This is a genomic window from Bradyrhizobium sp. HKCCYLRH2015 (assembly GCF_051168215.1).
Taxonomy (GTDB): domain Bacteria; phylum Pseudomonadota; class Alphaproteobacteria; order Rhizobiales; family Xanthobacteraceae; genus Bradyrhizobium.
Map to the genome: position 1 here is coordinate 400,067 of NZ_JBNPUO010000008.1, position 56,513 is coordinate 456,579.

Annotated in this window: 51 protein-coding genes (2 of these 51 running past the window's edge); 31 read left to right on the forward strand and 20 right to left on the reverse strand. The window is 66.6% G+C overall.

All coding sequences use genetic code 11. The features are described 5' to 3' along the window. Positions 1–369: the 3' portion of a four-helix bundle copper-binding protein gene (locus ACQR1H_RS22720; protein WP_315804543.1), read on the forward strand. 36 nt of this gene lie to the left of the window's left edge; 369 of the gene's 405 nt are visible here — the last part of the coding sequence; its start codon lies off the left edge, out of view; it ends in the stop codon at positions 367–369. 138 nt (positions 370–507) lie between these two features. On the opposite strand, the gene ACQR1H_RS22725 is transcribed toward ACQR1H_RS22720, so the two are convergent. Further along, positions 508–678, reverse strand: a complete 171-nt coding sequence (locus ACQR1H_RS22725) for a Flp family type IVb pilin (RefSeq protein WP_315736183.1) — start codon at positions 676–678, stop codon at positions 508–510. A gap of 160 nt (positions 679–838) precedes the next feature. Beyond that, positions 839–2,386: a winged helix-turn-helix domain-containing protein gene (locus ACQR1H_RS22730; RefSeq protein WP_315804542.1), complete on the reverse strand. Its 1,548-nt coding sequence runs from the start codon at positions 2,384–2,386 to the stop codon at positions 839–841. Positions 2,387–2,532: 146 nt separating this feature from the next. On the opposite strand from ACQR1H_RS22730, the gene ACQR1H_RS22735 reads away from it, so the two are divergent. Then, complete coding sequence (locus tag ACQR1H_RS22735; RefSeq protein WP_434908201.1) at positions 2,533–3,582, forward strand: alpha/beta fold hydrolase; 1,050 nt, start codon at positions 2,533–2,535, stop codon at positions 3,580–3,582. 11 nt (positions 3,583–3,593) lie between these two features. Here ACQR1H_RS22735 and ACQR1H_RS22740 read toward each other — a convergent pair whose 3' ends face one another. Then, positions 3,594–4,166 (reverse strand): GNAT family N-acetyltransferase, encoded by a 573-nt coding sequence (locus ACQR1H_RS22740; RefSeq protein WP_316181220.1) that lies wholly within the window; start codon positions 4,164–4,166, stop codon positions 3,594–3,596. A 325-nt stretch (positions 4,167–4,491) separates the two neighbouring features. On the opposite strand from ACQR1H_RS22740, the gene ACQR1H_RS22745 reads away from it, so the two are divergent. Together ACQR1H_RS22745 and ACQR1H_RS22750 are read left to right on the forward strand one after the other, a co-directional pair. Further along, on the forward strand, positions 4,492–6,006 hold the full coding sequence (locus ACQR1H_RS22745) for a hypothetical protein (RefSeq protein WP_434908202.1): 1,515 nt from the start codon (positions 4,492–4,494) through the stop codon (positions 6,004–6,006). A gap of 245 nt (positions 6,007–6,251) precedes the next feature. Further along, positions 6,252–7,805: a hypothetical protein gene (locus tag ACQR1H_RS22750; protein WP_434908203.1), complete on the forward strand. Its 1,554-nt coding sequence runs from the start codon at positions 6,252–6,254 to the stop codon at positions 7,803–7,805. Between the two features lie 19 nt (positions 7,806–7,824). On the opposite strand, the gene ACQR1H_RS22755 is transcribed toward ACQR1H_RS22750, so the two are convergent. The 4 genes from ACQR1H_RS22755 to ACQR1H_RS22770 all read right to left on the reverse strand — a co-directional run bounded on the left by ACQR1H_RS22755 (position 7,825) and on the right by ACQR1H_RS22770 (position 12,478). After that, on the reverse strand, positions 7,825–9,084 hold the full coding sequence (locus ACQR1H_RS22755) for an Hsp70 family protein (protein ID WP_434908204.1): 1,260 nt from the start codon (positions 9,082–9,084) through the stop codon (positions 7,825–7,827). A 171-nt stretch (positions 9,085–9,255) separates the two neighbouring features. Beyond that, positions 9,256–9,879: a peptide chain release factor H gene (prfH, locus tag ACQR1H_RS22760; RefSeq protein ID WP_434908205.1), complete on the reverse strand. Its 624-nt coding sequence runs from the start codon at positions 9,877–9,879 to the stop codon at positions 9,256–9,258. Continuing rightward, on the reverse strand, positions 9,876–11,015 hold the full coding sequence (locus tag ACQR1H_RS22765; RefSeq protein ID WP_434908206.1) for an RNA ligase RtcB family protein: 1,140 nt from the start codon (positions 11,013–11,015) through the stop codon (positions 9,876–9,878). Before ACQR1H_RS22765 ends, prfH begins: the two co-directional genes overlap by 4 nt. 479 nt (positions 11,016–11,494) lie before the next feature. Then, positions 11,495–12,478, reverse strand: coding sequence for a phosphotransferase enzyme family protein (locus ACQR1H_RS22770; protein WP_434908207.1), 984 nt, complete (start codon positions 12,476–12,478; stop codon positions 11,495–11,497). An 846-nt stretch (positions 12,479–13,324) separates the two neighbouring features. Between ACQR1H_RS22770 and ACQR1H_RS22775 the strand changes: the two genes are divergently transcribed. Both ACQR1H_RS22775 and ACQR1H_RS22780 read left to right on the forward strand, forming a co-directional pair. Further along, positions 13,325–14,554 carry an APC family permease gene (locus ACQR1H_RS22775; RefSeq protein ID WP_434908208.1) on the forward strand — a complete coding sequence of 410 codons (1,230 nt, stop codon included), beginning with the start codon at positions 13,325–13,327 and terminating at the stop codon, positions 14,552–14,554. A 25-nt stretch (positions 14,555–14,579) separates the two neighbouring features. Next, positions 14,580–15,857 carry an MgtC/SapB family protein gene (locus ACQR1H_RS22780; protein WP_434908209.1) on the forward strand — a complete coding sequence of 426 codons (1,278 nt, stop codon included), beginning with the start codon at positions 14,580–14,582 and terminating at the stop codon, positions 15,855–15,857. Between the two features lie 11 nt (positions 15,858–15,868). Here ACQR1H_RS22780 and ACQR1H_RS22785 read toward each other — a convergent pair whose 3' ends face one another. The 5 genes from ACQR1H_RS22785 to ACQR1H_RS22805 form a co-directional block, all read right to left on the reverse strand. Beyond that, positions 15,869–17,830 (reverse strand): putative bifunctional diguanylate cyclase/phosphodiesterase, encoded by a 1,962-nt coding sequence (locus ACQR1H_RS22785; protein WP_434848163.1) that lies wholly within the window; start codon positions 17,828–17,830, stop codon positions 15,869–15,871. Positions 17,831–18,070: 240 nt separating this feature from the next. After that, positions 18,071–18,628, reverse strand: a complete 558-nt coding sequence (locus ACQR1H_RS22790) for an HNH endonuclease (protein WP_042340571.1) — start codon at positions 18,626–18,628, stop codon at positions 18,071–18,073. Positions 18,629–18,860: 232 nt separating this feature from the next. Further along, a complete protein-coding gene (locus ACQR1H_RS22795; protein WP_434908210.1) occupies positions 18,861–19,835 on the reverse strand; it encodes a peptidyl-alpha-hydroxyglycine alpha-amidating lyase family protein in 975 nt (324 codons plus the stop codon). Between the two features lie 75 nt (positions 19,836–19,910). Further along, a complete protein-coding gene (locus ACQR1H_RS22800; RefSeq protein ID WP_434908211.1) occupies positions 19,911–21,002 on the reverse strand; it encodes a DUF2855 family protein in 1,092 nt (363 codons plus the stop codon). A 108-nt stretch (positions 21,003–21,110) separates the two neighbouring features. Next, positions 21,111–21,764, reverse strand: coding sequence for a DNA-3-methyladenine glycosylase family protein (locus ACQR1H_RS22805; protein WP_434890803.1), 654 nt, complete (start codon positions 21,762–21,764; stop codon positions 21,111–21,113). A 121-nt stretch (positions 21,765–21,885) separates the two neighbouring features. On the opposite strand from ACQR1H_RS22805, the gene gluQRS reads away from it, so the two are divergent. Together gluQRS and ACQR1H_RS22815 are read left to right on the forward strand one after the other, a co-directional pair. Then, on the forward strand, positions 21,886–22,755 hold the full coding sequence (gene gluQRS, locus ACQR1H_RS22810) for a tRNA glutamyl-Q(34) synthetase GluQRS (RefSeq protein ID WP_434908212.1): 870 nt from the start codon (positions 21,886–21,888) through the stop codon (positions 22,753–22,755). A gap of 308 nt (positions 22,756–23,063) precedes the next feature. Then, complete coding sequence (locus ACQR1H_RS22815; RefSeq protein ID WP_434890801.1) at positions 23,064–24,455, forward strand: ATP-binding protein; 1,392 nt, start codon at positions 23,064–23,066, stop codon at positions 24,453–24,455. Here the strand turns inward: ACQR1H_RS22815 and ACQR1H_RS22820 are convergent. After that, positions 24,382–25,275 carry a YihY/virulence factor BrkB family protein gene (locus ACQR1H_RS22820; RefSeq protein WP_316217986.1) on the reverse strand — a complete coding sequence of 298 codons (894 nt, stop codon included), beginning with the start codon at positions 25,273–25,275 and terminating at the stop codon, positions 24,382–24,384. The two genes, ACQR1H_RS22815 and ACQR1H_RS22820, sit on opposite strands and share 74 nt — an antisense overlap. 130 nt (positions 25,276–25,405) lie before the next feature. Between ACQR1H_RS22820 and ACQR1H_RS22825 the strand changes: the two genes are divergently transcribed. The 6 genes from ACQR1H_RS22825 to ACQR1H_RS22850 all read left to right on the forward strand — a co-directional run bounded on the left by ACQR1H_RS22825 (position 25,406) and on the right by ACQR1H_RS22850 (position 29,285). Next, positions 25,406–25,600, forward strand: coding sequence for a twin transmembrane helix small protein (locus tag ACQR1H_RS22825; RefSeq protein WP_015664263.1), 195 nt, complete (start codon positions 25,406–25,408; stop codon positions 25,598–25,600). A 45-nt stretch (positions 25,601–25,645) separates the two neighbouring features. Beyond that, positions 25,646–26,218, forward strand: coding sequence for a cob(I)yrinic acid a,c-diamide adenosyltransferase (locus ACQR1H_RS22830; protein WP_315805679.1), 573 nt, complete (start codon positions 25,646–25,648; stop codon positions 26,216–26,218). A 117-nt stretch (positions 26,219–26,335) separates the two neighbouring features. Beyond that, a complete protein-coding gene (locus ACQR1H_RS22835; RefSeq protein WP_316237108.1) occupies positions 26,336–27,085 on the forward strand; it encodes an electron transfer flavoprotein subunit beta/FixA family protein in 750 nt (249 codons plus the stop codon). After that, the gene (locus tag ACQR1H_RS22840; protein ID WP_434890800.1) at positions 27,085–28,029 is read left to right on the forward strand and encodes an electron transfer flavoprotein subunit alpha/FixB family protein; all 945 of its coding nucleotides are present in this window, start codon (positions 27,085–27,087) and stop codon (positions 28,027–28,029) included. The genes ACQR1H_RS22835 and ACQR1H_RS22840 overlap by 1 nt, the downstream gene beginning before the upstream one ends. Before the next feature lie 99 nt (positions 28,030–28,128). After that, positions 28,129–29,007 carry a 3-hydroxybutyryl-CoA dehydrogenase gene (locus tag ACQR1H_RS22845; RefSeq protein WP_315718147.1) on the forward strand — a complete coding sequence of 293 codons (879 nt, stop codon included), beginning with the start codon at positions 28,129–28,131 and terminating at the stop codon, positions 29,005–29,007. 80 nt (positions 29,008–29,087) lie between these two features. Next, on the forward strand, positions 29,088–29,285 hold the full coding sequence (locus tag ACQR1H_RS22850; protein WP_315805682.1) for a putative motility protein: 198 nt from the start codon (positions 29,088–29,090) through the stop codon (positions 29,283–29,285). 199 nt (positions 29,286–29,484) lie between these two features. Here the strand turns inward: ACQR1H_RS22850 and tlpA are convergent, their stop codons facing one another. Beyond that, the gene (gene tlpA, locus ACQR1H_RS22855; RefSeq protein ID WP_434908213.1) at positions 29,485–30,174 is read right to left on the reverse strand and encodes a thiol:disulfide interchange protein TlpA; all 690 of its coding nucleotides are present in this window, start codon (positions 30,172–30,174) and stop codon (positions 29,485–29,487) included. 98 nt (positions 30,175–30,272) lie between these two features. Between tlpA and argH the strand changes: the two genes are divergently transcribed. The 9 genes from argH (at position 30,273) to ACQR1H_RS22900 (ending at position 42,279) form a co-directional block, all read left to right on the forward strand. Beyond that, the gene (gene argH, locus ACQR1H_RS22860) at positions 30,273–31,664 is read left to right on the forward strand and encodes an argininosuccinate lyase (protein ID WP_434908214.1); all 1,392 of its coding nucleotides are present in this window, start codon (positions 30,273–30,275) and stop codon (positions 31,662–31,664) included. 82 nt (positions 31,665–31,746) lie between these two features. Further along, positions 31,747–32,040: an LPS translocon maturation chaperone LptM gene (gene lptM, locus ACQR1H_RS22865; protein ID WP_434864155.1), complete on the forward strand. Its 294-nt coding sequence runs from the start codon at positions 31,747–31,749 to the stop codon at positions 32,038–32,040. Between the two features lie 341 nt (positions 32,041–32,381). Further along, entirely contained in the window at positions 32,382–33,647 is a 1,266-nt protein-coding gene (lysA, locus tag ACQR1H_RS22870) for a diaminopimelate decarboxylase (protein ID WP_434908215.1), read from the forward strand. A gap of 214 nt (positions 33,648–33,861) precedes the next feature. Next, on the forward strand, positions 33,862–34,185 hold the full coding sequence (locus ACQR1H_RS22875; RefSeq protein WP_316218841.1) for an addiction module antidote protein: 324 nt from the start codon (positions 33,862–33,864) through the stop codon (positions 34,183–34,185). Positions 34,186–34,320: 135 nt separating this feature from the next. After that, positions 34,321–34,614 carry a hypothetical protein gene (locus tag ACQR1H_RS22880; protein ID WP_315805689.1) on the forward strand — a complete coding sequence of 98 codons (294 nt, stop codon included), beginning with the start codon at positions 34,321–34,323 and terminating at the stop codon, positions 34,612–34,614. A gap of 49 nt (positions 34,615–34,663) precedes the next feature. Beyond that, entirely contained in the window at positions 34,664–35,638 is a 975-nt protein-coding gene (gene argC, locus ACQR1H_RS22885; protein ID WP_434908216.1) for an N-acetyl-gamma-glutamyl-phosphate reductase, read from the forward strand. 466 nt (positions 35,639–36,104) lie between these two features. After that, positions 36,105–36,362: a hypothetical protein gene (locus ACQR1H_RS22890; RefSeq protein ID WP_434908217.1), complete on the forward strand. Its 258-nt coding sequence runs from the start codon at positions 36,105–36,107 to the stop codon at positions 36,360–36,362. 113 nt (positions 36,363–36,475) lie between these two features. Continuing rightward, entirely contained in the window at positions 36,476–37,540 is a 1,065-nt protein-coding gene (locus ACQR1H_RS22895) for a hypothetical protein (RefSeq protein ID WP_434908218.1), read from the forward strand. Positions 37,541–39,648: 2,108 nt separating this feature from the next. Continuing rightward, positions 39,649–42,279: a TIGR02302 family protein gene (locus ACQR1H_RS22900; protein ID WP_434908219.1), complete on the forward strand. Its 2,631-nt coding sequence runs from the start codon at positions 39,649–39,651 to the stop codon at positions 42,277–42,279. A 19-nt stretch (positions 42,280–42,298) separates the two neighbouring features. Here ACQR1H_RS22900 and ACQR1H_RS22905 read toward each other — a convergent pair whose 3' ends face one another. After that, the gene (locus tag ACQR1H_RS22905; protein ID WP_434908220.1) at positions 42,299–43,141 is read right to left on the reverse strand and encodes a MurR/RpiR family transcriptional regulator; all 843 of its coding nucleotides are present in this window, start codon (positions 43,139–43,141) and stop codon (positions 42,299–42,301) included. Between the two features lie 199 nt (positions 43,142–43,340). On the opposite strand from ACQR1H_RS22905, the gene ACQR1H_RS22910 reads away from it, so the two are divergent. Continuing rightward, entirely contained in the window at positions 43,341–45,689 is a 2,349-nt protein-coding gene (locus tag ACQR1H_RS22910; RefSeq protein WP_434908221.1) for a phosphocholine-specific phospholipase C, read from the forward strand. 57 nt (positions 45,690–45,746) lie between these two features. On the opposite strand, the gene ACQR1H_RS22915 is transcribed toward ACQR1H_RS22910, so the two are convergent. Both ACQR1H_RS22915 and greA read right to left on the reverse strand, forming a co-directional pair. Continuing rightward, a complete protein-coding gene (locus ACQR1H_RS22915) occupies positions 45,747–46,211 on the reverse strand; it encodes a metallophosphoesterase family protein (RefSeq protein ID WP_316218851.1) in 465 nt (154 codons plus the stop codon). A 29-nt stretch (positions 46,212–46,240) separates the two neighbouring features. Then, a complete protein-coding gene (gene greA / locus ACQR1H_RS22920; RefSeq protein ID WP_434887576.1) occupies positions 46,241–46,723 on the reverse strand; it encodes a transcription elongation factor GreA in 483 nt (160 codons plus the stop codon). Between the two features lie 219 nt (positions 46,724–46,942). Here greA and ACQR1H_RS22925 point away from each other — a divergent pair, with 219 nt between their 5' ends. The 7 genes from ACQR1H_RS22925 (at position 46,943) to ACQR1H_RS22955 (ending at position 53,458) form a co-directional block, all read left to right on the forward strand. Beyond that, positions 46,943–47,758: an IclR family transcriptional regulator gene (locus tag ACQR1H_RS22925; RefSeq protein ID WP_434908222.1), complete on the forward strand. Its 816-nt coding sequence runs from the start codon at positions 46,943–46,945 to the stop codon at positions 47,756–47,758. Between the two features lie 25 nt (positions 47,759–47,783). Next, positions 47,784–48,728 carry a dihydrodipicolinate synthase family protein gene (locus tag ACQR1H_RS22930; RefSeq protein ID WP_434908223.1) on the forward strand — a complete coding sequence of 315 codons (945 nt, stop codon included), beginning with the start codon at positions 47,784–47,786 and terminating at the stop codon, positions 48,726–48,728. Between the two features lie 70 nt (positions 48,729–48,798). Next, positions 48,799–49,626, forward strand: a complete 828-nt coding sequence (locus tag ACQR1H_RS22935; protein ID WP_315805700.1) for an ABC transporter ATP-binding protein — start codon at positions 48,799–48,801, stop codon at positions 49,624–49,626. After that, the gene (locus tag ACQR1H_RS22940) at positions 49,619–50,458 is read left to right on the forward strand and encodes an ABC transporter permease (protein WP_316237091.1); all 840 of its coding nucleotides are present in this window, start codon (positions 49,619–49,621) and stop codon (positions 50,456–50,458) included. The genes ACQR1H_RS22935 and ACQR1H_RS22940 overlap by 8 nt, the downstream gene beginning before the upstream one ends. A gap of 21 nt (positions 50,459–50,479) precedes the next feature. Then, complete coding sequence (locus ACQR1H_RS22945) at positions 50,480–51,550, forward strand: ABC transporter substrate-binding protein (protein WP_434908224.1); 1,071 nt, start codon at positions 50,480–50,482, stop codon at positions 51,548–51,550. Next, the gene (locus ACQR1H_RS22950; protein ID WP_434908225.1) at positions 51,547–52,254 is read left to right on the forward strand and encodes an SDR family NAD(P)-dependent oxidoreductase; all 708 of its coding nucleotides are present in this window, start codon (positions 51,547–51,549) and stop codon (positions 52,252–52,254) included. The genes ACQR1H_RS22945 and ACQR1H_RS22950 overlap by 4 nt, the downstream gene beginning before the upstream one ends. 34 nt (positions 52,255–52,288) lie before the next feature. Then, positions 52,289–53,458 (forward strand): mandelate racemase/muconate lactonizing enzyme family protein, encoded by a 1,170-nt coding sequence (locus tag ACQR1H_RS22955; RefSeq protein ID WP_434908226.1) that lies wholly within the window; start codon positions 52,289–52,291, stop codon positions 53,456–53,458. Positions 53,459–53,566: 108 nt separating this feature from the next. Here the strand turns inward: ACQR1H_RS22955 and ACQR1H_RS22960 are convergent, their stop codons facing one another. From ACQR1H_RS22960 to ACQR1H_RS22970, 3 genes are all read right to left on the reverse strand, one after another. Beyond that, complete coding sequence (locus ACQR1H_RS22960) at positions 53,567–54,895, reverse strand: LLM class flavin-dependent oxidoreductase (protein ID WP_315805705.1); 1,329 nt, start codon at positions 54,893–54,895, stop codon at positions 53,567–53,569. A 61-nt stretch (positions 54,896–54,956) separates the two neighbouring features. Continuing rightward, positions 54,957–55,247, reverse strand: coding sequence for a hypothetical protein (locus tag ACQR1H_RS22965; protein WP_315805706.1), 291 nt, complete (start codon positions 55,245–55,247; stop codon positions 54,957–54,959). A 61-nt stretch (positions 55,248–55,308) separates the two neighbouring features. Beyond that, on the reverse strand, positions 55,309–56,513 hold the 3' portion of the coding sequence (locus ACQR1H_RS22970; RefSeq protein ID WP_316181270.1) for a sodium:solute symporter family transporter. Its footprint extends 286 nt past the window's final position; the window shows 1,205 of its 1,491 coding nt (coding positions 287–1,491); the start codon falls outside the window, past its right edge; its stop codon occupies positions 55,309–55,311.

The window sequence follows — 56,513 nt, forward strand, 5'->3', positions numbered from 1 at the left end:
GTCCGCGGCCGAGTCGACGATGCACTCGTCCGCTGCATCGAGGAGTGCTACTCCTGCGCACAGATCTGCACCTCCTGCGCCGACGCCTGTCTCGGCGAGGACAGCGTCGCCAGGCTGACGCAATGCATCCGGCTCAATCTCGATTGCGCCGACGTCTGCAACGTCACCGGCCGGCTTGCCACGCGGCGTACGGGCTCCGACCAGGAGATGATCAGTCGCATGCTCGAGGCCTGCGCGGCGGCTTGCCGGCGATGTGCCGAGGAGTGCGAGAAGCACGCCAAGATGCATGCCCATTGCCGGATCTGCGCCGAGTCCTGCCGTCGCTGCATGAACGCCTGCGAGGAGGCGGGACGCAGCACGACGCACTGAGAGGCCGGTTGCGGCGCTGCTCCATCGAAGAATGGAGGCCCATTAAAAAGACAAAGGCCGGGCGCGAGGCCCGGCCAGTCCGACCATGGCGACCGGATTGCTCCAGTCCTGAGAACGCCATCGCAGACAATCGATCGGTCAGCCGCCGTTCAGCTTCGTGGTCAGGGTCGTGAAGATGCCTTCCAGGGTGAGTCCGAGCTTGTTGAGTATGGTGATGATCGCAAGGGCGATGCCGGCCGCAATCAGGCCGTACTCGATCGCGGTTGCGCCCGATTCATCCTCGTAAAATTTGAGAAGCAATTTCCTCATTAATTCCCTCCGCCGTCCAACGACAGGACCGCCGGACGATGTCCGCGAAACTACGGAATGGAACCTAAGGTAGTATGAACGAGGTCGAGCCAAGTTTCGCAGCTGTGCCGTTCATGTCGAAAATTCCAGTTGCAACATGGTCCACTGCACGCGAACGGGATCATGGCGGCACACCGGCTGCGCGCAGCGCCTCCGCATAGGTTGTGGCGAGCGTCCCGGCCGGAAATGGGATCCGTTCGAGGAACTCGGACACCGTGAGATGCGGTTCGAGGCTCAGAAGCTGACGGGCGACGTCGCCGGCGCGCGCCATCTCTCCGTTCCTGACCAGGGCGACGATCAGGACGCGAAGCGCGACGGCGAAACGCCGGTTCTGCGCCAGCGCGATCTCCGCCCATTGAATGGCGGCAGCGCGATCGTCCTCCGCCACCGCGCAGATCGCCAGCGCTCCGGCTGCGAACCATCCCCGCGGATCGCGCGGGTTCAGCCGCCGCGCCCGTTCGATCATCGCGCGTCCCGCAGCCGTGTGTCCGGCCATGATCTCGATCCAACCGCTCAAGGTCAGCGCCATCGCCGAGTTCGGGTTGATCACAAGCGAGCGGCGGAACAGCTCTCGTGCCGGGGCGATGTCCTCGGCCATGTTCCAGATCGCGAAGGCCGCCATCCACAGCACCTGCGCGTCACTGGGCGCATGCTCGCACGCCTGCCACGCCCGCGCCACGGCAGCCGTGCGATAGTTCTCGTCCGGCGCGCTCCAGCCCTGGAAGTGGCGCAGCGCCTGGCAATAGGCCCAAGCCGCCATCGCGGGTGCGCAGGCGGGATCGATCGCCAACGCCTGGTCCAGACAGACGATCGCCGCAGCGAGGCTGTCGGGCGTGAAGGCGTCACGCAGGCTGGCGGCGCGCAGCAGCAGGTCGTAGGCGTCGGGATGCAGCGGCGGCGTCGCCCGCCGCCGCTCGCCTTCCGCCAGTTCGAGCGTCGGTTCGATCGCGGCCACGATGCTTTCGGTGATGCGGTCCTGCAGCGCGAACACGTCGTCCAGCTGACCGTCGAAGCGCTCCGCCCATAGATGCGCGCCGGACGCCGCATCGATCAGCTGCCCGTTGATGCGCAGGCGGGACCCTGCGCGGCGCACGCTGCCTTCGAGAACGTAGCCGACGCCGAGCTCGCGTCCGACCGCCCGAATATCGACGGCCTTGCCCTTGTATATGAAGGAGGAGTTGCGGGCGATCACGGCGAGGCCGCTGCAGCGGGACAGCGCGGTGATGATGTCCTCGGCCATGCCATCGGCGAAATAGTCCTGCTCCGGATCGCCGCTCATGTTGGTGAACGGCAGCACGGCGATGGCGGGGCCGTCGAACGCGGGCGCGGCCGACACCGCCGGCGTCTGCACCGCTTCGGCCTGCTCACGGACCTCGCCGACGAAGCGGACACCCTTGCGAGGAATGGTGCGGATGAGGCGCTGCGCCTCGCCGCTGTCGCCGATCGCGCTCCGCGCCGCGCTGATGCGGCTCGCCAGCGTCGCCTCGGAGACGATGCGGCCGCCCCACACCTCGGCGAGGATGTCGTCTCGGCTGACAACGCGGTCCCGCGTCTTGATCAGGAACGCGAGCAGGTCGAACACCTGCGGTTCCATCGCGACCAGGCCGCCGCCGCGGCGCAGCTCGCGGCGGTCGGGATCGAGCACGAAATCGTCGAAGCAATATACCACATGCACCGTCCTGGCCGCCGGCTTCACCTTCGCGTCACGCGATCAGCAAAATCAAGCCGGCCTCAAGGAAAAATCAATGCCTCCTCCAAGCGCCGCGCGGGCGCAAGGCGCACAACAACGGCACATCGGAACCAGGAGCCTCCGCCATGCCGACCGTTCTTCGCCCCAGCCGCCGCTGCTTCCTCACCCTTGCCGGAACCGCCGTTGCGGCCCTTCAACTCGGCTCCAGCGCTGGGCAGGCGCAGGGCTTCAAGTCGGCGTCGAAGCTGCCGGAGATCCGCCCGGGGGCGGGGACGTCGCTCGGACCGATCAAGCAGGTCACGGCCGGCCAGGTCAGCATCGGCTATGTCGAGACAGGTCCAGCCGATGGGCCCGTAATCATCCTGCTGCACGGCTGGCCGTACGACATCCACAGCTTCGCCGACGTCGCGCCGGCGCTGGCCGCGTTCGGCCATCGCGTCATCATTCCGCATCTGCGCGGCTACGGCACGACGCGGCTGCTGTCGCCGTCCGCGTTGCGCAGCGGCCAGCCGGTCGCCGTCGCCGCCGACATCGTCGCGCTGATGGACGCGCTTGCGATCAGGATCGCAACCCTCGCCGGCTACGACTGGGGAGCGCGCACCGCCAACATCATCGCGGCGCTGTGGCCGGAGCGGTGCAAGGCGATGGTCTCGGTCAGCGGCTATCTGATCGGCAGCCAGCAGGCCGGCCGCATGCCGCTGCCGCCGGCCGCCGAGCTGCAATGGTGGTATCAGTTCTACTTCGCGACCGAGCGCGGCCGCGAGGGCTACGACAAGAACCGGCGCGACTTCGCCAGGCTGATCTGGCAGACGGCCTCGCCGAAATGGACGTTCGACGACGCCACGTTCGCGCGCAGCGCCGCCGCCTTCGATAATCCCGATCACGTCGACATCGTCGTGCACAATTATCGCTGGCGGCTCGGCCTCGCGCAGGGCGAGGCGAAATACGATGCGCTGGAGGCGAAGCTCGCGACCTTTCCTGACATCAGCGTCCCCACCATCACGATGGAGGGCGATGCCAACGGCGCGCCGCATCCGGCGCCAGAAGCCTATGCCAGGAAGTTCACCGGCCGCTACGAACACCGGCTGATCACTGGCGGCATCGGCCACAACCTGCCGCAGGAGGCGCCGCAGGCGTTTGCGCAGGCGGTGCTTGACGTGACGGCGAGCGCGTAGCGCCGACGATCTCAGGCGGGAGCGCGTTGCTTTTCTTGGCGTTGCAGCCACGTCTCGCGCCGCACGATCCATTGCTCGGAGCGGGTCTCGCCATTGTGGTGCGCGACCTCGATGAAGCCGACGAACTCGGCGCCCGTCTTCTGCTTGACCCGCCGTGACGCGATGTTGCTCGCGACGTTGCAGACGGTGAACTGATCGAGGCCGAGCGGACCGAAGGCGAAGTCGTTCACGGCGGCGACCGCCTCGCTCATCAGCCCGCGATTCCAATAGGGCTCGGCGAGCCAGAAGCCGCGATGGCCCTTCGTCGATTCCATGCGCGGCCGGAAGTGAATGTTGCCGATGGCCTCGCCGTCACCGTCGCGCAGCGCCAGCACCCATTGATACAGCTCCTCGCCGGCCGCGATCCTGTCGAGCTGCAGCCTCACGAAGGTCTCGGCGCCGTCGGGAGGATAGGGCCACGGAACGACGGCTGCGAGGTTGCGGATGACGTTCCAGTTGTCGAACCCACGCTGGATCGCCGGCGCATCGGCGAGCGACAGCGGCCGCAGGATCAGACGGGCGGTCTGCAACGTGGGCGAGAGCATGACGCCATGTTGTCGTTTACCAAGCTCGTCCGCAAGCCGGGGTTGCTCCGCCGCCCGACCCGCATGTCACTGATAATGCGCATCGGGCGTCGCCATTAAGGTTGCCAGGAACTTTCACGCCCGTGCTGGAGCCCGATACTTCCACAACGTTGCATTGCAGTGCATGAATTCGGGCACACGCAACCTGCGCGACTGCAGCGTGCGTACAACCGTCGCAGGAAACTGTGCCGGCTCGGGCTCAGGGTTGCGCCCGAACGTCAACCATTCGTCTGCCGCGAGATCATCACGCAGATCTTGGGCGGGCGCGATTCGGGGTGTCGTGGACATGAAGCGCAAAGCGGCGGATCGTCAGTTACGTCGTCTGCAGGCGGAGCAGAGCTTCGATCCACGCACATGGCGCGATCGGCAGCTCGGCCGTGCCGTTCCGTTCTACGGCTCGGAGCTGTTCCAGCTCGGCTGCCCGCCGCTGGCGTCGTTCATCGCCGCGTTCCTCGGCTGTCTGATGACCCTGCATCTGAGTGCAACCGGGCTGTCGCCGCTGATTGCCTCGGCCGCGGCGGCTTTGCTGCTGTGCGCCTCGCTGATCCTGACACGGACCGCGGATCTGGTGCCGAGCACGTTCTTCTCGTCGGCCTATGGCGGCAGCTTCGTCGGCATGACTCCGGTGGCGCTGTTGAACGCAAGCGTCATTCGCGCCGGCCTGCCGCTCGACGCCGCCTTCGTGCTGCTCTCGCTGTTCTGTGGACTGGCGTTCTGTCTGGGCTGTGCGCTCGACATGTGGCTGCGTGGCGGGCTCGCGCGCGGCTATGGCGGACGACTGGGCGCGCTGGCGGCGGTCGCTTCGTTCCTGTTCGTCGGTCTCGCGCCGCTGCTCGGCACCGAGGGCGAGCTGTTTCCGATCGCGCGCCGCGGCGTGCTGGAGCAGGGGCTCGGCAGCACCGCGCTCACCTTCGCGTTGTGCGCGGTCGGCATGCTGGCGACGATGGCCGCCTTGCGCTGGGCGCCCGTGGCAGGGTCGCGCCGCGCGGTACGCATCTTCGTTGCGGCGTCGGTGGCCTTTGCCGGCCTCGTGGTGTTGCAGCTTCTGCCCAGCGGGGCCCCTGATCTCGACGCCTATTCTGCCGGCTGCTTCGTCGGCATGTCGTCGTCGCGGCGGCTGCGCAGCCTGCCGCAGGCGATGGCTGCGGCGGTGCTGCTGACGGGCCTGTTGATCCTCACCGGTCCCATCCTGCCGAGCGTCGGCGGCAGCCTCGGATACATCGCCTTCGTCTCGGTCATCTTCGTGGATGCTGCGGTTCGTCTGTTCGTCGAGGCAGGGGAATCGCCGTGGCAGACCGTCCTCGCCTGGACGCGGGGACTCGTCGCCACACTCGCCATTTTCGCGGTGCTGCTCGCCAGCGAGCTGATGTTTCAGCCGCCGGTGGCGGAGCCCAACGGTCCGTTCGTGAACGCGGACAAAGCCGCCGCGCCGGTGCGGACCACGATGCCCTTACACGACGAGGATCGGCGCGATGGCGCGGCGTTCGGCGAGCCGGCCTCGGCCGCTGACACAGCGCCGGATCTGCCGCTTCAGATCCTGAATCCGGAGGGCGCCAATCCGCTCGCCCTGCGGCCCTCGAGTGAGCCGGCCCAGGAGTCCGCGTCGCCCGCGTCTGCAGAGCCGTCCCGGCGGATCGGTCGCGATGGTCGGCCGGCGGGCGTCCTGGCTGCGCGGCTGAAGCGCCAACAGACACGGGTGGTGCCGCACGCGACGACCCGACAGCACGTCATGGCCCGCCATGAGGTGCAGCAGCCCGTGCCGGAGTGGCGACCTGATCCGTCGACGTTGGCGGGCCCCTGACGGGCCGCGAGCATTTTTGCGGCCATAACCCGACTCGGCCATACCTCCGCACGCGTTTTGCCATGTTTTCACTGCATCGTGCACACAGCGGTGCTTAGCGGATGATGCAGGCCCGTCCGGCTCTTGTCTTCTGCTCGTACGTCAGGACGCAAACGACGTGGGATCTTTCGCCCGCATCGCGGCTGTCGTTCGGCGTCAGGAGGAGGTGAGGGCCGAGCCGATCCACATTTGGGGGCGGTTCGCAGATGCAGCAGGCCTTTGATGGTGCGCCATACCGGACGGGCCTGCCGGTCCTGTTCCAGCCGCGTCCTCAGCCGCGGCGTTCTGATCTCCCTGTTGCGCTTGTCGTGGCCTTCGCCGGCGCCTTTCTCGGTTGTCTTGCCACGCTGCATCTGAACGCGCTGGGCCTGTCGCCCGCGCTCGCCTCGGCGGCGGTGACGGTCGTGCTGTGCGCAGGCCTGGTCGTCGCGTCTCCGGACAACCTCGCCGCGACCACGTTTTCGTCCTCGGTCTATGGCGGCAGCTTCAGCGGCATGACTCCGATCGGACAGCTCAGCGAAAGCGTCGCTCGTACCGGATTGCCACAGGAGGCATCGCTCTATCTGCTGTCGATATCCTGCGGCCTGCTGTTCTGCATCTTCACTGCGATCGAAACCCGGCGGCGCGTCGTGCTGTTGCAGGGCTATGGTGGTCGGCTCGGCGTGTTGGCTGCGATCGGATCGCTGCTATTCGTCACGCTCGGGCCGTGGCTCGCCGGACAAGGCGGATCGCTCCGTCTGGGGCATCTGAATCAATTCGACCAGGAGCTCGGTGGCTCGCTCGCGATCCTTGCGGCCTGTCTCGCCGGGACGTTCCTGACCATGGTCATGCAACGGCTTCCGCACGTCGCAGAGTCGGGGCGGGCAGCCCGCACCTTCGTCTCGGCCACGCTGGCGTTTGCCGGAATGGCGGTCATGCGAGGGCTCTGGTCCGACGAACGCTGTCTCGTCGATGCCTATTATGCCGGATGTTTTCTCGGGATGTCTTCGCCGCAGCGGCTGTCAGGCCGGTTGCAGCCGATCGTGGCCGCGCTGACGCTCACCGTGGTTCTGGTCCAGGCTTCGACGGTTCTGCCCCTGGTCGGCGGCAGCCTCGGCCTTGCGGCGTTCATTGCGGTGGCCGGCGTCGACCTGGCTTGGCGGACGGGTGGCGCGATGTCCGTTCCCCCATCCACGAAGCTCGCGCTTGGCCGAAGCCTGGCCGTCGCCGTGACGGCGGCGGGGTTTCTGCTGCCGAGCCATGTTTCTCACGGGCTGGCCGACGAGACGGCCGGCGTGGTCCTGTACGAGCCGGATCCGGCCGACACTCCTTCTGCTGCGGTCCAACCTGAAAGGCAGATCGTGGACGCCGTTCCGGACGCAGGCTCGCCGGCGCCGGTCGGGCCTGCCGTGGACCTCGATCCGGCCCCCGCCGCCGTCACCAAGGCCGAGGTCATTGCGATTGACGCCGCGCCCCTCGCAGTCGCTGCTCCCGCGGTCGGCGAGGCCCCGGCACCGCCGGTGCGCGCAGAACAGACTCGGACCCGGCGGACGAGTCGCACCGTGCCAGGCTATTCGCTGCCGCCTCGGACGGATTCGGGACCCTGGGGCATCATCCGCAGCGGCGATCCCGGGCGGACCGGCGCGGCTGATGCCCGTCCGGTTCGCGCGAAACCCGCCGCTGTCCGTGCCGTCGTCCCGACATCGGCGGCGCCGCGCGCCCAGCTTCAGAACGCACCGAAGAAGCCGGCGCGGGCGGCCGCGACGGTCTCCCCCGATTGAGCCATTCCTGAAATTGGCGTCAGCCGAACTTGCGCCGCGCGTCGAGCGCGAGCCCGATGCCGACGCTGCCGAGCAGGTCGGTCTCGGCGATGCGCGCCGCCGGAAACAGCGCCAGGATGGCCTGACGCAGCGCCGGCACCATGCTCGAGCCGCCGGTGAGGAAGATGGTGTTGATGGCAGCAGCCTCGACGCCGGCATCGTCGAGCAGCTTCGTCACCGTGCCGACGACGCGCTCGACGGAATCGGCGATGGCGCGGTCGAAATCCTTGCGCGTGAACTTGATGCGCGCCCAGTCGTCCTTCTCCGACAGCACCGAGGTCAGCGACTTCGCCGCGGTCAGCGCGATCTTGGCCTGCTCGACGCCGATCGCGAGCGTATGGCCGCGATGCTCCTCCACCACCTTGATGAAGCGGTCGACCAGATCGCGCCGCTCGGCCTCGTAGCGGATCTGGCGCAGCTCGCCGATCACGCCTCCCTTGTAGAGCTGGTTGATGCGGTGCCAAGTGGCGAGCTCGTGGTAGTACAGCGTCGGCAAATTGCGCTTGCCGTCGGCGGTCAGGCTGCCATAGCCGAGATGCGGCATCACGCTCTTCAGACTGAGCAGCCGGTCGAAATCGGTGCCGCCGATATGGATGCCGCCATTGGCGAGGATGTCGTCCTCGCGATGCGCCTTGCTGCGCCGCTCAGGCGAGACGCGCACGATCGAGAAATCCGAGGTGCCGCCGCCGATGTCGACGATCAGCACCAGCTCTTCGTGCGCGACCTGCTGCTCGTAGTCGAGCGCGGCGGCGATCGGCTCATATTGGAACGCGATGTGTTTGAAACCCTGGTCGCGCGCGATTCCCTCCAGCGAGCTCTGCGCTTCCGCGTCGGCCGCATCATCCTTGTCGACGAAGCGGACGGGACGGCCGAGCACGACCTGGTTGATCTCCCTGCCGAGCCTCTTCTCGATCTGCGTCTTCAGATGCGCGAAGAAGAAGCCGAGGATGCCGGCAAACGGCACCGCCTTCTGCCGGATATAGGTCTTCTCGTGAATCAGCGCGGTGCCGAGGATGCTCTTCAGCGCGCGCATGAAGCGGCCGTCGTGGCCGGTCAGATAGCGCTCGATCGCGTTGCGCCCGAACTGGATGCCGTGATCCTCGAAATCGAAGAACATCGCGCTCGGCAAGGTCCGCTGCTCGCCCTCCAGGGGGATGAGCTGGGCTGAGGCATGATCGCTGAGGCCGACGGTGGTGTTCGAAGTGCCGAAGTCGATGCCACAATGGGCCGCTGCCGCCATGCTCGTCTCGTTTCCGTCCGGGGGGCGGTCCGCTTAGCCGTTCGGCGGCGCGATGTCATCCGCCAATATGCGGAGCGGCGCGCATGGCGGTCGTCTGGCGGAGAGATGACTGTGCATCCCTGCCTGTCGAAGGTGCAGTCGGGGGCTCTCACGCCCCCGGCTGTCCGGTGATCATCCCGCCGGCCTGAACGCCGGTCCCTCGAAGCGCAGCCCGGCTGCGCCACGTTCGACGCTGTCATGCGCCGCGTGGATGAGGCGCGCCTCGCCGGCGTCCGCCAGGCGCGCGCGGCCGTCCAGCAGTGCAGCGAGACGCGCGAGCGCCAGCGCCTTGTTGCGATGCTGCGAGCGGCCGTCGCGCGCGATCGCGACCAGCCCCGTCGGCACGTGAACCGCGCGCACCGCGCTCTCGGTCTTGTTCTGGTGCTGGCCGCCGGGCCCGCCGGCACGAAAGCTTTCGAACCGGACGTCGGTGGCCGCCAACGCCGCCAGCCGCTCCGACAGGGGCAGATCGGCGATGCCGACGAACCAGTTCTTGCGGCCGTGATGCGGCCGCAGCGGACTGCGGCACACCCAGAGCAGCGAGCCCTGCGTCCAGCGCCGCGCGAGGTCAGACGCCGCCGGCCCGTCCAGCACGACGATCGCGCTGGCCGGCCCATGCCGGTCGGTCTGCTCTCGCGCGATCGCGCATGCGCAGTCCGCCGCCTCGGCCTCGTTGGCGAGCCGCTGAAGCGCATGCGCCACCGCGAGCCGGCATTCGGCGGGACCGCGCCCCGCCGTGAGGAGCAGCCGTCTCATCGACGGTCCTCCTTGCGCGGCCGCTCGACGGCGATCTTCTTCACCGTCACCAGCGGGCGGAAGCTGGCGACGACGCGCGCGAGCCCGAATGCTTCGAGATCGGCGATCACGCCGGCGATCGGCTTGTAGGCCTCCGGTGCCTCCTCGGCGAGCAGCGCGCGGTCCTCGCAGATCACGCGGCCGCCGAACGGATTGCGCGCGAGACGCTCGCGATCCGATCGCGTGGCGCCGACACGGCCGATCATCGATGACCGGTCGAACTTGCGACCGGCGCCATGGGCGATCGACCACAACGCCTCGTTTGGCGCTGACGCGAGCGGCGCGACCAGATAGGATAGCGCGCCGCGCGAGCCCGGCACGACGACGGGCCCCTGGTCGGACGGCGCCGCGCCTTTCCGGTGCAGCACGCCGTCTGCGCGGTGCTCGATGCAATTGTGCGAGCACGCGCAGACCGGATCGGCCTCACAGCGCAAGGCCGTCGCGGCCCGCTGCGCGATGATCTGCCGGTTCAGCGACGCCCAGCGCAGCGCGTGGTCATGCGCGGCCAGATAGGCCTGACCGGCTTCGCTGTCGGGGGCGAGCGGCTTCAGCCCGTCCGCGACGTGCCGTTCGAGCAGCGCGTGGCCGAGGCCGCGCGAGCCCGAATGCACCAGCAGATGCGCGCGGTCGCGATCGATGCCGCAGCACGGATCGAACACCTCCTCGACCGCCTGCAGCTCGCAGAAATGATTGCCGCCGCCGATCGTGCCGAGCGAGGCATCGAAGTCGGACGGTGCCAGCTCACATCTCGCGAGCTCGCTTGCGATGTCGCCGTCATAGGGTGTGGCGACGTCGCGCAGCCGGTCGGCCGCCTTGTCGACGCGGATGCGGCGCGACGCGAGGTCGAGCGCGAACAGCGCCATGCCGCAGCCCGCGTCGGAGCCGACGAAGGCCGGGTGGATATGGTCGGCGAGAATGGCGCAGCCGACCGGGCCGAACTTGCCGGGATGCAGGTCCGGCATGCCGGCGACGGCACGCACGCCGGAGATGGCAGCCACCGTTTCGAGCTGGCGCACGGCGGCGCCCTCGATCCAGGAGCTGGACGAGTAGTAACCGTGAATCGGCGCACGGCCGTCCACGCGATGGGAATTGCCCATGGGAGTACCTTGGAGACAGACAGGGAGATATGGTCAGGGATGATCAGCGCGCGCGAAGGCGCACGCAGGCCGCTCCACACCTCGCCTCACGCGAGGATCAGGCCCGGCGGCTCCTGGCGGAGCAACGGATGATCGCAGTCATCGTCTTTCTCCAATCGGCGGAGCGGAATGCTCGACGCCGGTGGCGTACTAATCACATCGTTCGTGGTTTGACAATGCGTCTGATGAGTTGATCTGCTGGCTGTGGCGGACGCGACACGGCAACCGCCGCAGCGATCAGAACAACGTCAGGAAATCGATGCGTCGACGATGACCTTGTCGAAGGACGGTGGCGGATCGATTACCGGGAGCACCCCATGCGACGGAAGCGCTGCGACCTGAGCGACATGTCCGCCACGCAGCCGATGATGCCGAGCCGGCGTACCCGAACGATCGTATCAGTCATGGTTCAAAGTCTCCCATGCTGCCGTCGGTCAAGCTCATATAAGGCGTGCCCCCAGCTGCTGCGCCTCCCAGCCTTCAAGGAATTCACGCTGCTGCGTGATCCAGCGGACCGGCTCGCTGCCCCACTCGCGCGAGCGGCTGGCCTGTTCGCCCATCAGCCAGATGTGCCTGACGATCACGAAGGCATGCGCGGCCTCGAAATCCGCCGCCGAGATCGGGCGGACCGATCGATAGCCGTCGACGAAAGCATGCCACGCCGCGTGAAAGCGCCGACCGAACGACAGCTTGGCCCACAGGAACACAGCCAGGTCATAGGCCAGATAGCCGCGGCCGCTATCGTCGAAATCGAAGAAGACGGCCTCGCCAGCGGCGCCGATACGCGCATTGAAGCCATGGCAGTCGCCGTGACAATGCGTCCACGCCAGGCCTTGCATCGCCTCGATTCCGGCGGCTGTTCGCGCACAGACCTCCTGAAGAAAGCCGCCGTCGTCGGATCCGATGGTGCGACAGAGATTCTCAACGCGCGCGAGCGGCCGGTGCAACAGATGGTCGAGGTCCAGCCGGTAGAGCGGCGCTTCCGGCTGATAAGACATCGCCGCATCGTGGACTCTCGCAAGCGTGACGCCGTTGGCGTGAGCATCGGATTGCGAGGCGACGTCCGGCATTCGTCCATCGATTGCGGGAAACAGCACGCCTTCCCGTCGGCCTTCCGCCGCCTCGCCGCGCACGAACAGGTTGCCGTCGCGCGCCGGAACGGCCGCGGCTACGGGCACGCCGCAGCGCGCCAGATGCGCGAGAAAGTCGGTTTCGGTGCGGACATCGGCCGCGCCTCGGGCGCGGTGATGCGACAGCCGAAAGGCGTAGCGGTCGCCGCTCGCGGTCGTGACAAGATAGACGTCGTTGAAACCGCGATTCACCATTCGGCACGCGAGCGGCTCTGATAGCACGTAGTGATGGGCCACGAAGCGTCCGATGCTCTCGGCGCTGGTTGTCGTGTAGAGCGGCTCGAATTCGGGCACAGTGCCTGTTCCGGAATGATGCGATGTTGTGGCATCCTAAGCCGCTGCGGCTCGCGGTGGAAGGCGGCGAACGCGCGTGTGATGGAGTCGCTCAGGCGTATTCAGGTCGTGCGGGGCTGCCCGCCGGCCAAATCAGTCAATGTTTCGCGCGCAATCGGCCGACATTGTCCAGAGCCTCGACGAAAAAGATTCTTGTTTCTTGTTTTCGGAATTTGTGGTCATCTATCGCCATCCCGCCTCATGCAGAGGGGCGTACGCGTCGTCACGATACGCTGGGGTGGGGAGTGGTGGCCGTTGCGATGTCGGGCGCGTTCGCGCGCAGACGACTGACGCCGTGACGGACGGTCAAGCCGTGTGGTCCTGGCGCCCCGACGCTGGCGTCAAGTCTGCTGCGACATGACGTGTCGTGCGGATGACGGGGGCAAACAAGCCGGTCCCCGGGGAGAGCGCGGAGCAGCCGTGAAAACCATCGCGCGGGGAAGGCCGGGTCGATCCGGCTGTACCTGTGGTTCCTGCCCCGTGCATTTTCTCCGCACGGGGGCCACGGGCCTCAGCCGAGGCTCGGTCTTCCCTGCACCCTCTCGATTGCAGAGAGGGAGTTCTATCAGCACGGCTCGGGCGGATTGCGCCGCGAGAGCGCAGACGCGTGTCTCGGCAGACGCATGTAGCACGAACGCGACTGGGCGCCGGTGCGTCGGCGACCCGCGTTGCGCTGACAGGCGGTCGAATGCTGCAGCCCAGCGGATCTCGCGCAGGTCCCGGTTGACCGAGATCAACAGGGCTCGCGCTTGCTCCCTTAAGCCCCTACAACTCTGTTGTTCGTCGTGATCAGGAATGGAATTCGTGGTGCCGCAAGATCCAATCGTGCCTGCGTCCGGCTTGCGGCGTCGGCTCGGACTGCCGTTGCTCGTGCTCTACGGTACGGGCGTGACCGTCGGAGCCGGCATCTACGTCCTGATCGGCGCGGTCGCCGGCCATGCGGGCATCCATTCCTCCTGGGCGTTTGCGCTGGCGGCGTTCGTAATGACGTTCACCGCCGCCTCCTATGCCGAGCTTGCGACCCGCTATCCCGTGAGCGCCGGCGAGGCCGCCTATGTCCGCGCGGCCTTCAAGTCGCGGCTGTTGTCGACCGCGGTCGGCACGCTGCGGCTCGCCACCGGCATCATTGCCGCGGCCGCGGTGACGCTCGGCGGTGCCGGCTACATCCGGCAGCTCATCGACCTGCCGACGCCGTTGATCGCGATGGCGATCGTGGTCGCGCTCGGCATGGTGGCGTCCTGGGGCATTCTCGAATCGGTGATGCTCGCCGGACTGCTGACCCTGATCGAGACCGGCGGCCTGCTGTGGATCATCGTCTCGGCCGTCCACTCCGGCGTCGCGTTCGGCCCGGCCTTGCTGATCCCGCCGCCGCTCGAGCTCGGCGTTCTCTCCGGCATTACCTTCGCCGGCCTGCTGGCGTTCTTCGCCTTCGTCGGCTTCGAGGACCTCGCCAACGTCGTGGAAGAGGCCAAGCGCCCGCAGCGCAACATTCCGTGGGCGATGGCGCTGACGCTGCTGATCACCTCCGCGCTCTATGTGCTGATTGCCGCGATCGCGGTGACCGCCGTGCCGCCGGGCGTGCTGTCGGCCTCGCCGGCGCCGCTCAGCCTGGTGTTCAATGCCGTCGCCGGCATCAGTCCGGCCACCTTCAATGCGATCGCGATCGTGTCCACGCTCAACACCATTCTCGCCCAGATGACGATGACGGCCCGCGTCGTCTACGGCATGGCGGGGCAGGGCGACCTGCCGCGCATCGCCGGCCGGGTCGATCCCCGCACCGGAACGCCGCTGATCGCAACCGGCCTCGTCATGCTGGCGGTCGCGATCCTGGCGCTGGCCTTCCCGCTCGAGCGGCTGGCCGAGGGCACCTCGCTCGCGACGCTGACGATCTTTGCCATCGTCAACCTGTGCCTGCTGCGGATTCGCATCCGGCGCATCGGGTCGGATGCTCCCCATGTCAGGGTGCCGCTATGGATTCCCGCACTCGGTCTCATCACATGTCTGCTGATGATCGTCAGCGCATTCGTCGCGCCGTGAACAGGTGTGATTCAGGACGATGGCGATGCCGGATGTCATGAGCCTCAGTCCCGAGATCGTCGCGATCGTGGTCGCACTCGGCATCGGATTGCTGATCGGTCTCGAGCGCGAGCGCCGCAAGGGCGAGGGACCCGCTCGCTCGCCCGCGGGGTTGCGCACCTTTGCGGTGGCGTCGCTGGCCGGCGCGATCGGCATGCTGATCGGCGGCAAGCTGCTGCTGGCCGTCGTCACCGCTGGAATCATGGTCCTGACGGCGATCGCCTATTGGCGCTCGCGCAGCGACGATCCGGGACTGACCTCGGAGGCGGCGCTGATCCTGACCGTCCTGCTCGGCGGCCTCGCCACCGAGCGTCCCGCGCTGGCGGCCGGCGTCGCCGTCGTGCTGGCGGTGCTGCTCGCGGCGCGGCCGATGCTGCACGATTTCGTCCGTTCGGTGCTCAGCGAGAGCGAGCTCAAGGACGGCCTGATCTTTGCCGCGGCGACGCTGGTCGTGCTGCCCCTGCTTCCGGATCAGCCGATCGGTCCGTTCGGGGCGCTCAACCTGCGCGGCATCTGGACGCTCGTGGTGCTGATGATGGCCATCGGCGCCGCCGGGCATATCTCGATGCGTCTGCTCGGCGCCCGCGGCGGGCTCGCGGTGTCCGGCTTCGCCTCGGGCTTCGTCTCCAGCACCGCCACGATCGGCGCGATGGGCGCGCGGGCGCGCAAGGCTCCGGAACTTGGCGGTGCCGCCGCCGCGGGCGCGGCATTGTCGACGGTGGCGACCATCGCCCAGCTCGCCGCGGTGCTGGCCGTCACCAGCCTGCCGGCATTGCACGCGCTGCTGATTCCGCTGCTCTGTGCCGGCGCGGCGGCGGCGATCTACGGTGGGATCTTCACGATCGTCGGGCTGCGCCAGAGCGGCGCCGCCGACCTGCCGACGGGGCGCGCCTTCAGCCTGCCGGGCGCGCTGCTGCTGGCGCTGACGATCTCGGCGGTGCTGGTGCTCTCGGCCGCGTTGCGCGAGGCGTTCGGCGAAGCCGGCCTGGTGGCGAGCGCCGCCGTCGCCGGCCTGGTCGATACCCATGCGCCGGCGGTGGCCGCGGCCACGCTCGCCGCGTCGGGCAAGATCGGCGCCGCCGATGCCGTGGCGCCGGTGCTGGCGGCGCTGTCGGCGAACACGATCAGCAAGATCGTGGTGGCGTGGACCAGCGGCGGATCGTCCTTCGCCCTTCGCCTCGTTCCCGGACTCATCCTCGTGATTGCCGCCGCATGGGCCGGCGCCTTCGGTCCGGGCCTTGCGCAGATGCTGGTCCTTCCGTGAGCGCGCCGCGCCTACGCGCTGCGCGGCAAGGGCTCGACCGCGGCAGCAGCACCGCTGCGATGCTGGACGAGCCACGCGATCGCGTCGTCCTCCTTCATCGGCTTGCCATACAGCCAGCCCTGTCCGTAGGAGCAGCCGAGCATGCGAAGGCACTCGGCATCCTGTTCGCTCTCGACGCCCTCGGCGATCATGCGGTGGCCGAGCGGCAGCGCCACCGCGGTGATCGCGGCGACGAGCTGCTGGTCCCGTCGGTTGCCGGCGATGCCGTGGATGAAGGAGCGGTCGATCTTGATGGTGTCGATCTCGACCGCCATCAGGTTGGCGATCGAGGAATGGCCGACGCCGAAATCGTCGATCGCAAGACCGAAGCCATATTGGTCGATCAGCTTCAATTCGTCGGCGCAGCGCCTGGGATCGAACATCGCCTCTTCGGTCACCTCGATCTCGATCCGGTGCGGATCGACGCCGTAGCGCTCGGAGACGGTCTTCAGGGTCTGCGCCGGCGAGTGAAGCGGGAATTCGCGCGGCGAGACGTTGATCGACACCCGGATGCCGTGCGCCTTCTTGCGGTCGAGCGCGCGCAGGAACGCGCAGACGCGCTCGCCCACGAACTCCGTGAGCTGGCCCGACAGGCGCAACCGGATCGCCGCGGACACGATGTCCGGCGGCGGGATCAATCCGGCGCTCGGATGCTTCCAGCGCAGCAGCGCCTCGAAGCCGATGACCTCCTGGGTCGCCATCGCCACCTGAGGCTGGAATTCGACGTGGAGCTCACGGCGGGCCAGCGCCGCCGGCAGCTCGGCGTCGAGCCGGCGCTGCAGTGTCAGCTCGGACTGCATCTTGGCGTCGAACACGCGCATGCAGGCGCGGCCGTCGTCCTTGGCGCGGTAGAGCGCGACGTCGGCGCGGGCGGAGAGCTCTTCCAGATCGATCGGGCCTTCCGCTTGCGTCGCGATGCCGATCGAGCAGCTGACGGGCAGCAACTGGCCCGCGATCGCGAGCGGCTGCGCGAGGGCGGCCATCAGCCATTCGGCAAGTGCGACGGATCGGCTCGCCACATCGTCGCCCTGCATGACGACGACGAACTCGTCGCCGCCCAGGCGGACCGGCAGATCCTCGCCGCGGCAGGCGGATTGCAGCAGCGCGGCGATGGCCTGAATGACACGGTCGCCGGCATCGTGGCCGCGCGCGTCGTTGATGGTCTTGAAGTTGTCGACGTCGATCAGGAGGAATGCGACCCCGCGTCCGGAACGGCACGCCGCGGCGGCCACGGTGCGGAAGTGACTGCGATTGGCGAGCCCGGTGAGCGAGTCCGTGCGAACCAGACGCTCCAGGGCGTGATTGGCCTCGGCCACCGACTCCGCGAGAACCGTCGCCTCGATGGCGGTATTCTGGCTCGCGATGAAGTTGCGCTCGCCGAGCCGCGAGGCGCGGAACAGCATGAAGGTCAGGAACGCGACGTCGGCCGCGACGACGTAGTCGACGTCGCTGCCCGAGATCAGCATCCGCAGCACGGTCGCGCCCATCAGTGGCGCGCCGAAGGCGATCGCCATCGGCGAATAAGCGAGACTCTGGATGATGGCGCCGGTGGTGGTGCCGGCCATGATGAAGACGACGTCGTTGACGTTGTGCGCGCGGGAGAAGGCCGGCAGCGCGATCGGGACGATCGCCCACAGCACGCCGCTGGCGAAGGCCATGATGGTGAGATTGCGCAGCACGCGCTGTGCATCGCGCTCGATCCGTCCGGATGCCTTCAGGTACGACACCCATCCGGCGCGGAATGCGGCGAAAACGATGGCGGCGCCCAGCCAGCCGAAGATGAGGGTGCCGCCCTCCCTGAGATACAGCAGCAGCGCCAGCGAGGTTGCGATCGCCACGTTGGCAAACAGGGTCAGGGAAATGTTCTGCAGCGAGCTCGCCGCCTGGGCTTTCGCGAGCGCCGCCGCCTTGCACTCGGGGATTGCGGTCTGCATGCGCGGAACGGACAGCCTGCTCGAACAATGACGGAAGCGGGCAGCCATGATGGGGCCCACGCGGCAACGCGCGATCATGCTGAACAGGGGCCTAAGGCGGGGTTAATCCAGTCCATTATACCGCCGGACGGCCGCGCCATTCGGCCAGCGGATCGGGCGGCGGGGCATGCGCGGGCAACAGCCAAAGCGTCGCCGCGCCCAGGGCGACGGCCGCACCAGCTCCGACGACGTGCCGATCTGCTACGGATCGAGCTCGGTGTCCCAATAGAGATAGTCGAGCCAGCTATCATGCAGGTAGTTCGGCGGGAACAGCCGGCCGTTGCGATGGAGCTGGTGGACGGTCGGCGCATAGGGCGCCTGCTTGGGGAACATCTTGGCCTGCTGCGGCGTCAGATTGCCCTTGCGCAGATTGCAGGGCGAGCAGGCGGCGACGACGTTCTCCCAGGTGGTCTGGCCGCCCTTGCTGCGGGGAATGACGTGATCGAAGGTCAGGTCGTCGCCGGAGTGGCAGTACTGGCAGGCGAAACGGTCGCGGAGGAAGACGTTGAAGCGGGTGAAGGCCGGATGCGTCGACGGCTTCACGAAGGATTTCAGCGAAACCACGCTGGGCAGCTGGATCTCGAAGGATGGACTTCGGATCGCGCGGTCGTAGTACTCGACGATATTGACGCGATCGAGGAACACCGCCTTGATCGCGTCCTGCCACGACCAGAGAGACAGCGGGTAATAACTCAGCGGCCGGAAGTCCGCGTTCAGCACCAACACCGGCCAACCGCCTTGCGAGACATGTGCGTTCAAGTAACGCTCCTGGCCTCCATAACGGCTGCGAAGCAGCATGCCCTGACATACTACATGCAGCGTGACGGGATTGTGAAGCCCCAAGAATGGCTTGACACATGGTTTGACCTGGCTTCTCCCGCCTTTCGAGCTGCGGTCAAAGCGCGTCAGAACCGTGGCAGAGCGCTCAGCCGCTGCACTGCAAATCAGTTGCATGTCCTCGGCCGGGGCCAGCATCCGCTGGTGGCCAAGGTCAGCCAGGGACGCGCTCCAGCTTCTGCAGACAGCGATGGATCCTGACCTCGTCCGGCATCGGCCGGTCCGGAAAGCTCGTGCTCCAATTGGTGACGCCGACCTCGCCGACATAGATGTCGCCGCGGCTGTCGATCGCGAGGCCGTGCGGCGCCAGGAAACGCCCGGTTTCCAGGCCCGGGCCATGCTCGCCGCCGAGCCGGGCGATGCGCCGGCCGGTGGCGTCGGTGATGGTCAGCCGCGGTCCGAGGTTGGGAACGTTGAGGTTGACCGGCATGCCCGGACCGAGCTCGCCGATGATGAAGGTCTTGCGCCCGGCGCCGCAGGCGCACAGCGCGCAGGGCCGATGCAGATTGTTCCACTGCGTCTCGTAGCGGCCGTCGCCGTCGAAGATCTGGATGCGGTGGTTCTCGCGGTCCGCGACATAGACGAAGCCGTCGGCATCGGTCGCAATGTTGTGAACGATGTTGAACTGGCCGGAATCGGAGCCGGGCTCGCCCCAACTGCGGATTAGCCGGCCGTCGGGTGTGTATTTGTGGACCCGTGCATTGCCGTAGCCGTCGGACACGTAGATCTCGCCGGATGGCGACAGCGCGGTGTGGGTGCAGCGGTTGAATGGTTCGCCGCTCATGAAGGGCGTCGGACGCTCCTGCAGGCCGATCGTCAGCAGCACCTTGCCCTCGGGCGTGCATTTGCGCACGGTGTGGTCGCCGTCGTCGGTGCAGTAGAGATTATCGTCCGCGTCGATCGACAGGCCGTGGGCGCGGCTGAACAGCCCCTCGCCAAAACTCCTGATGAAATTGCCGTCGCGGTCGAACACGATCATCGGATGGGCGCCGCGATTGAAGGCGTAGACGCGGTCCTTGCTGTCGACGGCAACCGAGGCGACGTCGGTCAGCGCCCAGCCGTCGGGCAGCCTGGCCCAGCCCTTGACGACGCGATAGCTGTGCTCGCCGGAGCCGAGAGTGATGGACATGAAGCAGCCTCCGGGAATTCGCCTGATCTGAGCTGCCGCAAGGCTACACGCGACCGGCACCCGGCGGAAAGCGCCTCATGCCGTCATTGTCAGCATGTGCCCCTGATCTGGCGGAATGCGTCCTTGCAGCGTGTCGAGATAGATCCGCTGCACCGCGTCGGGACCGCGTCCATCTACGATCGTCAGCCAGCCGTCGAGCCGCGGCGCAAAGTCCTGCCACGCCGCGCCGAGCCGCTTTTCGATGCCGCCGGGTCCCCATTCCCTGGCGCGCTTCCTGATCTGGTCGGGCGCGAAGAACCAGGTGGGCCGGGCACCGGGAAGCGCGTCTGCGTCGTCGATGACGTCCTGATGCGTCAGGCCGATGCGGCCGGAATAGACCAGGTTGTCGCCGTAGCGTCGATGCAGCGCGGCGCGCAGACTGGCATTGCCGGCCATGTCGACGAAGGCCGCGCTCGTCCCCGCGTCGAGCATGTCGATCGCATCGTAGGTCACCACCTCGTCATAGCAGCCGAGCGAGCGGACGAAGGTTGCATTCGATGGGGAGGTCAGCCCGATCACGCGGATGCCCTTGCGCTGGGTATGCAGCAGGTGGGCGAGTCCGAACGCGGTCTTGCTCGAGGCCGAGGACAGGATCACGGTGGTTGCGCCGAAATGGGCATGTTCGGCGAGGAAGTCGTCGACCAGGAACGACAGCATGAACAGCGGGCGCAACAGCGCCTGGTAGTCGCCTTGCCGTCCGGCAAAGGCGGGATCGTCGCCCACCCGTGCATAGGCGTTGTAGACCGGCGCGACGCCCTGGCGGTGTGCGGCCGCGTCGCGCAGGCCGCGCTTGCCGACGTCGGCGGCCTCGATCACGAGATGCGTCGCCATCGGAAAGTAGCCGAACAGGCGCTCGCCTTTGGCGACGGCAGGATGGCGGGACGCCACCACGTCGCCGAAGCCCCACACGGGAATGATGCCGAAGCCGCCGGGCGCTGGAAACAGTTGCCAATACTTCAACTGCTCGCCGAGCAGCGCGTAGGTGATGTTGTTGGCGGTGAAGGCGAAGCGGTCGACCTTCACCAGCAGCGCCTGGGCGGCAAGCGCGTCGCCATCGGGAAGCTCGGTGACGATGGTCCTGCACTGCTGCAGGTCGCTGCGCGCGACGATGAAATCGGACGATTGCATGCTGAAGACCTCGGCCCGTCGTTGCTGTGCGTCGTGGTGCGATCCTGGCCGACATCGATGACCGTTTTGCAACCCCAACTTTGTTTGAAACGGCGTTCACCGAAGTTGTTAGTTCGCCGGCGTGATGACGCCCTCGCGTTTCTTGAGCACGCGGTAATAGCTCCACCACAGATGCGCGGCCGCGCCGCGCAGCGGCCGCCAGCCTTCTGCAAGCGGCATCATCTGCTTCGCCGTCGGCCGCGTCGCAAGGCCGAGCCCGACCTTGACGGCCTCCTGCACGGCGAGGTCGCCGGCCGGCCAGGCGTCGCCGTGACCCAGACAGAACAGCAGATAGACGTCCGCGGTCCACGGTCCGATGCCGGGCAGGGCCGTCAGCCTCGCGTGCGCGGCATCGGCATCCTCATTGGCCAGTACATCGAGGTTGAGCCGTTCCGCGGCAAGCTCGCGCGCGATGTGCTTCAGCGTCTTGATCTTGGCGGCCGAGAGCCCGAGCCGGCCCAGCCGGTCGGCACGGGCGCGGCGGATCGCGTCGGCATCGAACGGATCGAACGCCGCCTGCAGCCGGCCCCAGATCGCCGCCGCGCTGGCGGTCGACAATTGCTGGCCGCAGACAATGTGCGCGATCCCGGCAAAGCCCGGCTCCCGCCGCCGCAACGCCGGCATGCCGGTGGCGGCGAGGATCGGAGCGAGGCGGTTGTCCTGCTTCACCAGCTCGCGGACCGCGTCCTCGAGAATGTCCTGGCTGTCGAGATGGAGGGTCATGTGTCTAAAGCTTTCTGCGTCGTCATGCGCGGGCTTGACCCGCGCATCCATCTCGGATCGAACGTAATTGAAGGATGATTGTCGGATCGCGCCAGCTCAAGTCCGGCAATGACAAGATGTCATGCCACCCGTTTTCCGATTTGCCCCCAGTCCGAATGGCTATCTGCATCTCGGCCACGCTTATTCGGCGCTGTTGAACGTCCGATGCGCGCAGCAGAGCGGCGGCCGCTTGCTGCTGCGCATCGAGGACATTGACCCCACCCGGTGCCGGCCGGAGTTCGAGCAGGCGATCTATGAAGACCTCGCCTGGCTCGGCATCACCTGGGAGCAGCCGGTGCGGCGGCAATCGGAGCACCTTGCCGAGTACCGCGCTGCGCTGGAGCGGCTGCAGGGTATGGGGCTCGTCTATCCGAGCTTCGAGAGCCGGGCCGAGATCGCGCGGCTGATCGCGCAACGGGATGCGGACGGGGCCTGGCCGCGCGACCCCGACGGGGCGCCGCTCTATCCGGGGACGGCGACCTCGCTTTCCGAAGCGCGACGTGCGGGGCTGATGGCCGGTGGCGTGCCCTATGCCTTGCGGCTGGACATGGCCGCGGCGATCGCGCGCGTGGGCCGGCTGGCCTGGGACGAGCAGGGCGCCGGGCCTTCGGGCGAGAGCGGCAGGGTCGAAGCAAGGCCGGAGGCGTGGGGGGATGTGGTTCTGGCGCGCAAGGAGACACCGACCAGCTATCACCTTTCCGTCGTGATCGACGACGCCCTGCAAGGGGTGACCGAGGTGGTGCGCGGCCAGGACCTGTTTCATGCCACCAGCGTCCACCGGCTGCTGCAGGTCCTGCTCGGCCTGCCGGCGCCGGCCTATCGGCATCACCAACTGATTCGCGACGCACAGGGCCACAAGCTGTCCAAGTCCACCCAGGCGACGGGATTGCGCGCCTTGCGCGCGGAAGGCGTCTCGCCGGCGGAAATCCGACACAGGATCGGCATGGTCTAGCCGCGTCCTGCCGCAAGCCCGATGTCTTCCCACGTTTCCGGCGGGGACAACCTCCGGGGCATCGTGACACCCGGAAACGACCGTGCCATGCTGCTCGATGGCGCGGGTAATCGGGAGCTTCAATCGAAAGCGGCACGACGAGACATGACAGTAGAAGTGCCCCTTCGTTTTTCGGAGTTCATGTCACAGGGGCCATGATGAAGCGCGTTCGGAAAATGAGTACGGGGCGCCGGGCCCGACCGGCCAAGCCTGCTGCGCCCAGGCCCGCCGCGGCGTCGAGGCCGGCCGGTGGAAAGACGCCCTCTGGAATGGCGCCGTCGAAGGTCCCGTCCAAAGCAGGGAAGCCGAAGACGCCCGCCGCGAAGGCGCCGCCGGCCAGGGAGCGCGCCAAGGCGCGACCGCTCAAGAAGCACGTTCCTCAGGTCACGGCGATGGCGGGGAGCCGGCGCAGCGCGGCCAAGGCCGGATCAGCCAAACCTGGATCAGCCAAGCCCGTCTCGGCGAAAGGGGCGGCGTTCGCGCCTGGCGGACCAGGTGCGGGAGTCGTCGAAGCCGCCTTGGCGGTGTTCGCCCACGAGGTCCGCACGCCGCTGACAGGCATTCTCGCCATCAGCGACCTGCTCGCCACATCCGAACTCGGCGAGCGCGAGCGGCGCTGGGTCGACACCATCAAGGCCGGCGCGGAGCATCTGTCGAGCCTGGCGACCCTGTTCGTCGATGCCGCCAAGCAGGAGACCGCGGGGACGCTGCTGCGCGAGGATCTGTTCGACCTGCGCGTGCTGGCGCGCGCCGCCGGGGACTCGCTGTCCGGCCGCGCCGCCGCCAAGGGGCTGGAGGCCAAGGTCCGTGTCTCCGACGATTTGCCGGGGCTCGTCGTCGGTGACCCCGTGCGGCTACGCGCCGCACTCGAAAATCTGATCGATAATGCGGTGAAGTTCACCGAGCAGGGGGGCGTGGCGCTGGACATCGCGCTGGCCGGCAAGGCCGGGCGCGGCAGGCCGATCAGGCGCGCCGCCAAGGGCAAGGTCGCGGTCGCCTTCCGTGTTTCCGATTCCGGCATCGGCCTGACCCTGCAGGAGATCAAGCGGCTGTTCCGCCCGTTCAGCCAGGCCAATGTCTCGATCGCCTCGCGCTTCGGGGGCGCCGGCCTCGGCCTGTCCTCGGTTCGGCAAATCGCGCGCGCCATGGGCGGCGACGTCGCGGTGGCGCCGCATGAAGGCGGCGGCACGACCTTCACGCTGACCGTGGCGCTGACCGTGGCGGCCGCGCCGCACACCACGGCGGGCGGCTCGGAAGATGGCGTCACCCTGGGGCCGACGCGGCCCTTGCGCATCCTCGGCGTCGAGGACAATCCGTTCGGCCGCGTGGTGCTCAACACGATCCTCAACGAGCTCGGCCACCAGGCGGAGTTCATCGGCCGCGGCGAGGCCGCACCGGAGCGGATCATGGCCGGCAGCTACGATGCGGTGCTGATGGACATGGTGCTGCCCGGCATCAATGGTGTCGAGGCGATTGCCCGTATCCGCAAGCTGGATGCGCCCCACGGCACGATCCCGATCATTGGCGTCTCCGGACGCGGCGAGGACGAGGCGGCCTCGCGCGCCGCCGGCGCCGACGCGTTCCTGCTCAAGCCCGTTTCGCCGCGGGCACTAGCGACTGCGCTTCTTGGAGCGACACGCCGCGCGGCAGCCGCGACTTGATGATCGAGGCGTTCAACTCGCCGCCATACACGAAGATCGCGGCGATGAAATACAGGAACACCAGCGCGATGATCACCGATGCGAGCCCCGCATACATCGTGACGTAGTTGTTGGCGAACCGCGCCAGATACTGGCCGAACACGATGCCCGACACCAGCGAGGCGACGAAGGTGAAGACGATGCCGGGCATGATCTGCATGAAGCTGCGCCGGCCCGCCGGCAGCCAGGCATGCAGGATGAACAGCGCCACGATCAGCGCGCTGATGGTGATGCCGTAGCGCGACAGGTTGACGAAGCGCTCGTTGGCTTCGACCGCAAGCGGCAGGTAGCGCCGGGCGGTGGCCAGCATCAGCGGCCCGAGCACGATCAGGAACGACATCGCCAGCGCCGTGATCGCGGCGACCAGGGTGTAGCCGATCGATTCCAGCCGCAGCCAGTACCAGCGGCGCTGCTCGATCACGCCATAGGCGCGGTTGAGCGCGACCCGCAGCGCCTCGACGCCGTTCGAGGCGAAATAGACCGCGAGCACGGCGCCGATGGTCAGCGCGTCGGTCCGGGTCGTGGTCAGCACGTCGTGGATCTCGCCGGTCAGCGCATCCGCGACCTGGGCCGGCCAGGTCTGCAGCATCAGGGTGGCAGCCTGGTCGGCCAGATCCTTGGAGCCGAGAAAGCCGGCGAGCGAGGTCAGGACGATCAGAAACGGAAACAGCGCCATCAGGGTTGACAGCGCGATATGGCTGGCGATCGCCCAGCCGTCGTCGGCGAGGAAGGTGTAGAACGCGTCCATGACGACGTGGAAGATGTAGCGAAGCGCCTTCACCTGTTCCTGCACTCCGCGAAACGATGTGATTTGTACAATCCGATATTACGGGCCCAAAAGCCAGAAGTTGCAGCCCCTGGCGGTCCGATCCGGCATGGCGCTCCTGCGTCTGCGGTGTTATCTAGCCCGAATGGCTTCACTTCTCGGTAAATTCATCCTTCCCATCGCCGTCGGCGCGGTCGCGCTGGTGCTGTTTCTCGGCCTCGTCAACATGACGCGGGGCGGCTCGCCCAACCTGTCGCAGAAGCTGATGCGCTGGCGGGTGATCCTGCAGTTCGTCGCGGTCGTCATTGCCATGGCGGCGATCTGGGCGATGGGGCGCTGAGACCGAGACGCCGAGGCGTCGAGAAACGGACGTTGAGAACGCAGCATGGTGGTCCTGAATCGCATCTACACGCGGACCGGTGACGACGGCACGACCGCGCTCGGCAATGGCGAGCGGCGTCCCAAATACGATCTACGCGTCTCCGCCTATGGAACCGTGGACGAGACCAACGCCGCGATCGGCGTGGTCCGGCTGCATCTGGCTGATGCGCCCGAAATCGATGCGATGCTCGGCCTGATCCAGAACGATCTGTTCGACCTCGGCGCCGATCTCGCGGTGCCGCAGCGCGAGGGCAAGGCCGAGCGGCTGCGCGTGGTCGCCAGCCAGGTCGACCGTCTGGAGCGCGACATCGACACACTGAACGAGCGGCTCGCGCCATTGACCTCGTTCGTGCTGCCCGGAGGGACCGCGGCGGCGGCGCATCTGCATGTGGCGCGTACCATTTGCCGCAGGGCGGAACGGATCATGACGGAACTCGCCGGCAAGCCGGACGAGCCGGTCAGCGAGGCTGCCATTCGTTATATGAACCGGCTGTCGGATTTCCTGTTCGTCGCCAGCAGGGCGGCGAACCGGAACGGCGCCGGCGACGTGTTGTGGGTGCCGGGGCAAAACCGTTAACCCGGGGGCGTGCGGGCCTGCTTTTTTCGCCCGTCGCGCGTTGACCGGGGGGGATGGGCGCTTTAGGTTCCGCGCCCGAAAGGTCAACCCCGGACAATTTAGAGCGAAAGAGGATCGATGAAGGTTCTGGTGCCGGTCAAGCGGGTGGTCGATTACAACGTCAAGGTCCGCGTCAAGAGCGATGGATCGGGCGTTGAACTCGCCAACGTCAAGATGTCGATGAATCCGTTCGACGAGATCGCCGTCGAGGAAGCGCTGCGGCTGAAGGAAGCCGGCAAGGCGACCGAGGTGGTGGTGGTCTCGATCGGGCCCGCGCAGGCCTCGGAGACGATCCGCACCGCGCTCGCGATGGGCGCCGACCGCGGCATCCTGGTCAAGGCCGAGGGCAATGTGGAACCGCTGGCGGTCGCCAAGATCCTGAAAGCCGTGGCGCAGGAAGAGCAGCCGGGCCTGATCATCCTCGGCAAGCAGGCGATCGACGACGACTCGAACCAGACCGGCCAGATGCTCGCTGCGCTGCTCGGCTGGGCGCAGGCGACATTCGCCTCCAAGCTCGAGGTCGAAGGCTCCGACTTCAAGGTCACCCGCGAGGTCGATGGCGGCCTGCAGACCGTGAAGCTGAAGGGACCGGCGATCGTCACCACCGATCTCCGCCTCAACGAGCCGCGCTACGCGTCGCTGCCGAACATCATGAAGGCGAAGAAGAAGCCGATCGCCGAGAAGACCGCCGCCGACACCGGCGTCGATCTCACGCCGCGGCTCGAGGTGATCAAGACCGCTGAGCCCGCGGGCCGCAAGGCCGGCGTCAAGGTCAAGGACGTCGCCGAGCTCGTCAACAAACTCAAGACCGAGGCGGGGGTGCTCTGATGGCCACGCTGCTGATTGCCGAACACGACAATGCCGCGATCAAGGACGCGACCAACAAGGCGCTGACGGCGGCTGCAGCCCTCGGCGCCGATGTCGACGTGCTGGTCGCGGGTCAGGGCGCCAAGGGCGCGGCCGACGCCGCCGCCAAGCTCGCCGGCGTCAAGAAGGTGCTGCTCGCCGACGATGCTGCCTATGCGCATGATCTCGCCGAGCCGCTCGCGGATCTCGTGGTCAAGCTCGCCGCGAACTACGACGCGATCGTCGCGCCGGCGACCTCGCGCTTCAAGAACGTGATGCCGCGCATCGCCGCTTTGCTCGACGTGATGCAGGTGTCGGAGATCATCAAGGTCGTGGCGCCCGACACGTTCGAGCGGCCGATCTATGCCGGCAACGCGATCCAGACCGTGAAGTCGAAGGACGCCAAGAAGGTCATCACCGTGCGCACCTCCACGTTCGCAGCCGCGGGCGAAGGTGGCAGCGCGTCGGTGGAGACCGTGGCGGCGGCCGGTGATCCGGCGCTGTCGAGCTTCGTCGGCGAGGAGGTCGCCAAGAGCGATCGTCCCGAGCTGACCTCGGCCAAGATCATCGTCTCCGGCGGCCGCGCGATGCAGAGCCGCGAGAACTTCGCCAAGTACATCGAGCCGCTCGCCGACAAGCTCGGCGCCGGTGTCGGCGCCTCGCGCGCCGCGGTCGATGCCGGCTATGCGCCGAACGACTGGCAGGTCGGCCAGACCGGCAAGGTCGTCGCGCCGGAACTGTATGTGGCGGTCGGCATTTCAGGCGCCATTCAGCATCTGGCCGGCATGAAGGACTCCAAGGTGATCGTCGCGATCAACAAGGACGAGGACGCGCCGATCTTCCAGGTGGCCGATTACGGCCTGGTGGCGGATCTCTACCAGGCGGTTCCCGAGCTGACCGACGCGCTCGCCAAGCTCGGCAAGTAACGCTCAAGACACCGGCCGCATGGGACCGCGGCGGCCGGTGTTCTCACTTCCAAGGGCATGGACGGGCGCAGCAGGCGTGCCGTTCGGGTGGATGACAACATGGCTCAGATCAACAAGCTCGGAGTGATCGGCGCAGGACAGATGGGCAACGGCATCGCGCACGTTGCCGCGCTGGCCGGGCTCGACGTGGTGCTCAACGACGTCACCGCCGATCGGTTGAAATCGGGCATGGCGACCATCAACGGCAATCTGACCCGCCAGGTCGCGAAGAAGGTGATCTCCGAGGACGCCCGCAATCAGGCGCTCGGCCATATCTCGATCAGCGAAACTCTCGATGGCCTCGCCGATTGCGATCTCGTCATCGAGACCGCGATCGAGAAGGAGGACGTCAAGCGCAAGATCTTCCACGATCTCTGCGCGGTGCTGAAGCCGGAGGCGATCATCGCCTCCAACACCTCGTCGATCTCCATCACCCGGCTCGCCGCCTGCACCGACCGGCCCGAGCGCTTCATCGGCATTCATTTCATGAATCCGGTGCCGCTGATGGAGCTTGTCGAGCTGATCCGCGGCATCGCCACCGACGACGCCACCTTCGAGGCGGCCAAGGAGTTCGTCGGCCGGCTCGGCAAGCAGGTCGCCGTGTCCGAGGATTTCCCGGCCTTCATCGTCAACCGCGTGCTGCTGCCGATGATCAACGAGGCGATCTACACGCTGTACGAGGGCGTCGGGAACGTCGAGGCGATCGACGCGGCGATGAAGCTCGGCGCGCACCATCCGATGGGCCCGCTGGAGCTGGCCGATTTCATCGGCCTGGATACCTGTCTGTCCATCATGCAGGTGCTGCACGAAGGGCTGGCGGATTCGAAGTACCGGCCGTGCCCGCTGCTGGTGAAATATGTCGAGGCCGGCTGGCTCGGCCGCAAGACGCAGCGCGGCTTCTACGACTATCGCGGCCCCAAGCCGGTGCCGACCCGCTGATTTTACCGCCGCTGGGCGCCATCGATACGCTTCGTTAAGGGACGCGGCTTAACCTCGCCGTAACGAGAGGTTGTACGCGTATGGACATGAGCTTGGTGGCTGCGGTCATGGCGCAGCAGGCGGGTGCGACACAGCAGCAGGTCGCGACGTCGGTGCTGAAGCAGAACCTGAATGCCCAGAAGGACGCGGTGCTGACGCTGCTCGGCGGCGCGCAGCAGACATTGTCGCTCGCCAATGCCGGCCCCGGCGTCGGCGGCAATCTCAACATCGCCGCCTGAGCGGGACGGGCCGTCGGTCTGGTTCCCACCGGCCGGAAATGAAGGGCCCGCCTCCCGCCAATCGATCACTCGTCATGCCCGGGCTTGTCCCGGGCATCCACGCGGTTCTGCGCATGCCGGCCGACGTGGATGGCCGGGACAAGCCCGGCCATGACGGCCTGGAAATAGCTTCCTGCAAAACGCTGCAAAACGCTGAGTGTCAGAGCCCCGCCGCTGTCTTCGTCGTCGCCGCCTGGATCAGCTTGACCGCGTCGGCGCTGTCCCACTCGGCAGGTCCCGCGATGGTCGCGATCTCGCAGCCCTGGGCATCGACCAGCACCGAGGTCGGCATGCCGAGCGCGCGGCCGACCGCCTTCAGATCCTGGAACACCTTGGCCTTCGGGTCGCTGAAATAGGCCAGCCGGGTCAGCTTGGCGTCGCTCAGGAACGCCTTGGGCTTCTCCGGATCGCGGGTGTCGATGTTGACCGCGACCACCTGGAAGGCGTCGCCGCCGAGCTTGGCCTGCAGCCCGTCCAGCGCCGGCATCTCCTTGCGGCAGGGCACGCACCAGGTCGCCCACAGGTTCAATAGCACCGTCTTGCCGCGGAAATCCGACAGCTTCCTCGCTGCCCCCGTGCCGTCCTCGAAGGCGAGGTCCGGCAGTCGCAGCGGCACGGTGGCCGCCGTCAGCGCCGCCACCTCGCCCTTGATCAGCGGCGAGATCCGCTTGGCGGTGGCGACCGCCGCCTGACAGGCTTGGTCGCCCGCCGGCCGTCCCCTGAGCAATCCGCCAAAGGTCACCGCGGCGATGCCGGCCACGGCGACCACCGCCACGGCACCGGCCGCGAGCAGCGTTCGCCGCGAGGATGCGGGGCGGGCAGGGGACGGCTCTGGCTTATCGTTTGTCATCTCGGGTCGGTTGCGGCTATCAGAGGCGCGAATTTCGGGAGTCCGGACGGTGTGTCCCATCCCGTGGCGATCAGCAAGGTCTTGGAAGCGGTTCAGGCATGAGCAACACGATGTGGGGCGGACGGTTCTCGGAGCGTCCCGACGAGATCATGGAGGACATCAACGTCTCGATCGACGTCGATCGCCACCTTTACGCGCAGGATATCGCCGCTTCCAAGGCGCACGCCGCCATGCTCGCCGCCCAGGGCATCATCACCGCGGGTGATGCGAAAAATATCGGGAAGGGTCTAGACACGATTTTGTCAGAGATCACCAAGGGTTCGTTCGAGTTCAAGCGGGCGCTCGAAGACATTCACATGAATGTCGAGAGCCGGCTGTCCGAGCTGATCGGCCCCGCCGCCGGCCGGCTGCACACCGCGCGCTCGCGCAACGACCAGGTCGCGACCGACTTCCGCCTGTTCGTCCGCGACACCATCGACGACATCGACGCGGCGCTCGCCGCCTACCAGCACGCGCTCGCCTCCCGCGCGCTCGACCATGCCGGCACCGTGATGCCCGGCTTCACCCATCTGCAGACCGCCCAGCCGGTGACCTTCGGCCACCATCTGCTCGCCTATGTCGAGATGGCCGGGCGCGACCGCGGCCGCTTCCTCGATGCCCGCAAGCGCCTCAACGAATCCCCGCTCGGCGCGGCCGCGCTCGCCGGCACCTCGTTCCCGATTGACCGCCACGCCACGGCGGAAGCGCTCGGCTTCGACCGCCCGATGGCCAATTCGCTCGACGCCGTGTCCGACCGCGACTTCGTGCTGGAGACCTTGTCGGCCGCCTCGATCTGCGCCGTGCACCTGTCGCGCTTCGCCGAGGAGATCGTGATCTGGACCTCGCCGCTGGTCGGCCTGATCAAGCTGTCGGACAAGTTCACCACCGGCTCCTCGATCATGCCGCAGAAGCGCAATCCGGACGCCGCCGAGCTCGTCCGCGCCAAGACCGGCCGCGTCATCGGCGCGCTGAACGCGCTCCTGATCGTCATGAAGGGCCTGCCGCTCGCCTATCAGAAGGACATGCAGGAGGATAAGCAGGGCGCGATGGAGGCGTTCGCGGCGCTGTCGCTTGCGATCCGGGCCATGACCGGCATGGCGCTCGACCTGGTGCCGGACGAGGCCCGCATGAAGGCCGCCGCCGGCGAGGGCTACGCGACGGCGACCGATCTCGCCGACTGGCTGGTGCGCACTCTGAAGATGCCGTTCCGCGAGGCCCACCACGTCACCGGGCGCATCGTCGCGCTCGCCGCCAGGCAGGGCGTGGCGCTGCACGAGCTGCCGCTCAAGGCGATGCAGGAGGTCGAGCCGAAGATCACGGCCGAGGTGCTCGGCGTGCTCTCGGTGGAATCCTCGGTGAAGAGCCGCACCAGCTACGGCGGCACCGCGCCGAAGAACGTCGCCGCGCAGGCCAAGGCCTGGCTGAAGCGGCTGGAAAAACAGCGAAAGTAGGGCTCCGTCCGAAATTTGATCGGCCCGGCGTGGCACTCCCGCACTCGTCAGGCCGGTCCAATCTCTGTATGGTGCCGCCCGCATGGGGATCTCACACGTGATTAGCGCTCGCCGTCCAACCTCCGCCGCCCGGGTCCTGCTCGTCCTGGGCGCCACAGCCCTGCTGCTGGCCGCCTGCGGCCGCAAGGGCCCGTTGGACCTGCCGGCCAACTCCCCGCCGGCGCCGCAGATGTCCGCCGCGCCCACCGACACCGCGACGGACGCCGCCAACAAGCCCGGCCTGTTCAACTCCGGCTACGGCGCTGATGCCGCCCCCGCCGCCACCCGCGGCCAGAAGAAGCCCTTCATTCTCGACCCGCTGCTCGACAGCAAATAGCGGCTGCGGCCTTCCTCAACTGACCAGCTGGGCATCCGAGATCGAGCCCGCCTAATTCCACCGTCATGGCCGGGCTTGACCCGGCCATCCACGTGGTGTGGCATCCTGGGACGGACGTGGATGCCCGGGCCTTCGCCGCGCCGAAGCGGCTACGGCCGCGCAGGCGGGTCAAGCCCGGGCATGACGCCGGAGAGATAGCCGGCCACAAGCGAACTCCGCGGGCGATCGCCCCTCCCCCTCCTCGAGGGGAGGGTGGCACCTCAATTGACAATCCCACCCATTTCCCGGCAATTCGCCGCCACAATCACTCAATCTCGCAGCCCCGCGCGCGGACCCGACCCATGAACCATTTCGACTACCGCGACGGCGTGCTGCACGCTGAGGACGTCAATCTCGCCGAGCTTGCCTCAACCGTCGGCACGCCGTTCTACTGCTACTCCACCGCCACCCTGGAGCGGCACTACCGCGTGTTTGCCGACGCCTTCGCCCGCCAGGACGTGCTGATCTGCTACGCGATGAAGGCCAATTCCAACCAGTCGGTGCTGCGCACTCTCGCCAAGCTCGGCGCCGGCGCCGACGTCGTCTCCGGCGGCGAGCTGAAGCGCGCGCTGGCGGCCGGCATTCCCGCGCGCAAGATCGTGTTCTCCGGCGTCGGCAAGACCGAGGCCGAGCTGCGCGCCGCGCTCGCGGCCGACATCCACTGCCTCAACATCGAGTCCGAGCCCGAGCTCGACCTGCTGGCGCGCCTCGCTGTGGAGACCGGCCACACCGCCCGCATCTCGGTCCGCGTCAATCCGGACGTCGATGCCGGCACGCACGCCAAGATCTCGACCGGCAAGTCGGAGAACAAGTTCGGCATTCCGCTCGACCACGCCCGCCGCGTCTACGCCCGTGCGGCGAAGATGCCGGGCATCAAGGTCACCGGCGTCGACGTCCATATCGGCAGCCAGATCACCGATCTCGGCCCGATGGAGACGGCGTTCCGCATCCTCACCGAGTTCGTGCAGACCCTGCGCGCCGACGGCCACGACATCTCCCATGTCGATTTCGGCGGCGGCCTCGGCATCCCCTATCACATGGACCGCGCCGTGCCGCCGGAGCCCGCCGCCTATGCCGCGATGGTCAAGCGCGTCAGCCACAATCTCGGCTGCACGCTGATGTTCGAGCCGGGCCGCATGATCGTCGGCAATGCCGGCATCCTGGTCGCCAAGGTGATCTATGTGAAGCATGGCGAGGCCAAGAACTTCGTCATCATCGACGCCGCGATGAACGACCTGATCCGCCCGACGCTCTACGAGGCGCATCACGACATCCTGCCCGTGAAGCAGGCCGCGCCGAACGCGCCCGCCTTCGTGGCCGACGTCGTCGGCCCGGTCTGCGAAAGCGGCGACTACCTCGCGCTCGACCGCGCGCTGCCCGAGCCCAAGCCCGGCGACCTCCTCGCCATCATGACCGCGGGCGCCTACGGCGCCGTGCAGGCCTGCACCTACAACACCCGCGCTTTGGTCCCCGAGGTGCTGGTCAAGGGCGACCAGTCGGCCGTGATCCGCCCGCGCATCGAGGTCGAGCAACTGATCGCGCTGGACACCCCGGCGCCGTGGCTGTGAGGGCGGCCTGACGCGCACGAAACTCGCGCGGCCACGCTCATCCGTCTCCACATCGTCATGGTCGGGCCTGTCCCGGCCATCCACGTCGTCCGGCATCCTGGGAACGACGTGGATGCCCGGGCCTTCGCCGCGCCGAAGCGGCTACGGCCGCGCAGGCGGGACAAGCCCGGGCATGACGGAGTAACTCATCGGCAGTTGCATTTGAGGATTGAGGATGAAAATCAGCAAGCTCAAGACATTCGACGCCGCTGAGCACCTCCGCACCCCGGCCGCCCGCGCCGAGTATCTCAACCTCGTGCTCGCCGACGGCGATCCCGCCGAGGTCCGGGACGCGCTCAATCTCGTCGCCCGCGCGCAGGGCATGAGCCAGGTCGCCAAGGCCGCCGGCGTGACGCGGGAGGGTCTCTACAAGACGCTCGGCGAAAACGGCAACCCCGAGTTCGCGACCGTCCTGCGGATCATCACGGCGATGGGAATCCGGTTGACGGCCGAGCCGGCCCGCGCCAAGCCGAAGACGAAAGCCGCGGCGTCGCGGTGACCCCAGTGACTGCAAGAAATTTTCGCTGCCGCTCGGACTGATGGAGCCGAACGGCAGCAGGCAGTCGTGAGTTTCACGCAGGGGCCCAGCAACTCCCTTAGGTTTCGTGCGCGTCCAAAAACCGGAAACAACAGGATGAACCTCGATCCGACCCTGGTTCGAGCGCTGCGCAACGCAGCCGAGGTCGGCGCTCCCGCATCGCAGCTCGTGATGATGATCGGTCGCCACCTGGATGCCCTCGATACCAACTTTCGCCTCTACGCGATTGCCTATATGCGTGAGGCGTTCTTCTTGCCGCTGCCCGAGGCCAGCACCGTCGGCGCGCTTGAAGTCTTCCCGGACGGACATTCATCTGCGGCTGATATCAATGATGAAATGAGGCCCATTCTCAATTCAACACGATCGAAATGGGCGTCGCATTCAGAGTAAGCGTCGCGCTCCCGAAATTCTCCCTTGAGCAAGCATCAGGACCCCACCCATGAGCATTCGCATCGGCATCGTCGGCATCTCCGGTTTTGGCGGCGGCGAGGCGATGCGCCTGGTCGCGGGGCATCCCGCATTCGAGCTGGTCTACGCCGCGGGCGAGGGCAGCGCCGGCCAGCGGCTGGCGGAGCGCTTCCCCGGCGTGCCGGCACAACTCGCCGATCTCGTGATCGAGAAGTGGGACCCCGCGCGCCTGCCGCCGCTCGACGTGCTCATGGCCTCGCTCCCCACCGGCGCCTCGCGCGAGGCGCTGGCGCGCGTGCCAGCCAGTGTGAAGATCGTCGACATCGGCGGCGACCACCGCTACGCCGACGGCTGGACCTACGGCCTCGCCGACGTCTGGCCCACCGAGATCGCGGGCCAGACCCGCATCGCCAATCCCGGCTGCTTCCCGGCGGCGGCGCTGACCCCGCTGGCGCCGCTGCTCGCCGCGCAACTGATCTCGCCCGAGAACATCGTGATCGACGCCAAGACCGGCATCTCCGGCGCCGGCCGCGGCGGCGACAGCAAATTCGGCTACGCCGAGAGCAACGAGAACCTGATCCCGTACGGCCTGCTCCGGCACGTCCACATGCCCGAGATCGAACGCACGATCGCGCGGCTCGGCGGCGGCAGCGCCACAGGCCTCGTGTTCACGCCGCATCTGGTGCCGATGACCCGCGGCATCCTCGCCACCATCTACGCCCGCGGCCGCGCCACCACGGCGCAGTGCCTCGACGCCGCCCGCCGCTTCTATCGTGACAGCGCCTTCGTCCGCGTCACCGACACGCCGCCGCAGACCAAGTGGGCCACCGGCTCCAACCTCGCCTTCGTCAGCTACGCCGCCGACCCCGACCGCAACCTGGTGATCGCGCTCGGCGTCGTCGACAATCTCGGCAAGGGCGCGGCCGGCCAGGCGGTGCAGAACGCGAATCTGATGTGCGGGCTGGAGGAGACGGCGGGGCTGAAGGGGGCGCCGGTTTGGCCGTGAAGGTGAGGCGAGCGTTCATAGTGGCGCTGCACACCACAAGGATCTGCATCGACGAAGTTATCCATACACCCCAGGACCTCCTATCTAGTGGGGAGGCGAGACAAATCACAATGAGCGTTTATCTCGGGATAACCGGGACGGGAAGCGCGGGCTTCGTTGACGAATCTGCCAACCTTGAATAGCTTAACTATGTTCGTGGTGGGCAACGCGTTACGCGCGATTGTCGGATTCATTCGGTGCCAAATCGGCGGCGGTGGGCACTGCCCGAGAATGACGGTGGGCGATAATGATGCCCTCCGATCGACATGCTGCGACCTCATTCAAAACATCAACGACGCATGGAGGACACGCATGCGTTGCGAGCAATCACCCCATTTTGCGGGTGTCGCTCTGTACTTCCCGGTCGAATGACCTTTCAGGTAGGCCGGAAGACACTGGAGCGGTCCCGCAGACGCAAGGACCTCCCATGTCTCGCTCTGTTAGAAAGCAGGCGCCTCCGCCCAACCACTCAGGCTCCGGGAATCTTATCGCCAGCATCTCGGTCGTCATCAGTCAGGTGCATGCCTTGGCCCATCGTTTAGGACCCACGCAGGCCTCTATATTCATGCTTGCTACACTTGCCCTCGTCTCGATCTACTTCATGCGAGACGGCATGTTGGGTGTGGTCGCCGTCTACCTCATCGCGGTAGTCGCCACGATGTTTGCCCAATGGAAGAAGCTTTAGGAGTCAGTGTCTTTCAGTCAGCGGTGTACCTTCTGCGGATTGTTACGCTTGTCGCTGGACTGCACGTTGCATCGTACTTGGGTGCACACTGCGATATCTATTGGGGGGGCTTCATGATTTGGAAAGTGCCGATTGATCTTTTGTCGCTCTACGGCCGGTTTGGCCGCGAAGCAAATCTTTCACTCCGAGACCCGGTTTCGCAGGAGGCATTCATCGCTGACGTGCGCAAAAGTCTTGGCACCGCAATCAACAATGACATCCTCATGCACGGCCAGCGCACAGAGAATATGTTCGCCGCGCTTGTCATTAGTCTCGGGCACTACGAGTTGTTGAATCGGGAGGATAACGGGGCAACTCATCCGTCAAGCGAATTTCAAGCCCCCGATTTTCGCGTGGTGCCGAAGAATGCGGGGCAATGCCTAATTGAGGTGAAGAACTTCTATGACCGCGAGCCTGGGCGCCAACTGTTTGAGATCAAGCCTGAATATCTTGCCAAGCTTCAGCGCTATGCAGACGCGGTGGGGTGCCCTCTGAAGTTCGCTATCTATTGGGCTCGATGGAGTGCTTGGGCGCTCATCGATCCTGCGGACCTAAAGCAACAGGAAGGGAAGCTCACATGCAGTATGATTGAAGCCCTTAAGGTCAACCAGATGGCTATGCTCGGCGACCGAATGATCGGGACGACCCCGCCGCTCAAGTTCCGCGTCAACGTCGACAAGACGAAACCGCGCGAGATTAAAGCCAGCGGCGAAGTCGCCTTCACGCCAAGTTACGCTGCCTTCTACTCCGGCGATGTGGAGATCACTGATCCCGTTGAGCAGAATATCGCATGGATTTTGGCCGATGTCGGGAGTTGGATCTGCGAAGGCCCGCTCGCCAGGATTGAGGACGATCAGTTAGAAGCAGTTGAGCTTATCTGGATGCCGGTGGAGCGGTCCAATCCTAATGAGCGATTTGAGACGATCGGGACCCTTAGCACGATGTTTTCCCGGTTCTACGCCGCAAAGACGCTTGATGAGCACGGCATAAAGCAGATCGAGGCTGACGTCGTGCCGGGCTGGCTTTCGCCGCTCGTCGCGTCGGATTTACGAAGCAAGGCCTTGCCACTATGGCGGTTTATTCTTCAACCTCATCGTCCGAATGTGCCAATCCTTGAGGCAAGCTCCGATCCGGATTAGTCGATTGTTCTGACTGATCTGCGCCCGCTTTTTGTTGCCGAAGATATTACTGCTAGGGATAAAACTATGCGGAATGGTGACAGTGCACTAATTAACTATCCGGCGGTGCACTCAACGACGACGAAAGCGGGATCCATGTGTTGGCTGGGGTAGCTCGAAGAACGGGCTCTTTACCTCGCCGGGCCGCTGATCGCACGACGCCACGAGGCTCATCGTGCCGCCGTCGTGATCTGTAACGCAGCTCGAAGCTGCCGTCGTCGCGCTGCTTCTCGAGGATCAGCTCCGGAGCGAGCTCGACCGTCCCATGGGCGCGAAGCGCGAGTTCGCCAGGTGCAGGTCCGTTGAGAATTTCAACAGAGGCGGAAGCCGAAGCATCCGTTGCGGGAGCGTGTGCCGGCCATGCGAGGGCAAAGGCAGGCATCAGTAGGTATGCCAGGGCGCGGAGCAGCGCAGCGATTGTCTTACGCCAGGGCTGGTCGCGCACCATAGGCTAGTCTTTGCCGGTGATATGCGTGGTCGCCGGCTCCACAAATGCACGGCCATCCTAATGCGCGAACCATAGAGTGGGGGCATGGCTAAATCACAAGATCCCTTGCCTCCCCCGCAAACAAGTGCAAAATGATCTAACGCTAGCGGGTGGAGCCGCCAGCGTTAGATTGGTTCAAGTCATCGATCGTGATTACATCAGGTAGAACGGGGGCCTTACCTCAATCAGCCAGATGACAATCGCGATCACGATTATCACGGCTGCGCCGGTACCGTACCCGGTACCGGTGACACCGATCGGGCCAAGTGAGACCTTCAAAGCCGAGCTACTCATTTAAGTCACCTTCCTTTCGGTTGAGCAAACCTATCAACCTGCTCTTTGCACCTTGGCTGACATACCCGATGCGAGTCATTACGCAGGACTCAGGCGCCCCGCCAGCGACGCGGCCTCCCGAGAAGAGCAGGTCAGACGATGAGCGCTGTTCTTGATAACCTCGACTATCAATGGGCGTCGATTCGTCGTGCGCTCGCCAAGTAGTTCTAGGAGATACCCCGGGACTCGCAATCCATTTGATTGATGCATGCGTGACGAGTCGTTGCACCGCTTGCAGCCCGGTGTTCAGCGTTGAGAAAGCAAGGTTTTGAAACATCGCGAGAATTCTTAGATGTGACAAACAGTATGGTCTGCCCAAAATTTCTTCATAATTTTTTTACGTTTCGGCGAGGTTTGGCCGGTTTTCCAAGCACTTGGTCCCGCTATGCGCTTAAGTCATTCTCAGGCCGGTGTTTTTCGCGATTAATTCCTTGACGGCAATTCCGCGTTCAAGTCGACGTCCCGTGCCGCGCGTTCAAGTGAAATTATTTGTCTTGCGCTTTATCCGAAATCATGCTCTACTCTCTGCATCCCGTCCCGTTGAGGGGGCGCTTCGCGATCGTCACGGACGTCGGGTGCGGGATGCGGTGGGCGCATTGGGGACGCAGCGTGGGCTTGCTCGCGCGGACGAACGATCCCGGTGCGACGAGGAAGTCGCGTGGTTCTGGCATCCCGGTGCTGATGCCAAGTGGGCGAGGACGTGTCGTCCGCGACGGGGCCAACGAGCCGGTCCCCGGGAAGAGCGCGTATAAATCGTAACACCATCGCGCAGGGAAGGCCGGGTGATCCCGGCTGAGCCTGTGGTTCTGCCGCGTGCTTATTTGTTGCACGCGGACCGCAGGTGCCAGTCGGCACCTGGCCTTCCCTGCGCCCTCTGTTTGAGGAGGGTGAGATGTCGGGCATCACTCGGGCGCGGATGGCGTCGCGAGAACGGATGTGCTTGCGAGCTTGGTTGGCGGTGCGGGCCTCGCCCTTCGAGACGCCCGCCTGCGGCGGGCTCCTCAGGGTGAGGGGCGAAAGGTTGTCTCCTGAATTGCAGCGCCGGTCTCGATGCCAACCCTCATGGTGAGGAGCGCCGCCTTCGGCGCGTCTCGAACCATGAGGCCCCGAACGCCCGTAACTCCCCGGGAACCGCCCCGGTCACACTCCCGTGTGATCCCCCCTGCGCAGGCGGGAAAGTCTTGGCACGGTGCGTGCCTCATGGATGCCTTTGTGGTAGGGTGAACATCCGGGCAACCTGGAGAGACTGTTGAGCGGCCTCACGAACGAGCCGGCCTCGCCGGCAAGCAGCACTCCCGATCGTCTTTCCAGCGACGCTCTCGCGCGGCTTAAGCTGGCGCAGGCGCTGAAGAGGGCGCGGTATGCCATCGCCTGGGAGCGCGGCTGGCCGCATCTCGCGCGGCTCTTGATGGTCTTCGGCCTGTTCCTGATCGTGTCCTGGGCCGGATTGTGGCTCGGCCTGCCGTTCGCGGCGCGCATGATCGGCGTGTCGCTGTTTCTCCTGCTTTTGCTCGGCGCCGCCGTGCCGATCCTGAAGTATCGCTGGCCGAGCCGCGAGGAGGGCCTGTCGCGGCTCGATCGCGGCTCCGGCATCGCGCATCGCCCGGCCACCGCGCTCACCGACACGCTCACCACCAAGGATCCGATCGCTCAGGCGCTGTGGCAGGCGCAGCGCGAGCGCACGCTCGCGTCCGTCAAGCGCATCCGCGCCGGCACGCCGCGGCCGCGGCTGTTGCTGCACGATCCCTGGGCGGTGCGCGCGCTGGTCGTCGTGCTCCTGGTCGCGACGTATTTTGCCGCCGGCGACGAGCGGCCGATGCGCGTGGCTTCCGCGTTCGACTGGAACGGCGTGATGACCCCCGTCGCGATCCGCGTCGATGCCTGGGTCAAGCCGCCGCTCTATACCGCGAAGCCGCCGATCATCCTCTCCGCCGCCAACAAGGAAGGCGCGGTGCCGGCGAACGGCCCGATCGTGGTGCCCGCGGGCTCGACCCTGATCATCCGCTCCAGCGGCGGCACGCTCGACGTCATCACCGGTGGCGGCGTCACCGAGGCCGCGGCGAACGAGGTCGCCGCCGGCGACGCCGCGCCGAAGGGCACCACCGAGAAGCACTACACGATCAAGGCCGACGGCACCGTGCATGTGCGCGCGCCGTCGGGGCAGCCGCAATGGGTGTTTTCGGCGACGCCGGACAAGCCGCCGGTCATCAGCATGGCCAAGGACCCGGAGCGCCAGGCGCGCGGCTCGCTGAAACTGTCCTACAAGATCGAGGATGATTACGGCGTCACCGAAGCCCGCGCCAAGGTCGCCGCGCGTGCGCCTGAGGCCAAGCCGGACGCCAAGACGGCGGACGCGCAGGCGGCGCGACCGCTGTTCCAGCCGCCGGAGTTTCCGCTGGTGCTGCCGAACGCGCGCACCCGCAACGGCGTCGGCCAGACCGTCAAGGATCTGAGCGAGGACCCCTATGCCGGCGCCGACGTCACGCTCACCTTGACCGCCAAGGACGAGGCCGGCAACGAGGGCACCAGCGAGCCGTTCGAGACCAGGCTGCCGGAGCGGCTGTTCACAAAACCGCTGGCGCGGGCGCTGATCGAGCAGCGGCGCCTGCTCGCGCTCGACGGCAACCGCAATGGCGAGGTGTTCACCGCGCTCGACGCGCTGGCGATCGCGCCGGAGCTGTTCACGCCGGAGCTCGGCCAGTATCTCGGCCTGCGCGCGGTGACGCGCCAGCTCGAGGCTGCGCGCACCGACGATGCGCTGCGCGAGGTGGTGGCGAGCCTGTGGGCGCTCGCGGTCACCATCGAGGACGGCAACATCAGCGACGTCGACAAGGCGCTGCGCGCGGCGCAGGACGCGCTGAAGCAGGCGCTGGAGCGTGGCGCCAGCGACGAGGAGATCAAGAAGCTCGCCGAGGATCTGCGCCGGGCGATGGACAACTACATGCGCCAGCTCGCCGAGCAGCTGCGCAACAACCCGCAGATGGCGCAGCGGCCGCTCGACCAGAACACCAAGGTGCTGCGTCAGCAGGACCTGCAGAACATGATCGACCGCATGGAGCGGCTGTCGCGCCAGGGCGACAAGGAGGGCGCGCGCGAGCTGCTCGAGCAGCTGCAGCAGATGCTGGAGAATTTGCAGATGGCGCAGCCCAACCAGGGCGGCGACAACGACATGGAGCAGGCGCTCAACGAGCTCGGCGACATGATCCGCAAGCAGCAGCAGCTCCGCGACAAGACCTTCAAGCAGGGCCAGGACTCGCGGCGCAACCGCAACAAGCAGCAGGGCGACCAGGACCAGGGCATGGGCGACCTGCAGCAGGACCAGCAGGCGCTGCGCGACCGGCTGAAGCAGTTGCAGGAGCAACTCGCCAAGCGCGGCATGGGCCAGCAGGGCGAAAAGGGACAGAAGGGTCAGAAAGGCCAGAAGGGCCAGCCCGGCCAGCAGGGCGAGCAGGGGGATCAAGGCGACCAGGGCGATTCCGGCGACGGGCTCGACGATGCCGACAGCGCGATGGGCGATGCTGGCAGCCAGCTCGGCGACAACAATGCCGACGGCGCGGTGGAGTCGCAGGGCAAGGCGCTCGATGCGCTGAAGAAGGGCGCGCAGAGCCTCGCCGAGGCGATGCAGCAGGGTGACGGCGACCAGCAGGGCGACGGCCCGGGCCAGCGCGCCGGCCGCCAGCAGGGCGCGCAGCAGACCGATCCGCTCGGACGTCCGATGCATCCCGGCCGCGACATCGACGATTTCTCGCAGAAGATTCCCGGCGAAATCGACGTGCAGCGCGTCCGTCGCATCCTGGAAGAACTGCGCCGCCGTCTCGGCGATCAGTCGCGGCCGCAGCTCGAGCTCGACTACATCGAGCGGCTGCTGAAGGACTACTGAGGCGCGGTCAGTGCCGCCGTCAGTAGCGCTTCTCGGACAGGATGCGCGCCGCGTGCTGCAGCCTGTCGACGGAGCGCTCGGTGTCGGTCAGCGCGCAGCAGCTGACCAGCGTGTCGATGATCGCGAGCTGCGCGACGCGGCTGCTCATCGCCTCCGGCCGGTAGCGCGTCTCGTTGGCGACGGTGTAGAGCAGCACCTCGCAATGCGCCGCCAGCGGCGACTTGCCGAGCCGGGTGATGCCGATGGTGCGCGCGCCCGCCGCCTGCGCCAGCCGCGTCGCCAGCACCGTCTCGACCGTGCTGCCGGAATGCGACACCGTGACGGTCGCGACGTCGGGGCCGGTCATGCCCGCGCTGACCGCCTGCACATGGGAGTCGACGATGGCGTTCGCCGCGAGCCCGAGCTGCAGCAGCCGGTACGACAGGTCCTGCGCGATCGGCGCCGAGCTCCCGATGCCGTAGATCTCGACGCGCCGCGCCTCCCGCAGCAGCTTCGCCGCCTGCGCCAGCGCGTCCATCGACAGCAGCCGCCGCGTCTCCTGCAGCGAGGCGGCATGCGCGGCGAAGATGTGGTCCGTCACCGTCGCCGGATCGTCGCCGCGATGCAGGTCTTCCTGGATCAGCCTGACAGGCTCGATCAGGTCCCGCGCCAGCATGATCTTGAGCTCCTGGAAGCCGCGCACCCCGACCCGCCGGCAGAACGACACGATCGTCCCCTCGCTGACGCCGCAGGCTTCCGCGACCTCGGTGATCGACATGTGGATGAACGGCTCCGGCCGGGCGATGACCAGCTCCGCGATCTGCCTGGCCTTGGGCGGCAGCTCGTTCTGCAGCTCGCGCACGCGGGCCAGAATGCCGTTCACGCCCGGTCCAGAACGAAAGGTCGATTCCGTCACGCTGCGCCCCGATACTGAGGAAATCTCATTCAGACTCATTTCGTAAATAAAAATTTCACAGCGCTGTCAAGCCGCGCTGATACGCCAGGGACGTTCGCAGGAGCTGGCCGGGCTCGCCCCGCCAATCCTGACGATGGTCTTCAGGATTTCAAAAGGTCGTATCAGCATGACAACACGTCGCGATTTCTTGGCAGGCGCCACGGCGGCGGCTGCCTTCGCCAGCATCCGCCAGGCGCTCGCCATTCCGGCACGGCGCCGGACCGGCACCATTCAGGACGTCAAGCACATCGTCATCCTGATGCAGGAGAACCGCTCGTTCGACCATTATTTCGGCACGCTGCGCGGCGTGCGCGGCTTCGGCGACCGCTTCCCGATCCCGCTCGAGAGCGGCAAGCCGGTCTGGTTCCAGTCCGACGGCAGCCGCGAGATTCCGCCCTATCACCGCGACTCCACGACCTCCAACGCGCTGGTCGGCTATGGCACGCCGCACTCCTTCGGCGACAGCCAGGCGGCGTGGAATCAGGGCAAGATGGGCTATTGGGCGAAGTACAAGACGCCCTATGCGATGGGCTATTTCGGCCGCGACGACATCCCGTTCCAGTTCGCCCTCGCCGAGGCGTTCACGATCTGCGACGCCTACCACGCCTCGATCACCACCGGCACCGATCCGAACCGCATCGTGTTCTGGTCCGGCTCCAACTTCAACCCGGCGCTGCGCGCGCAGGGCATCAACTCCACCACCAACGACTCCGAGCCCAACAACCTGCGCTGCTGGCCGAACCCGCACAATTGGGTCGCCGGCCAGCCGCAGCCGCAGGCCAACTACAAATATGTCGGCAGCGACTTCGCCTGGGATACGCTGCCCGATCTGCTCAACAAGGCCGGCGTGAGCTGGCACATCTATCAGGACATGAACGACAACTGGACCGGCGCAATGCACGGCTGTCTGGCGTTCTCCAGCTTCCGTCACGCCCAGCCGAACGATCCGAACTACGTGCACGGCCTGACCGGCGGCCCGGACTATCTCGACCGGCTGAAGGCCGACGTCATGGCCGGCACCCTGCCGCAGGTGTCGTGGATCCTGCCGACGCAGGCCAATTCCGAGCATCCCGGCGGCGGCAGCCCGACCCGTGCCGGCAATTTTACCGACCAGGTGCTGGAAGCGCTGACGGCCAATCCCGACGTCTGGAGCCAGACCGTCTTCTTCCTGACCTTCGACGAGAATGACGGCTTCTTCGATCATCTGCCGGCCCCCGCGGTGCCGTCCTACGACATCAACGGCAAGCTGATGGGCAAGGCGACCCTGCCGCTCGACGGCGAGTATTTCTCCAACACCGTCGGCAACGTGCTGACCGCGACCGACACGGTCAGCGGCAACATCCGCCCCTGGGGTCTGTCCGCGCGGGTGCCGATGTATGTGGTGTCGCCGTGGAGCAAGGGCGGCTGGGTCAACTCGCAGGTGTTCGACCACACCTCGATCGGCCGCTTCCTGGAGAAGCGCTTCGGCATCAAGGTCGAGGCGATCAGCCCGTGGCACCGCGCCGTCTCCGGCGATCTCACCTCGGCGTTCGATTTCGCCAGCCCGAACGATCCGCGCTTCCCCGAACTGCCCGACCAGAGCAACTGGCAGGCCTCGGATGCGCACCAGAAGACGTTGCCGGCGCCGGTCGCGCCCGCGACGCCGCAGCCCTTGTACCAGGAAACCGGCGCGCGCTATTCGCGTCCGCTGCCCTACATCCTGCACGCCACCGCGAAGGTCGACGCCGCCGCGGGCAAGGTGAAGCTCTTGTTCGCCAACACCGGCTTTGCCGGCGCCGTGTTCCACGTCTACGACAAGCAGCGTCTCGATCTCATTCCGCGCCGCTACACCGTCGAGGCCGGCAAGATGATCGACGACGAATGGAGCGTCGGCAGCGATGGCCTGTATGATCTCTGGGTGCTCGGCCCGAACGGCTTCCACCGTCACTTCAAGGGTGACCTCGACAAGGTCAGGCCGTCGAATGCCGCCAACCCCGAGATCTTCGTCGGTTACAACGTCTTCGAGGGCGGCCTGCACATGCAGCTGCGCAATGACGGCCATGCCCGCGTGAGCTTCACGGTGAAGTCGAACGAGATCTACGGGCCGTTGCAGGCCGTCACCGCCTCGGTCTCGGCCGCGCTGGAGCCGCAATGTCCGGGCTTCGGTCCGCTGCCCGGCTTCCATCCGGTGGGCTTCGGCGCGGTGCCCGGCTTCCGCTCGGCGCCCGACTTCGATGCTCCGGGCTTCGGCTTTGGCGCGCCGACGTTCTTCCCGGGGCCGAGCCATGGCGGTCCGTCGACCTCGTGGACCGTCAAGGTGTCGGCACCCGGACGCCACGGCGAGCTGTACTGGCACCTGCGCAAGTCCGGCCTGTGGTACGACTTCGTCGTCACCAGCGACACCGACGACAGCTTCTATCGCCGCGTCGCTGGCCACGTCGAGACCGGCCGTCCCTCGTTCAGCGATCCCGGCATGGCGCTGGCCGATCGCTTCTGATCGATGGATCTCATCTGAGTTCGGGGAGGGCGCCCATGGGCGCCCTTTCGCTTTGCGTCAGCCGCTGCCGAGGTCGTGGATCACGGGCGACAGGCTGGCTGAGGAGATATCCAGCGTCGCCAGCGTGATCGGCAGCCTGAAGCGGCGCGGCCCTGCGCTGCCCGGATTCAGGTAGAGCACGCCGTCGCGTGTCTCGACGCCCGCGCGATGCGAATGGCCGGACACGATGATGTCGATACACGCCGTTGCAGGATCGATCGCGAGATCGTGGACGTCATGCACGACATGGACGGCACGTGTGCCGAGCCTGATGGTCTCGGTCGCAGGATAGGCATTCGCCCAGTCTGCCGTGTCGATGTTGCCGCGGATCGCAGTCACCGGCGCGATCGAGCGAAGCTGCTCGACGATGTCGGGGCGGCCGATATCGCCGGCGTGGATGATGTGGTCGACGCCGGCCAGACGTCGCACGGCCTCCGGTCGTAGCAGCCCATGAGTGTCGGAGATGATTCCAACCTTGAGCATCGTTTCCCGCCGGGGTGATGGGCATCGCCTCAGGCGATCGTGAGAATCTCCAGCTCTTGTCCGGTCACCTCGACGACGTCGCCGACCGATTTGCCCATCAGCAGCCGCGCCACCGGTGAGACGTAGGAGATCATGCCGCGCTTCGGATCGGCCTCGTCCTCGCCGACGATAGTGTAGGTCTGCACGCGGCCGTCGCCGCGCTTGAACGTCACGGTGCTGCCGAACGCGATCTGATCGGTCGAGGCCGGTGCCGGCATCACCTGCGCGGTCCGCACACGCGCTGCAAAGTAGCGTGCGTCGCGCAGCGGCAGCGCCGACTCCCGCCGCCGTTCATTCACGTCCTCGATTTTCTGCGCCGCTTCATAGGCCGTCTGCGCCTGAAGCAGCTGCGCCTCCAGCGCCTTGAGGCCGGCGTCGGTGACGAGGTTCGGATGCGGCGAGACCGGCCGGTCGGGCAGCTGCGTCTCGGCCGCCGTCTCGGCGCTCTCTTCCTTGGTGAATGCGACGCTCACGCGGGACTCCTGAAAAAGGCCGCGAGATATCGCGGCCCCCAGGAGAGATCATGCCGGCTGTGCGGATTTCAAGCCGTGCGCATACGGCGTGCGAGCGCGCTTGACAGATGCGGCTGGGCGCGTTCTAATATTCGAACTATAGTTCGCAATCCGAACCATAGCAAAACAAGATGCGGGTCGTCAAGGCCCGGCGCCAAGCAGGAAACGCGGAGCTCCCCCGTGGACGAGGACAGCAAGGCTGGCAAAAGCGTCGTGCAGTCGCTGGCCAAGGGTTTTCAGGTGCTGAACGCCTTCACGAGCGACGCGCCCGAATTGGTGCTCGCCGACGTCGCGCGCCGCGCCACGCTCGACAAGGGCACCACCTTCCGCTTGCTCAACACCCTCGTGATGCTCGGCTATGTCGAGAAGGTCGGCGACACCAGGCGCTTCCGCCTGACGTTGAAATGCCTCGACCTCGGCTTCAACGCGATCGCTCGCTCGGAGTTGCGCGACCAGGCCCGCCCGATCCTGCGCAGCCTGGTCGGCGAGATGAACGAGGCCGCCTCGCTCGCGGTGCTCGACGGCAGCGACATCGTCTATGTCGAGCGCATCCAGGCGGGCCTCGTCCGGCTCGGCGTCGACGTCCGGATCGGCAGCCGCGCGCCGGTCTATTCCACCGCTGTCGGCCAGGCGATCCTGTCGCTGCTGCCGGTGCAGACGCAGATCGAGGTGCTCGAAGCGCAGCCGCGCATCAAGCGCACCGAAACCACGATCACGGATCTCGACGCGCTGCTGCAGCGCCTGCGCCAGGTGAAGGCCGCCGGCTACGCGCTCTCGAATCAGGAGAATGCACCGGGACTGTGCGTGCTCGCCGCACCGGTCGTCGATCGCGACGGCGTGCCGCTCGCAGCGATCAGCGTCGCCGCCCCGACCATGCGCGTGTCAGCCGATGAGTTCGAGCGCACCGGCGTCGTGCCGCTGCTGCGCGCCGCGGCGCAATTGTCGCGCGCGCTCGAAGCCATGGGCGGCGCCACCGCCACCGTTTCCAGCCGATGACACCAGAACTCATCAGGAGCCCGACATGAGCGTCATGACCAACTTCAAGGGGATCATCCCGGCGATCGCCGTCCCCTTCAACGCCGATCACTCGATCGACGAGGCCGAGCTGACGCGCTATGCGGCGTGGCTCGGCAAGCGCCGCGGCATTGTCGGCATCATGACCAACGGCCACACCGGCGAGGTGTTCAGCCTCACCGCAAGAGAGCGCGCGGAGGTGACGCGCATCGTCGCCAGGGCGCTGACCGGCATCTGCCCGACGATCTCCTCCGTCGTCTGCGAAGGCATCAAGGACGGCATCGAGCATGCGCTGATGGCCAAGGAGGCCGGCGCCACCGCGCTCGACATCATGCCGCCGCATCACTGGCTGCGCTTCGGCTTCAAGCGCGAGCACTGCCTGGACTATTTCAACGCCATCGGCGATGCGACCAGGCTGCCGCTGATCGTGCACGTCTATCCGGCCTGGACCCGCGCCTCGTTCTCCTCCGAGCTGCTCGCCGAGCTCGCCCGGCTCGACCACGTCCAGGCGTTCAAGATCGGCACCCGCGAGATGAACAAATATGCCCGCGACCTCAAGGCAATCCGCGCGGCGGCCCCGGACAAGGCGCTCTTGACCTGCCACGACGAATACCTGCTGGCGTCGATGGTGCAGGGCGTCGACGGCGCGTTGGTCGGCTTCGCCTCGCTGATTCCGGATCTCATCTACGATCTGTTCGCCGCGGTGACGGCCGGTGATCTCAAGCTGGCGATGAAGTTGCAGGCCATGATCGATCCGTTGAAGGACGCGGTGTATGGCGGCGGCGAGCCGACCGGAGAGGCGCATGGCCGCATGAAGGCGGCGATGCAGGTCGCCGGCGTGATCCGCGATGCCACCGTGCGGCCGCCGACGCATGCGCCGAGCGCCGAGGAGATGGCCGCGATCCGCGCCGCAGTGGCCGCGGCCGGGCTGACGGTGCAGGCTGCAGCCTGAGCAACGAGAGGCGACGGCCGGTGACGGCCGCTGCCTGTGATCATAAAAACAAGAGACCGGGTGGACGCTCATGCTGATGATGGATGTCGACGATGCGCAACGGCGCGCTGCTGACACGCCGGACGATGTGCTGATCGCGATCGACCAGGTCTCGAAGACCTATGTCTCGGCCTCCGGTGCGGCGGTGCATGCGTTGAGCCGCGTCTCGCTGGATATCAAGCCGGGCGAGTTCGTGTGCGTGGTCGGCCCGTCCGGCTGCGGCAAGAGCACGTTGTTGCGTCTGCTCGCCGGTCTCGACGGCTACAGCGATGGCCGGCTGCTGCTCGATGGCGAGCCCGTCGCCGGTCCCTCGCGCAAGGTCGGCGTCGTGTTCCAGGCCGCCAACCTGCTGCCGTGGATGACGGTGCGCGACAATGTCGGGCTGCCCTTGCGCGTCGGCGGCAAACATGCGCCGGCCGGCGATCGCATCGAACGTCTGCTCGCCGTCACCGGTCTCGGCGATTTCGGCGACAAATATCCCTATGAGCTGTCCGGCGGCATGCAGCAGCGCGCCGGGATCTGCCGCGCCCTGGCGCGCGATCCCGAGATCCTGCTGATGGACGAGCCGTTCGGCGCGCTCGATGCGCTGACCCGCGAGCGTCTGAACCTCGAGCTGCAGCGCATCTGGCAGGAGAACCGCAAGACCATCCTGCTGATCACCCACTCGATCTCGGAAGCCATCTTCCTCGCCGACCGCGTCATCGTGATGTCGGCGCGTCCCGGCCGCATCCTGGCCGATCTCGCCGTTCCCATTCCGCGGCCGCGGTCGTTCGACGACATCGTGCTGCATCCGGACTATGCGCGGCTCGCCAGGGAGGTCCGCGGGCTGCTCAATGCGCAGGAGCATGGCCATGACTGATCTTGCCAACGTCGCCGTGTCAGCCATGTCGCAGAAGCCAGCGAGTCCACGCCGCGGCATCAGCCTGGGATCGCCGATCGCCTGGACCGGTCTCGCGGTGCTGATCCTGAGCTGGATCGCCGCGGTCAACCTGCTGAACATCCCGTCCTACATCCTGCCGAAGCCCGAAGCGGTGGTCCGCGCGCTTTGGTCGGGGCTCGCGGTCAGCCCGGCCAGTCCGCTCGGCTACTACCTGCCGCTGTGGAGCACTCTCAGCAACGCCGCTGTCGGCTGCGCCATCGGCGTCGGGCTCGGCCTCGTCATCGGCTCGCTGATGGCCGAGGTCGAGGCCATCGAACGGCTGGTGATGCCCTATGCGTTCGCGCTGCAGAGCTTGCCGAAGGTGGCGATCGCACCGCTGATCGTGATCTGGTTCGGTTTCGGCGACGGCTCCAAGATCGCGATCTCGGCGCTGCTGTCGTTCTTCCCGGTGCTGATCAACAGCTTCACCGGGCTGCGCGCCGTAGAGCCGGAGCGCGTCGACCTGATGCGCTCGCTGTCGGCGTCGCGGCTCGAGACCTATCGCATCGTCAAGCTGCCGAATGCCGCCCCCTTCATCTTCGCTGGCCTCGACATGGCGGTGGTGTACGCGCTGCTCGGCGCGATCGTCGCCGAGTTCTTGGGCGCTCAGCGCGGCATGGGGGTGGTCATCACCCAGGCGCAAGCCGTCTCCGATGTCGCAGGCGTGTTCGCCGCGCTGATCATTCTCGGCGTGCTCGGCATCGTGCTGCACGGGATCGTGCGCTGGTGCGAGGCCAAGGTCGTGCACTGGGGCGCCAATCGGAGAAAATAGGACAGCAGGGAGGAACGTAGGATGGTTTCGCGCAGGACATTCTTGAAGAGCAGCGCCAGCGCGGCGCTGCTGGTGAGCGGCGCCCCGGCCGGCCTGATGGCGGCGGACGCCAAGAAGATTCGCTTCGGTGTCGGGCTCAAGGCGCTCAACGCCACCATCATCAATTGCGTGATCGGCGAGGCGCTCGGCTACAACGCGCAGGAAGGGTTCTCGCTCGATGTCCAGGCGCTCGGCACCAATGCCAACGTCCAGGTCGCGACCGACCGCGGCTCCGTCACCATCGGCGTCGGCGTGCCGTCGACGGCGCTGCCGCTGCTCGCCAAGGGCGAATGGGGTGGCGCGAAACTGTTCTATCAATATACCTATCCGTACAAATGGGACATCGCCGTCCCGCCCGGCTCCGCGCTCAAGAGCTACACGGACCTCAAGGGCAAGAAGATCGGCGTGTCCGACTTCGGCGCCACCGAATATCCGGTGACCAAGAACGTGCTGAAGGCGCTCGGCCTCGATCCGGACAAGGATGTGAGCTGGGTCGCGGTCGGCAACGGCACGCCGGCGGGCGTCGCCCTGCAGCGCGGCGTGATCGATGCGCTCGCCTATTTCGATACGGGCTTCGGCCAGATCGAGGCGGCTGGCATCGAGCTGGCCTATCTGCCGCGTCCGACCACGATCCCGATGGTCGGCGGTCAGTTCCTGATGGCGATGCCGCAGACGTTCGAGAAGGACAGGGATCTCCTGGTTGGCTTTGGCCGCTCGGTGTGCAAGGCGTCGCAATTCCTGCTCGCCAATCCGACCGCCGGCGCCAGGGCCTTTCTCAAGATGTACCCGGAGACGGCGCCGCGCGGTGCCAGCGAGGACGCGGCGGTCAAGGCCGTGCTGCAGTCGATCAGCCGCCGGATCAAGCTCTACGCGCCGCCCTATGCCGATACGAAGATGGGCGGGATCAACGAGCAGGAGTTCCGCACCGAGGCCGCGATGAACGGGCTGGACATCAAGGACTACGCTGCGCTTTACACCAATGAGCTGATCGACAAGATCAACAATTTCGATGCAGTGAAGGTCAAGGCCGAGGCGGCCGCGTACAGGGGATGACGGCACAGGACCACGACAGCAGCTCCGGCCTTCGCCATGCGGTGGTGACCGGAACCAGCTCGGGCATCGGCCGCACCATTGCCGAGCGCCTGCTGGCGGACGGCTGGCGCGTGACTGGCATCGACCGCGCGGCCTCGGTGCTGTCGCACGAACACTTCGGCGGCTTCGAGGCCGATCTGGCTGAGCCGCAGACGCTGATCGCGCGCCTTGCTGACGTCGGCGCCGTGACCGCGCTGGTCCATGCCGCCGGCTACATGCGTGTCGGCCGTCTCGGCGAGTTGCAGGCCCAGAGCAGCGAAGGGATGTGGCGCGTCCATGTCGGCGCCGCGGAGGCGCTGGCCAATGCGCTGGCGCCGCGCCTGCGCGAGGGCGGGCGGATCGTGCTGATCGGCAGCCGCACCGCCAACGGCGCGGCCGGCCGCAGCCAGTACGCCGCGACCAAGGCGGCACTCACCGGTCTCGCGCGCTCCTGGGCGATCGAGCTGGCGCCGCGCCAAGTCACCGTCAACGTCATCGCGCCAGCCGCCACGGACACGCCGTTCCTGCGCGACCCCAGCCGCGCCGGCACCGCGCCGGTGCTGCCGCCGATGGGCCGCTACGTCGATCCAGGCGAAGTGGCCGCGCTCACCGCCTTCCTGCTGTCGCCGGAAGCGGCTGCCATCACCGGACAGACCATCACCATCTGCGCCGGCGCCTCGCTCTGACGCGGCGCTCGCGACCACGATCAGGAGAATGACCATGACCGTTCGTATCGTCGACGTCCGCGAGGTGACGAAGCCGATCTCATCGCCGATCCGCAATGCCTATATCGATTTCACCAAGATGACGTCGAGCCTCGTTGCGGTCATTACCAATGTCGAGCGCAACGGGCATCCCGTGGTCGGCTACGGCTTCAACTCCAACGGCCGCTACGGCCAGGGCGGCCTGATTCGCGAGCGGTTTCGCGCGCGACTCCTCGAGGCGGATCCCGCCTCGCTGCTCGATGCCACCAAGGACAACATCGATCCGGACAAGGCCTGGACGGCGATGATGACGAACGAGAAGCCCGGCGGTCACGGCGAGCGCTCGGTCGCGGTCGGCACGTTGGACATGGCGATCTGGGACGCTGTTGCCAAGATCGCCGACAAGCCGCTGTTCCGTCTGCTCGCGGAGCGCCACAACCGCAAGGCCGATCCGCGCGTGTTCGTCTACGCCGCCGGCGGCTATTACTATCCCGGCAAGGATCTCTCGGCGCTGCGCCGGGAGATGCGCGGCTATTTCGAGCGCGGCTACAACGTCGTCAAGATGAAGATCGGCGGCGCGCCGATCGAGGAGGATCGCCAGCGCATCGAGGCCGTGCTCGACGAGATCGGTCCGAGCAACCAGCTCGCCGTCGACGCCAACGGCCGCTTCGACCTGGAGACAGCGATCGCCTACGCCAAGATGCTGCGCGACTATCCGCTGTTCTGGTACGAGGAGGCGGGCGATCCGCTCGACTATCATCTGCAGGCGACGCTCGCCGATTTCTATCCCGGCCCGATGGCGACCGGCGAGAACCTGTTCAGCCACCAGGACGCCCGCAACCTGATCCGCTATGGCGGCATGCGTCCGGACCGCGACTGGCTGCAGTTCGACTGCGCGCTGTCCTACGGCCTGTGCGAATATCTGCGCACGCTCGACGTGCTCAGGACCTATGGCTGGTCGCCGTCGCGTTGCATCCCGCATGGCGGCCACCAGATGTCGCTCAACATCGCCGCCGGCCTCGGCCTCGGCGGCAATGAGAGCTATCCCGACCTGTTCCAGCCCTATGGCGGCTTCCCCGACGGCGTTGACGTCATCGACGGCCACATCACCATGCCCGAACTCCCCGGCATCGGCTTCGAGGGCAAGTCGGATCTGCATGCGGAGATGCGCGCGCTGAGCGCTTGAGCCGCGCGCCGTTGAGCAGGGGCCTTCGAGACGCGCCGCAAGCCGCACTCTTCAGCATGACGGAAGCTGGCATCTCGAAGGGCGGCCCGGCGGCGGGGCTCACCAGACTCAATCTTCCAGCAGATTCTCCCGCAAGGTCGTGCCCGTATATCGCGTCCTGAACCGGCCGCGCCGCTGCAACTCGGGAACGACGAGATCGGCGAACTCCTCGAAGCAGCCGGGCGTGTAGGTCGCCGCCAGCATGAAGCCGTCGGCGCCGCCGTCATCCATGTAGTGCTCGATCTGGTCGGCGATGTCCTTGGCGGTGCCGACCGCGACCGGCATGCCCATGCCCTGCGCGTAGATCATCGCCGCCTCCTTCACGGTCACCGGCGCGCCGCCCTTGGCGTAGATGATCGACTCGAACAGACCCTGAATGCCCGGCACCTCGATGTTCTGCACGATGGCATTGCCGTCGAACTTGGAGAAATCCAGCCCGAAATGGCCGGACATCCAGGCCAGCGCGCCCTCCGGCGGAATGCACTCCTTGATTCGCGCGTACTTCTCCTGCGCCTCCGAGCGTGTTTCCGCGACCACGGTCTGCAGGCCGTAGATCAGCTTCACCGAACCCGGCTTGCGATCGAACTTGCCGGCGAGCCGCTCGTTCAGATCGCCGGCATATTGCCTCATGCGGTCGACGTTCGGATGCACGGCGAAGATCGCCTCGGCATGCTTGGCGGCGAAGTCGCGGCCCTGGTTGGATGAGCCGGCCTGCCATAGCACCGGCCGTCCCTGCGGGGAGGGCGCGCAAAAATGCCGGCCATGGCACTTGTAGTACTTGCCCTCGTGGTTCACGACCTTGATCTTGGCGGGATCAGCATAGATGCCGGACACCTTGTCGGCGATGATCGCATCCGGCTCCCAGGAATCCCACAGCTGGTAGCAGACCTCCATGTATTCCTCGAGCCGGTCGTAGCGGCCGCTGCGCTCGGTCATGGTGTGACCATAGGCATCCCATTCGCTCTTGGAGTAGGACGACACGATGTTCCAGGCGACGCGGCCGCCCGAGAGGTGATCCAGGCTCGAGAGCCTGCGGCACATCGAATAGGGATGCTCGAACGCCGTCGACAGGGTGACGCCGACGCCGAGATGCTTGGTCGCGGTGGTGATGATCGGCACGATCGTCGACGGCTCGTGGGTCGGGCACTGCACAGCCCATTTCACGATCGCGTCGGAGCTGTCCTCGTGTGTGTTGTAGGGCGCGAGCTCATCGGCGATGAACATGGCATCGAACATCCCGCGTTCCATCGTGCGGGCCATGTGCTGCCAGTATTCCGGCCGGGCGAAATCCCAGCCGATCTTGTCCTTGACGTGGCGCCACATTCCGGTGGCGTGACTGTTCACGCCGTGCTGGATGAATCCCAGAAGATGAGCCTTCTTCCTCGTGGTCGTCGTCATGCAATGCTCTCCTTGCGTCCGAAACTCGTCCAGTCCGTCATGAACTTCGGGTGGTCGGTGATCAGGCGCTCTTCTGCTCGACGAAGAAGGCGAGCCCGCATCCAGCCGCCGTCACCAGCGCAAGCAGCGGGCCGGCATAGATCATCGCGGGGGTGAAGCCGACGCCGGCAATGATGACGGCGGACGCGATCACCGAGATCGCTGCCAGCCCGCCATAGCCATAGTCGGGCACGTCGGTCGGCTCGGCGGCGCCGCTGCGATATTCGGCGATGGCGTTCTGCAGGCCGCGCCAGAATCCAGCGAGGAAGAACAGGGTGACGAGAATGCCGACGATGGTGATCAGGACGTACATGGTTGGCTCCTTTGGGATGTCAGAGGGACGGGCGCGCCGAGGACCGGCGCGCCTCGCGCAGCTATTCGGCCGGGGCAGAGACCTCGTCGCCGATACGCTGCAGGCCGGTGAGGTCGAAGTTCTCGCCGCCGATCAGACCCGCGATGACGACGGTCAGCCCGCTGATCGCGACGATCGACAGCGTTCCGATCAGCTCGCCGGCCGTGGCGTAGATCGGCATGCCCACGCCGATCGCCAGCGCGATGCCGCCGACGAAGCCGATCATGTTGGTCTTCGGCCACAGGATGGACAGCACCAGCGGCAGCAGGATCGAGGTCTTCAGCGCATAGGTCGTCAGCACCAATGTCGTGAAGTCGAGGCCGGAGAGCACGATCAGGGTCGCGATGATGCCGCCGAGCAGGACCGAAAGCTTGGTGATCACGAACAGGCTGCTCTCGGAGGTCTGCGGGAAGTAGCGCTTGACGATGTCGACGGCGACGACCGAGGACAGCGCGGCACTGGCGCCGTCGATGGTCGAGTAGCAGGCGGCAAGGATGACGAGCACGTAAAGCAGGACCAGGGTCAGACCGAGGCCGATATGGGAGACGATGTAGGGGCCGACCGCGACGATGTCGCCGCCGAAATCGGCCGGCTTGAGGCCATAGGCGATGCCGACCAGGCCGAGCATGCCCAGGCAGATCGGGATCGGATAGAACAGCGCGCCCGACCAGAGGAACACGCGGCCGACGTCGCGGCTCTTGATGGCCCAGACCTTCTGCCAGAATGTCTGGTCCGAGACCGTTGCGGCGAGGAGGCCGAACGCAAGCGTGATGCCGAAGCCCGCGGCGGCATCGGGACGCAGCACCGACAGGTTGCGGGCATCGGCCGCGCCGGCGGCGTTGAAGACCGCTTCCGATCCGCCCGGGATCGCGGCATACACCGCGGCCACGACAATCGCCGCCGGCACGGTGATCATCAGCGTGTTGAGCGTTCCGGTCATCACGCTCGTCCACAAGCCTCCGAAGTATGAATAGGCGAGCACGCAGATGATGCCGACGACGGTCGCCACCTTCCAGTCGATCCCGAACACCGTCGAGACGACGACGGAGGTGCCCTTGAGATTGATCAGGATCTCCAGGATGATTCCGAAGATCATCGTCACGGTGACGATTGCGGTCGCGGCTTTCGACCTGCCGAACCGGTACTCGATGAACTCGGAGATCGTGTAGCCCTCCGGCATGTTCTTGCGCAGGATGCGGGCGAACGGGATCATCGCCATGACCGCGA

What these genes read in the sequence shown, in the direction of transcription:
- ACQR1H_RS22725 (WP_315736183.1), bottom strand. Translation starts at nt 678, where the DNA reads ATGAGGAAATTGCTTCTCAAATTTTACGAGGATGAATCGGGCGCAACC.
- ACQR1H_RS22735 (WP_434908201.1), top strand. Translation starts at nt 2,533, where the DNA reads ATGCCGACCGTTCTTCGCCCCAGCCGCCGCTGCTTCCTCACCCTTGCC.
- ACQR1H_RS22740 (WP_316181220.1), bottom strand. Translation starts at nt 4,166, where the DNA reads ATGCTCTCGCCCACGTTGCAGACCGCCCGTCTGATCCTGCGGCCGCTG.
- ACQR1H_RS22745 (WP_434908202.1), top strand. Translation starts at nt 4,492, where the DNA reads ATGAAGCGCAAAGCGGCGGATCGTCAGTTACGTCGTCTGCAGGCGGAG.
- ACQR1H_RS22750 (WP_434908203.1), top strand. Translation starts at nt 6,252, where the DNA reads ATGCAGCAGGCCTTTGATGGTGCGCCATACCGGACGGGCCTGCCGGTC.
- ACQR1H_RS22755 (WP_434908204.1), bottom strand. Translation starts at nt 9,084, where the DNA reads ATGGCGGCAGCGGCCCATTGTGGCATCGACTTCGGCACTTCGAACACC.
- prfH (WP_434908205.1), bottom strand. Translation starts at nt 9,879, where the DNA reads ATGAGACGGCTGCTCCTCACGGCGGGGCGCGGTCCCGCCGAATGCCGG.
- ACQR1H_RS22765 (WP_434908206.1), bottom strand. Translation starts at nt 11,015, where the DNA reads ATGGGCAATTCCCATCGCGTGGACGGCCGTGCGCCGATTCACGGTTAC.
- ACQR1H_RS22780 (WP_434908209.1), top strand. Translation starts at nt 14,580, where the DNA reads ATGCCGGATGTCATGAGCCTCAGTCCCGAGATCGTCGCGATCGTGGTC.
- ACQR1H_RS22785 (WP_434848163.1), bottom strand. Translation starts at nt 17,830, where the DNA reads ATGCAGACCGCAATCCCCGAGTGCAAGGCGGCGGCGCTCGCGAAAGCC.
- ACQR1H_RS22795 (WP_434908210.1), bottom strand. Translation starts at nt 19,835, where the DNA reads ATGTCCATCACTCTCGGCTCCGGCGAGCACAGCTATCGCGTCGTCAAG.
- ACQR1H_RS22800 (WP_434908211.1), bottom strand. Translation starts at nt 21,002, where the DNA reads ATGCAATCGTCCGATTTCATCGTCGCGCGCAGCGACCTGCAGCAGTGC.
- ACQR1H_RS22805 (WP_434890803.1), bottom strand. Translation starts at nt 21,764, where the DNA reads ATGACCCTCCATCTCGACAGCCAGGACATTCTCGAGGACGCGGTCCGC.
- gluQRS (WP_434908212.1), top strand. Translation starts at nt 21,886, where the DNA reads ATGCCACCCGTTTTCCGATTTGCCCCCAGTCCGAATGGCTATCTGCAT.
- ACQR1H_RS22815 (WP_434890801.1), top strand. Translation starts at nt 23,064, where the DNA reads ATGGCGCCGTCGAAGGTCCCGTCCAAAGCAGGGAAGCCGAAGACGCCC.
- ACQR1H_RS22825 (WP_015664263.1), top strand. Translation starts at nt 25,406, where the DNA reads ATGGCTTCACTTCTCGGTAAATTCATCCTTCCCATCGCCGTCGGCGCG.
- ACQR1H_RS22830 (WP_315805679.1), top strand. Translation starts at nt 25,646, where the DNA reads ATGGTGGTCCTGAATCGCATCTACACGCGGACCGGTGACGACGGCACG.
- ACQR1H_RS22835 (WP_316237108.1), top strand. Translation starts at nt 26,336, where the DNA reads ATGAAGGTTCTGGTGCCGGTCAAGCGGGTGGTCGATTACAACGTCAAG.
- ACQR1H_RS22840 (WP_434890800.1), top strand. Translation starts at nt 27,085, where the DNA reads ATGGCCACGCTGCTGATTGCCGAACACGACAATGCCGCGATCAAGGAC.
- ACQR1H_RS22845 (WP_315718147.1), top strand. Translation starts at nt 28,129, where the DNA reads ATGGCTCAGATCAACAAGCTCGGAGTGATCGGCGCAGGACAGATGGGC.
- ACQR1H_RS22850 (WP_315805682.1), top strand. Translation starts at nt 29,088, where the DNA reads ATGGACATGAGCTTGGTGGCTGCGGTCATGGCGCAGCAGGCGGGTGCG.
- tlpA (WP_434908213.1), bottom strand. Translation starts at nt 30,174, where the DNA reads ATGACAAACGATAAGCCAGAGCCGTCCCCTGCCCGCCCCGCATCCTCG.
- argH (WP_434908214.1), top strand. Translation starts at nt 30,273, where the DNA reads ATGAGCAACACGATGTGGGGCGGACGGTTCTCGGAGCGTCCCGACGAG.
- lptM (WP_434864155.1), top strand. Translation starts at nt 31,747, where the DNA reads ATGGGGATCTCACACGTGATTAGCGCTCGCCGTCCAACCTCCGCCGCC.
- lysA (WP_434908215.1), top strand. Translation starts at nt 32,382, where the DNA reads ATGAACCATTTCGACTACCGCGACGGCGTGCTGCACGCTGAGGACGTC.
- ACQR1H_RS22875 (WP_316218841.1), top strand. Translation starts at nt 33,862, where the DNA reads ATGAAAATCAGCAAGCTCAAGACATTCGACGCCGCTGAGCACCTCCGC.
- ACQR1H_RS22880 (WP_315805689.1), top strand. Translation starts at nt 34,321, where the DNA reads ATGAACCTCGATCCGACCCTGGTTCGAGCGCTGCGCAACGCAGCCGAG.
- argC (WP_434908216.1), top strand. Translation starts at nt 34,664, where the DNA reads ATGAGCATTCGCATCGGCATCGTCGGCATCTCCGGTTTTGGCGGCGGC.
- ACQR1H_RS22890 (WP_434908217.1), top strand. Translation starts at nt 36,105, where the DNA reads ATGTCTCGCTCTGTTAGAAAGCAGGCGCCTCCGCCCAACCACTCAGGC.
- ACQR1H_RS22895 (WP_434908218.1), top strand. Translation starts at nt 36,476, where the DNA reads ATGATTTGGAAAGTGCCGATTGATCTTTTGTCGCTCTACGGCCGGTTT.
- ACQR1H_RS22910 (WP_434908221.1), top strand. Translation starts at nt 43,341, where the DNA reads ATGACAACACGTCGCGATTTCTTGGCAGGCGCCACGGCGGCGGCTGCC.
- ACQR1H_RS22915 (WP_316218851.1), bottom strand. Translation starts at nt 46,211, where the DNA reads ATGCTCAAGGTTGGAATCATCTCCGACACTCATGGGCTGCTACGACCG.
- ACQR1H_RS22930 (WP_434908223.1), top strand. Translation starts at nt 47,784, where the DNA reads ATGAGCGTCATGACCAACTTCAAGGGGATCATCCCGGCGATCGCCGTC.
- ACQR1H_RS22935 (WP_315805700.1), top strand. Translation starts at nt 48,799, where the DNA reads ATGCTGATGATGGATGTCGACGATGCGCAACGGCGCGCTGCTGACACG.
- ACQR1H_RS22940 (WP_316237091.1), top strand. Translation starts at nt 49,619, where the DNA reads ATGACTGATCTTGCCAACGTCGCCGTGTCAGCCATGTCGCAGAAGCCA.
- ACQR1H_RS22945 (WP_434908224.1), top strand. Translation starts at nt 50,480, where the DNA reads ATGGTTTCGCGCAGGACATTCTTGAAGAGCAGCGCCAGCGCGGCGCTG.
- ACQR1H_RS22950 (WP_434908225.1), top strand. Translation starts at nt 51,547, where the DNA reads ATGACGGCACAGGACCACGACAGCAGCTCCGGCCTTCGCCATGCGGTG.
- ACQR1H_RS22955 (WP_434908226.1), top strand. Translation starts at nt 52,289, where the DNA reads ATGACCGTTCGTATCGTCGACGTCCGCGAGGTGACGAAGCCGATCTCA.
- ACQR1H_RS22960 (WP_315805705.1), bottom strand. Translation starts at nt 54,895, where the DNA reads ATGACGACGACCACGAGGAAGAAGGCTCATCTTCTGGGATTCATCCAG.
- ACQR1H_RS22965 (WP_315805706.1), bottom strand. Translation starts at nt 55,247, where the DNA reads ATGTACGTCCTGATCACCATCGTCGGCATTCTCGTCACCCTGTTCTTC.